Genomic DNA, 57,671 nt, shown 5'->3' on the forward strand with positions numbered 1-57,671 from the left:
GTACTCACTCCTTATAATTCTTTGGTCGGAACTATTTTGAGTGTAGCACAAATGACTTTTTTAGTTGTCTAGCTTAATTTTACAATCGGCGATAACTAAATAGTACCATGTTTCATTGATTTAATACGTTGCTTCGATCATATCTAGCATTTTTTTGAAACGTCTCCGTTTAAAATACATCAAGATTGTTCCTAAAAGCATATCATTCAACTTTTGAAGCATGCCATAAGACTCCATTTTTTCTGTGTAATGAACCTCACAGGTCGAATCGTCCAATGGTTTGATTTGATAATGAACGACGAATTCATTCTTCGTTGTCGATGTACGAAACTTATAAGACTGGTTTTCAATGACTTCTTCGATTTTTATGCGAGCCCGGTTATTTTGCGAGAATTGTTTGACGTACTCCAAATTTTTCAGCTGTTTTCTAGTTACTGATTTGCCGGTCGCTTTACGTACATCGAAAAGGACAGAGTCCATAACTTTATCGTAAAAAAACGATGCTGGAATATTTAATTTTTTCGTGATTTCCATTAGTTATTTTTCTCCTTTGCTTCTTCTCTTTTTTTCCCCTTCATGAAGAAATAGATTCCTAATCCTGTTAGAAAAAGACCTGTGACCATACTATACAAATCATACCTTTGCGAATGTGGATTCAAACTATACAACACGATCAAAGAACCAATACTACATAAAAATAAACCGTTTTTTATCATCTCAACCATCCTATCTTTTTAAACCATTTTCTAAACAGCTGTTGATTGAAAATAAAGGACTGTTCCCCAAGGCTGTGCTTTGATTAGTTCCTTTGCTTTTTTAGCCGCAACTTCCGGATCTTCTGCACTTGTTTCAAAGAACAGCTTGATTCCTTGTTTTTCTTTAAATGTAAAAGTCATTCCTTCTTCATTGTATCCTTCTAACAATTCTTTGATTTCATCTTGTTGCATTGCACTGGCAATTGTAATCATTTCAGTTCCTCCTCGAAAATTCATTATGAGGAACGAAACTTAAAGCGTCCCGCTCCTCACGTTCATCTTATTGTTGTTCGCCTGCGGCAGGGTCCATTTTGTTTGCAGAGATGACAAATGGTGCCCAAATCAAGAAAGTCACGACCATACATACTAATGTTACGATCGGTGCCCGCCAATCCGCTCCTGTTGCTAAGAATGACAATAAGAACGGCGGTACTACCCATGTGACTTGCTGCGATACCGGAGCGACTAGGCCAAGATAAGTAGCTGTCCATCCAATTGCTGTTGCTACTACTGGAGCAATCAAGAATGGGATAAACATGATTGCATTCAATACGATTGGCAGACCAAACATCACTGGTTCGTTGATATTGAAGATACCAGGCCCAATGGATAATTTAGCTACTGTTAGATAATCTGCACGTTTAGAGAAAATCAAGATAGCTATCAGTAAGACGATCGTTCCGCCTGATCCGCCAAACCATGCAAAAGCATCGAACGATCCGCGGACCCACATATAAGCTTTTCCATCTTCGATTGCATCTAACACGGCTGGTGTACCAGTTTTTCCGTTATAACCTTTTTGGAAAATATCAATATTGATTAGTTGTGCTTGTCCCCAGATTCCCTCTAGCACTGGTGCCAATACATTTGGTCCATGAATACCAAAGAACCAGAATACTTGAACAAATACTGTGACGATCAATACTGCTCCCAACCCTTGAGATAATCCTAGGAATGGTTCTGCAATATATTTTTGCACCAAATCAATGATCAGTTGCCCATCAGCTACACGACCTACGATATAATTGATAATAGCAATGACGTATAAAGCGATCGTCGCTGGTAAAATGGCTGCAAATGCTTTAGATACTGCTGGTGGTACTGAATCAGGCATTTTGATCGTAATGTTGGCAAGCATCAATTTACAAAAAATAATGACTGAAATAGCTCCCATGATCATAACTGTAAAATAAGCGTTTCCATTCAAATGATCTAGTTTTAGCCAACCCCATAATCCAACTGACAGTGTGCCATCTGCAATCGTTGCACCAATCTCAGAACTATTGATTGCATCTGCGACATTTGAAGGAACATTCACATCTAATGCTGCTGATAATGCTGGACCAAAGGAAATACCTTGAATCAAGGTAGCTAAACCAACGATCCCCCCAGCTAGATCATTTACTCCATAAGCTCGGGCAAGATTATACCCCCAAGAAAAGGCAAAGATCAATCCGGCGATTGCTAGTGTACCGTTCCAGACAAAACCATTGATTCCGATGATGACATTCAATACGGCAAAGATTCCTTTGTCTGCTGCTAAACTGTCAGCATAGGTACTGTTAAACTGTTGCGGTAAATCACGAATAATTGCATTGATCATTACAGCGACTGATCCCGCCATTGTTGCGGGCAGTGTGCCGATAAAAGCATCACGCAAAGCAACTAAATGTTTTTGCGCTCCGATTTTTGCGGCAACCGGCAGGATGTATTTCTCCATCCAACTTGATAGTCCGTTCATTTTTTACTTCCTCCTATAAGTTTTTTATATAAAGAGAGTTCTCCTTATAACAAAATAAAAAATCCGTTCAAAAATTTTTCTTCTTCCGTTCAAAAAAGAAGTTGTATTTATTCGCTGTATACGCGACGATAAAGTTCGATGATTTCTTTTGCTAAATCAGTAAACGCAATAGATGTCATTAAGTGATCTTGACTGTGAACAGTCAATAATGTCACTTGCATATGATTTCCTTGTGCTTCTTGTGTCAACATGTCTGTTTGTGCATGATGCGCTTGTATAAGTGATTCTTCTGCATCAGCGATTTTCCTATCCGCTAACTCAAAATCACCGATTTTAGCAGCCGCAATCGCTTCCATTGCATCGCTCTTTGCATTACCGCCAAACATGATTAACCCCATGATGGCTTCTAGATTTTGTTGATCTTCCACGTTGTTATACCCCCAACTGCATACTTGATTTATTTCATTAGATTTTCTGCTTGTGCAAGAACTTTTTCTCCGTTCATCATGCCATAGTCTTGCATATTGATGACATCTAATGGAATACCTTTAGGCGCAAGTTTTTGTTCAAATTGAGCTTTCATGAAACGTACTTGAGGACCTAATAATAATACATCGACATTCTTAGATTCTAAATTATTATCTGCATCTGAGGCAGAGACCGCAAAAATATCGGCTTCCATCCCTTTTTCTTCTGCTGCTTTTTGCATTTTTGTGACCAATAAACTCGTACTCATCCCTGCTGAACAAACTAACATGATTGTTTTTTTTGCCATTTTTAACACTCCTTTTATTTTTTTACACTTTTATATAACGCAAGAAGCATGCCAATAAAAAAAAGAGCTGAAATAGCGTTTTCATGCTTTTTAGCTCTTTTTTATAGTGCGCACACAGATGTTTAGTGTGTAAACAGTATGATTAGTGTGTTCATTTTTTTATTTTATTTTCAAGAAACATTTGTGTAAGAAATGCGATATCATCTTCTGAAATTTTTACCTGATATTTTCGTTCTAGTGCCATCAAGTTTGCCCGAACGATATCCATTTCCAAACGATAAATTTTTGAGAAAATAGACAGTTTCTCAAATTGCCGATGGCTTTCTTGTTTGATCAATCCGTCTAACATGAAGGCTAAATGGATAACGATTCCAGTATCTACTCCAGGTTCCACGATAATCGACAAATCGGTCTGGATCTGCTGAACTGTCTTTTGCAATGAACGGATCAGTTCATCAATAGAAAAGACATCGCTTAATGATCCAGCAAGTGAATCGACAATTTTAGCTGTCGGGATCTCATCATCAGCTATACGCTTTAAAATATTTAGTTTTTCATCATCAAAAACGTCATAGGCTGAAAAAAATGGGATATTTTGATAATCAACATCAACTGTTCCCGCAATTGCTTTGATCTCATATTCTTCCAATAAGGCATCGATGTGTTTTTTGAATGATTCACGTTCTAAAAACTGCATCTGGATCAGTTCTACCTTATTTTGATTAATCACTGGCATAATACGCTGATATAATTTGGCAGCTACTCCTTCACCAGTAAAGCATGTCACGATTACGGCTTTTTTACGCTGTAAAGTTTCAGACTTTTCCGCTTTGAACTGATCACGTACGATCGATTCAAAGGAAAGCTGGATATTTTGATAAATATCTTCTAAGCTTCTTCCAACACTTGCCATCCGTATCGCTTCTATCACAATCATGGTACTTGTCATCGTGATAGCTTTCGTCCGAATGCCAGTCTCTTCATAAATCAAATCACTGAAGGTGTTTAATGATCCCATATCTGTTAACAAGAGTAGGCCATTCGTCAAATGCTCTTGATAGTTTTTGACATATTGTAACACTTCTTCATACATTGTTTGAACTTCCATAACCAGTGGCATATTAAAAGCTTTCCCTACTTTTGTTCCTAATAGTTCTTGTGCCATCTCCAACATGCTTGAAGCAGTCTGTCTGCCGTGCATCAATACGAGAACATCTACTTTGTTTTCTTTAACAGGCTCACTTTCTCCTAGATTGATAGAAAGAAACATACTAATAAAGCCGATTTCATCAAAAGGAATCTCAACTTGTTCTTCTTCTTCAATGATCGTTGAAAGATCGATTGCTACCTGGAATTCCCTCTTAAAATTTTTTCGTACGTTATTCAAATCTGGATGGACGATCATATGACCTTCTCTCACACGATCCAATGTACTTTGCAAATGCAAAGCAAAAGCAAAACGAGCTTTTTCATTATAAATACGGTCTAACCGTTTTTCAGCCACATCATACAATTGATTGGTTAACCGCCAGATTTCATCTGGCAAAAGATCTTTGGGAATCGAACTTTTAGTCAATTCTTTGACATATGTCTGGAAATAAGCATCCACATCTTTTGAAATGAGGGTCTCTAGATCAATGTTCTCCACACCGGTTTCGGAAAGAGAAGTGACTTTTTCCTCAATATCGTTATAGACCTGCATGTTTCGTTCTGGATCTTGTGACCAGACAACATCAGCAAATCCTGGTTCAAATGTCAAATACTGACTTTTGCTGTCCATGAATCGGTCGAGACGTTCCGGTATTTCCTTGATTTTCAGTAATCCTTTTTGTACTTGAAGGGAAAGTTCTTCTTTTCGAATGATTAGCTTTTTCTCATGATGAGTACGGTAATGTAAAAAAGATTTTGCACAGACTAGTTTCAAGTCTCGTTTCACTTGACCGATATTTCCTTCCGCATCATAAAGCATGAAGGCAAGAATCGCTTCTTTTTCGATATCGATACGTTGATTCAAACGATTCGCTTCTTGTTTGATAAAAAGAGAGATGATTTCATAACGCTCATCCAGTGAACGTGAAGCAAGATTCGGCAAGGTGATTGCCATAGGAATCCGTCGATTGAACGTAGATAAGAAACTTTCTGAAGATTCAGTCGTCGCCCCAATGATCTGAACAGATGCTTCATGTACTTGTGCACTTTCTCCAAGCGGACGGTAAATACCTTTATCAATGAAAGTAAACAGCATTTCCTGCCCTTCCGGCGGTAAACGGTGGATCTCATCTAAAAACAATATACCGCCGTCTGCTTTGGCTATTAGACCGGGACTATCTTGAGCTGCTCCTGTGTAAGCCCCTTTTTTGATCCCAAAGATGTGTCCAAAGAGCAGTTGCGGATTTTGAGCATAATCCGCACAATTGAAAGAAACAAATGGCGCATCTGCAGAAAGCATCTCTGAATCGATTGCAAAATGATACATACATTCAGCAAACATCGACTTCCCTGTACCAGTTTCTCCAAAAATAATCGTATGCAACCCCCGCGGTGGATAAAGAATCGCAGCTTTTGCCTGCTGTATGCTGACTTTTAAAGAATCATTTTCTCCAACGAGTGTTTCAAAAGTCACTTGCGTAGAAGAGTCGACATGCACTTCATCAGATTTTGACTTTTCCGTTGGCAAAGAGTAAACGACTGGTCGGCCAGCGGTTTTTACAATATGATGGGCCTTGTATAGTTCACTTAAATATCGGCTTGCATTGCTTCGATCGATAGTTAAGCGCTCAGCTACATCACTTGCTGTCAATCCTTGTTGGTTTTCTGTCAATAGCTGCAAGATCTCTTCTTGACGTTCTTTCACATAACCCCTCCTCTGGCAACCAATTTTGTTCCCGTTTTCATAATCATAGCATAAAAAGGCGCTTATTTGCGCCTTGCTCCTTTATTTCTCTCTTTTTTTGATTTATTTTTAACTTTTTTTCTTATTTTTTCTTTGTTATATTCTGGGTTCTGCTCCTTTCCAGAAAAAGTTTTCGCATACTTTTTATTTACTGCAGGAGCTGCATCTTCTTTGGTTGGCTGCTCAGTTTGCAGCTTACCTCCGTATAAAAAAATCTCTTCAAGTGTTATATTTGATGGACGTAAAAGCCGTTTTAAATCTCTTAGATTATTATCTTGTACGAGTGTAATTACTATTCCTTCATTACCCATTCGACCAGTTCTTCCCGAACGATGCAAATAAGCTTCTTCACTTAACGGAACTTCTGCATTCACTACATAAGGAAGACCTGTAATATCTAAACCTCTAGCCGCCACATCTGTGGTCAAAAGTGCTCTGACCATTTTCTTTTTGAATTGTTCTAGCGCTGCTTTTCGGAGTAGCTTGTTCTGATCAGAGGCCAGACTTCCTACCGGTACACCTCTATACAGCAATTTTTCTTCCATCACGCCTAATTCAGTCAGTTGATTAAAGAAAATCAGACCATGAAAATCTTCTATATGCGTGAGACGTCTCAAATAGTCATCTTTCTTTCGTATCGGTACACGTAAAAAGTAATGTCTCAGTCCTTTTCGAGAATCGTCCTCTGCTGTCACGTCAATTGTCTCAAACGTTTTCCCAGTGATTTTTTCAATGCTTTCAAGGGAACGATCTGCTGTCGCTGAAAAAAAGGCTAGCTGATACTCTGTTGGAGCTTGATGAAGAATTTGATCAATGATTTGGCTGTTCCCAGCGTCAAATAGCTGGTCTGCTTCATCAAATACCATTGTTTTCACTTGATGTGCTTTTATTTTTTTTGCTTTCATCAATTCCAATATTCTTCCTGGTGTACCAATCAAGATTTCTGGTTTTTTCTTCAAACCCTCAATCTGACGTTTGACGTTGGCTCCGCCCACCAAAGATTGGACTTTCAACTCTTTGTCTTTTCCCCATTCACGTGCAACATCTGCTACTTGAATAGCTAGTTCTTGAGAAGAAGCAAAAATGACCAACGCACTTGCTTCACCTGGTTCCACGTTTAGTAGTAGAGGCCAAAGATAAGCCAGTGTTTTACCTGAACCTGTAGGAGAAACCGCTACTATACTTTGTTTATTACTTAGTGGCTGAAAAACTGCTCGTTGAATAAGAGAAGGTGAGATAAACCCTTTATCCTCATATTTTTTCTGCCAATTTTCGGGAAATACTTGTACAAATTCGTTCATTAAAAATCTTCCTCATTATCTGCATCGAATTTGATGCCGCCATTTTTTCTTAAATCATAAATCACTTGGTTCACATTTCTAGCTAGCTCGATCCACTCTTCATACAACAATCCCCAAGCTGGATCTTTCGGATGAGCCATGACATTGGCAAAATCCTCTGCTTCATCTGCCATTGGATTTTCTGCAGCTGTTACCGCCAAATCAATGATTTCTTTATGCGCGCGATCATGAAATTGTGCTTGTTCAATTGCATTGACTCCATTCATCACTAGCGTTCCTGAGTCAAAATAAATCTCTGACGGTAAATAAGAATCACCGATTTTACCTGGCTGGATCGATACATAAAAATTCTCATAACGTAAGATCCCCCATCCAAGACCATCTACACCAGTAGAAATCTTTCTTGGGAAATAATGGACTTCTTTTGGCATTCCAAACCAAGCAACAGCTGCATATACAAGGTAAACACCTAAATCCATCAATGCACCACCTGAGAAATGAGTCGAGAAGATATTCGGTTCTTCTCCATCTAATACCTGGTCATAGCGCGAAGAATATTTCATATAGCTGAAATTTGCACCGATTATCTCGTCTTTTAATGGTAAGTAATCGGCAATCTTTTTAAAACCTGATTCATGGATATTTCTTGCTGCTTCAAAAAAATACACATTGTGTTCATTTGCCAAATGGATGATTTCATCCATTTCTTTTGGCGTCGAAAAAGCTGGCTTTTCAACTATCACATTTTTTCCTGCCAAAATTGCTTGCTTAGCTTGACTAAAGTGAAGACTATTCGGAGAAGCAATATAAATGGTGTCCATATGAGTAATATTGAAAAAAGTCTTCAAATCTGTTGCGAATTCGATATTCCCTTCATAATGAGAACCAAATTCCTGTGCTTTTTCCAAATGTCTAGAATATACCGCTGTCAATTCATATTTTTTTGTGCTTAAAGCTGCTTGGACAAATTGATGAGTAATCCAATTTGTTCCGATAATACCTAAGTTGATCATTATTTTACCTTCTTTCTATTGTATAGGATCTTCAAAAGGGATATCTACATCAAATGGAATGGCCTGCTTGACAGTTACCTCATCTGCCGATACTTGACAATTATAGGCGAGGATTTGAACTCCGCTTTGCTGCGCATGTCGAACCATATCAGCTAGTGCTGGTTGCATTTCTTCATGGATCGTTGCCAGATGAAGATGTTCGAATTGAGCAATAAACAAGACATAAGCGGCATAACCATCTTGTGCGGCATACGTTAATTCTCCTATATGTTTCAATCCTCTGAGTGTGGGCGCATCAGGAAAAGCACCAATCGCTTTATTTTCAAGTGTCATACCTTTGACTTCAACAAATGCTTTTTGTCCGACCACCGTCTCTAAATAAATATCAAATTTGGAGTGAAGATAAGTTACTTCACGCTTGTATACCGTAAATGGACCAGTTAATCCTGGTAAAAGGATCGTGCCGTCTAAAATACCATCAATTGCCAGCCGATTAGGCAATTGACTATCGATATTAAACCAGTCACCCTTCTTTTTTACAGCAATCAGATCATAGGCGGTTTTCCGTTTAGGTCCAGGAGCAAATACAATAGCCACTTCAGCGCCTGGTATCAGGACCTCTTTTCCTCTACCTGTATTTTTGACATGCGCAATAATTATTTCTCCGTCTTTTTTCATACAATGTGCTATAAACCGATTCGGGCGGTCAATAAAAAAAGCTATTTCCACTTGCTGATACTTCAAATTATGTCACCTTTCTTCCTACTATGTATCCTATCATAATTTGTAGAAAAACAGTAAAAAAACCAGTCGAAAGTCTTAGAGAAATTTTAGCTTTTATTCGGTACAATGAAATAAAGAAGAAAGAATATGTCTATGCGATTATTTTCTCATAAAGGAGTGATTTGGTGATAAAAAAAATGATCTATTTTCTTGGTTCACTCATTACCGTTCTCTGAAGTTTTATTTACTTGAAAAAGAAAAAACAAGCGGAAAAGTCAGAAGGACTCTCAAAGTATCAAGGTACATGGTTCTTTAGTGATAGCCAGCAAAAACAACAATTACAGATTACATCTGATTACACGTTTTTGATCAACGGTCAGTCTCTTGGCACATCTGTGGTAGAAATAGATGAATATCGTTTAGTCGTACGTGATCAGTATGGTTTTTATCTTATCTTTTCTTATCCCGAACAAACTCTTTATGACGAATCTGCAGACACTTCATATAAGTTGTTATCTGAAAAATAGATCCCTCCCAATGTATATATATCCTTTATAAACGAAAGAATGAGTCCTCTCTATCATCTTTCGTTTTTTGTTGTAAAAACGTCTAAAAATCCTTTGTTTTTTATTTAGAAAAATAGTCAATTAACGTTTTTTTTGTTACACTTACTAATGATGGTTTTTTACCATGAAAGGATGATCGAATATGACACCAAATCGAGAAGATTATTTGAAAATCATTTTAGAACTAGGTGGAGATACAACGAAAGTCAACAATAAACAAATCGTATCTAGTCTAGATGTCTCAGCTGCATCTGTCAGTGAAATGATTTCTAAACTTGTGAAAGAAGAGCTTGTAGAACATTCCCCTTATCAAGGTGTACAATTGACTGCAAGCGGACTGCAAAAAGCTAGCAGTCTGATTCGCAAACATCGCTTATGGGAAGTTTTTTTAGTTGAACATTTAGACTATAGCTGGAATGAAGTCCATGATGATGCTGAAGTATTGGAACATGTGACTTCGGAACATCTTGCAGATCATTTAGAAAACTATTTGAATCATCCTGAACATTGTCCTCATGGAGGATCGATTCCTAAAAAAGAGGAAGTTGTCCATGAAGAACGCCGACAAACATTGGAGTCCTATCCTGTCGGTACAAAAGTGCGTATCGCACGAGTGCTTGATGAAAAAGAATTGTTGGATTACTTAGTCACTATTGACCTGAATATCAACGAAGAATATGAGATCGTTGACATCGCAGCTTATGAAGGACCGATCACTATCCAAAATGATAGAAAGAAAATCCCCGTCAGCTTCAAGGCGGCCAGCACGATTTTTGTCGATAAAATATAAAGGAGTGTATCCACATGTCTAATGAAAAAAATGTATTGTTTACGATATTCGGCGGTACAGGTGACCTAGCCCAGCGTAAATTGTACCCGTCTTTGTTCCGCCTTTACAGAAAAGGAAATTTAGGCGAGCATTTTGCTGTAATCGGAACCGCTCGCCGTCCCTGGAGCGATGAGCACTACCGTGAAGTTGTCAAAGAAACAATCCGTGCATTGAATCCTTCAGATGAAGAAGCAACTACCTTTGCAAGCCATTTTTACTATCAATCCCATGATGTAAATGATTCAACGCATTATCAGACATTAAAAGAATTGTCTGACCGATTAGATGGACACTATCAATTAAACGGTAATCGTGTCTATTATTTGGCTATGGCACCTCAATTTTTTGGAACGATCGTTTCTCATTTGAAATCACAAAATATTATGACAAAAAATGGCTTCAATCGTTTGATCATAGAAAAACCGTTCGGTTCTGATTACCAGTCTGCTTTTGAATTGAACCAGCAAATCAGAGAAGTATTCCCAGAACAAGATATTTTTAGGATTGATCATTATTTAGGAAAAGAAATGATCCAAAACATCTCAGCTATCCGTTTTGCCAATAATATTTTTGAGGCTCAATGGAACAATCGCTATATCGACAATATCCAAATTACTTTTGGCGAAAACCTCGGTGTAGAAGATCGCGGGGGCTACTACGATCATAGTGGCGCACTTAAAGACATGGTGCAAAATCATATTTTACAGGTTGTAGCATTACTTGCAATGGAACCGCCAGTAGCATTTTCCGAAAAAGAAATCCGTACAGAAAAGATCAAAGCATTGAAAGCTATCCGCATTTATAACGAAGAAGAAGTGTTAGAAAACTTCGTTCGCGGGCAATATGCTCAAGGTGAATTGGATGGTGTACAATTCAAGGGCTATCGCGAAGAAGACAAAGTGGATGCTCAATCAGAGACTGAAACATTCGTCGCAGGCAAATTCACTATCGATAACTTCCGTTGGTCAGGTGTTCCTTTCTATGTACGTACAGGCAAACGTTTGACTGAAAAAGGGACTCGGATCAACATCGTATTCAAACAAGTTCCTGTTAATGTATTCAAAACATCTGTCGATGAACCATGTGACGATACGACACTTCCACCTAATGTTCTAACGATCTATATTCAGCCAACTGAAGGATTTTCTTTATCCTTGAATGGGAAAGAAGTAGGGCAAGGATTTGAAACGGAACCAATTAAATTGGAATTTAGAAATAGTGCAGAAATGGTTGAAAATAGCCCAGAAGCTTACGAAAAATTACTATTAGATGCGTTGAATGGTGATGGAACGAACTTCTCTCACTGGGAAGAAGTCGCTCAATCTTGGCATATCGTGGATGTCATTCGAAAAGCTTGGGACCAAACACAACCGGATTTTCCCAACTACAAAGCTGGATCAATGGGACCTAAAGCAGCTTTCGAACTACTTGAAAAAGACGGATTCGAATGGATCTGGCAACCAGATAACTGGTATCGTGAACGTGGAAAATTAAACGATTGATAACAAAAGGGGGTGTGACAAAGAACATGTCACACCCCCTTTTCCCTTTTACTTTTCTTCGAATCCTTCAGCTACAGCTTCAGGATAGAAGTCTTCAACGATTTTTGCACAACGACCGCATAGATGAGGAAGTTTTTCATCTACTCCTACATCTTTACGAACTTGGCGACAGCGATCGCAAGTTTCCCCGTCTGCTTTTTCCACTGTAATAGCAACATCATCAAATACCATAGCGTTATCTGGCACTTGTTCATCTGCTGCCATAACTTCAAAGTAGTCTGGTGAAACGATCAATAATTGTGCAATATCTGCATCCAAAGCTTTTAACATTTCACGAACTTGTTGTTTTGGATAAACAGTTAGTTTTGCTTCCAAAGATTTACCAATCAATTTGCTGTTTCTTGCTTCTTCCAATGCTTTTAAGACATTATCACGGAAGTCCATGAAAGCAGTCCAGGTATCCATCAATTCTTCTTGGTTTGCAAACTCTTCATAACCAGGAAACTCGCTTAACTGAACGTACTCCTCTTCTTCTTTCAGGAATGACCAGATTTCTTCTGCTGTATGCGGAATGATAGGAGTCAATAATTTTGTCAAAGCTACAGCTGTTTGATAGAAAACAGTTTGCATGCAACGACGTTGATAATCATCTTCTGCTTCAATATAAACTACATCTTTAGCAAAATCCAGGTAGAATGACGATAGATCAACCGTCAAGAAGTTCATAACTGTACGGTAAATATGCATGAAGTTATATTTGTCGTACCCTTCTTCTCGGATTTCTTTGATTACTTGGTTCAATCGAACGGTCATATATTTGTCTACAGAACGTAAATCATTGTACGAAACAGTATCTTTTTTAGGATCGAAATCTTCTGTATTCGCTAATAAGAAACGCATCGTATTTCTGATTTTACGATATACTTCTGCCACTTGACTTAAGATATCCATAGAAACACGAACATCTGCTTCATAATCTACACTAGATACCCATAAGCGAAGGATATCTGCACCAAATTGTTTGATCACTTTTTCTGGTGCAATGATGTTTCCTAAAGATTTACTCATCTTACGGCCTTCACCATCTAAAGCAAATCCTTGAGAAATAACTGATTTGTATGGTGCTACACCATTGATAGCCACACTAGTCGTGATACTTGAGTTGAACCAGCCACGATATTGGTCTGATCCTTCTAAATACATATCTGCTGGGAATGATAATTCTGGTCGCTGACGTAAAACAGCTTCATGAGAAGAACCAGAATCAAACCAGACATCCATGATATCTTTTTCTTTTGTAAATTCGCCATTAGGAGAACCTGGGTGGGTAAATCCTTCAGGAAGAAGTTCTTTCGCTTCTTTTTCAAACCAGATAATTGATCCATGTTCAGCAAATAATTTTGCCACATGTTCGATTGTTTCTGGTGTGATGATTGCTTCTCCATTTTCAGCATAGAAAATCGGAAGTGGTACTCCCCATGCACGCTGACGGGAAATTACCCAATCGCCGCGGTCACGGATCATATTATACAAACGTGTTTTACCCCATGGAATAACCCACTCTACTTTTTCTACTTCATCCAAAATATTCTGACGGAATTTATCGATAGATGCAAACCATTGTGGAGTTGCCCGATAGATCACAGGCTTTTTCGTCCGCCAATCGTGAGGATAACTATGAGTAAAGAAATCTAGCTTCAGCAAAGCTCCTTTTTCTTTTAATAGATCAGTGATCATAGGATTTGCTTTGTCATAAAAGATTCCTTCAAATCCAGGTGCTTCTTCTGTAAACAATCCTTTTGAGTCTACAGGTGACACTACAGATAGTTTATATTTGCTACCAGCGATATAGTCATCTTCCCCATGTCCTGGAGCAGTATGGACTAATCCAGTACCAGCGTCTAAAGTAACATGATCGCCTAAAATCACAAGTGATTCACGTTCATAGAATGGATGACTTGCAGTCATATATTCCATTTCTTGTCCAGCAAATTCTTTTAGAACTGTTACATTTTCCCAACCGATTTCTGATTGGACTGTTTCTAGCAAATCTTTCGCTACGACAAACTTACGGCCATCGGCTTCCACCAATACATACGTAAATTTTGGATTTACAGCAATACCTTGGTTTGCTGGCAATGTCCATGGTGTTGTCGTCCAAATGACAAAAGCTGTATCTTCATCAAGAATATCTTTGCCGTCTTTGACATTGAAAGCTACAAAAATAGATGGAGATTTTACATCTTTATATTCAATTTCAGCTTCCGCTAAAGAAGACTCACTTGACGGAGACCAGTAAATTGGTTTCAATCCTTTGTAAATATAGCCTTTTTCAGCCATTTTACCAAATACGCGTACTTGTGCAGCTTCATAAGAAGGATCTAATGTAACATAAGGATGTTCCCAATCTCCTGCAACTCCTAGGCGTTTGAAATCTGCTCGTTGCTTATCTACTTGGGAAAGTGCATATTCACGACATTTTTCCAAGTATTCTGCCATGGACATTTCTTTACGTTTCACGCCTTTATTAGCCAATACTTGTTCAATCGGCAATCCATGTGTATCCCATCCTGGAACATATGGTGCACGATAGCCAGACATTGATTTTGAACGAATGATAATGTCTTTACTGATTTTATTCAATGAATGTCCTAAATGGATATTACCATTGGCATATGGAGGTCCATCATGAAGAACAAAGCTAGGTTTTCCTTCGTTCAACTCTTGTCTTTTTTGGTAGATTCGATTTTCTTCCCATTCTTTTTGCCACTCGCCTTCTCGGTTTGGCAAATTACCACGCATAGGGAATTTTGTTTTTCCTAATTGCAAGGTTTCTTTCATTTTCATTCAACCATACACTCCTTTATTTGTTTTCCGGACACAAAAAAGCATGTTCAGCCGCAAGGGACGAACATGCCGTGGTACCACCCAAATTTAGTTGCATCTATCTAGTGCAAACTCTCTGTGACCAATAACGAGGTCAGCCGCTGCTTCTTACTCTAATTTCGGAAAAGCAGGTCTCAAGTAGAGGATCTTTCACCATGCAGTGTCTTACCGAACTTCCACTCTCATCGGCTCGCTTTAAGAATAACAAAGTGCTTTTCTGTTCTACTCGTTTTCATTTTCACCAGGCACGATCGAGATATCAATAGCCTGTGTATCAAATGCCGTCATAGGTGCTTCTATGACTCCTGTGTCTGAGTTTACATCAGTATCATTTTCATTGTCAAGCTGTTTTGCTAAAACTTCTTTGATCACTTCATGGCTGTCAGTCACGTAGCTGGAGAATGGTTGTAAAATTTCATCCCATTCCGGACTTTTCACTTGTTCTAATTGAGACTCAAGCATCAAGCTGATACGTTGATGGAATACTCGTGTTTTTTTCTTAAGATCTTCAGTTTCTGTCGCAAGCTGTCTTGCTTTTTCTGTTGCATCTGTCAAGATTTTTCTTGCTTTTTCTTCTGCATCAGTTGTTAATTGATGTGCACGTTTTTCAGCGTTCGCAACTAACTCATCTGCTTTGTTTTGTGCAGAAGTAACGATCACTTCGGATTCCTTGCTTGCACTTGTTTTTACTTTATCAGCCGTATCTTGAGCTACGATGATTGATTGGTTCAAAGCATCTTTTAATTCATTGAAGTACTCAAGTTTTTCTTCAGAATGTTTGACTGCTTTTTCTAATTCTCGATTTCTTTGAGTCAATTCCTCATAGTCACGAACAACTAAATCTAAGAAATCATCTACTTCGTCTTGATTATATCCCCGCATTTTTGTCGGGAATGTCTTATTTTGGATATCTAATGGAGTTAAAGCCATGAGTAAACCACCTTTTTATTTTATTTACGTAATACACCGAACAGTACCCTGTACTTTTCTTTTTTCGTCTTCCCCTCAAGTTCTTGGATCTGGACTCTGCCATAACCTCTGACTGAAATAATATCTAATAGTTCAAGTACAAAATCAGGTCTTGTATTTTCTGTCCAGTTCACTTTTACTTTACCAGCTTCGATCAGCTGCTTGGACCGCTGTCTGGAAATATTATAAATCTCAGAGATCACACTGTCTAGTCGCATGGAACTAACTGTTCCTCTTTCTTGTGTCCAGCTATCTTTCGGCATAATCATTTCTGTGTATTTGATTGGTTCCAAGCGTACAGCAACCTTTCCAATCTTTGTTACTTGTGCAGCAACAAAATGATCCACCTCATTTGCAATAAATACTTGCCAGCGATCACCGTCCGAGATGATATCGCCAAAGTAAGAGCGTTTGATCCCCGTTCCCACTAAAGTTCCAAGGATTTTCCCATGACTTAGGCTGGCAAATTTGCTAGGATAATGGATTTCATACAATGCTGTTTCAAAATCTTCCTCTACAGGTTCGTAATAATCGGGGAAAATCAAACATCTTTTTCTTTCTGCCTGTTCATATCCGCCATAAAACATGAAACGCAAATCACTGCTTTGTCGAATCAGTGTTTCTAAAATATAGGATTGTCTTGGGTCAAGAAATTCGGTCAGATAGGGTGCATATTGTCCTTGAACTTGTTCAATCCAATCGCCTACCGAATCGATAAATGTACGTTCATCTGCCCGAAAGTGCTGGTATACATTTGCATCCAAAATTTTCCCCTCCTATCTATTCTGAGAATAAAGATTTTGTTGCTTCAATCAATAAACTAAATGGACAGTTATCCATATAACGATCTGTGCTAAACCTTGTACGGCTAAGTTCAAGATCAGGATTGCCCCTAAAATTGTGAAATCCAAGGGTCCAATCCTCAAAGGCAGACGATCGAACAAACTGATATACGGTTCGCAGATCTTAGCTAATAATCGTCCTAGCCCTGATTGATACCCGCCTGGAAACCAAGAGAGCAATGCATATACCATCAAGATAATGCTATAGAAATAGGCTGCCCGTTGAAGTAAATGAAGTAATAGTGCAATAGTATAAATCGTAGTTCCTCCTCTTACAGATCAAACAAATTCGCATCTGCAAAAGATTGAGCGGTTGAACTGTCAATCTCCATCCCAGTCGGTGTACAAAGAAAAATCTCATCTCCAACACGTTTGATATCTCCATCTAGTGCATAAACTGTTCCTGTTAGAAAATCAACGATTCTTCTCGCTTGTTTTTCTTCTACTAAATGAAAATTCACTAAGGTTGCTTCTCCAGCAATGATTCGTTTAGCAATCGCCATAGCTTCAGAATAAGCTCTTGGTTCCATTACAGTGATTTTTCCAGCAAGATTTGCTTTAGGTTGTGTAGAGGTTCTTGAAGCTGTTCTTTCTTTCGCTACAGTTTTTGTAGGTGATTGATGTAGTTCAATTACTTTTTTCTTTTCAGCCGGCTGAATACTTTCATGCGTTACAGGACGTGAAGTCGCCGTTTTTTGTTTTTCATGAGTATTAGCAGCAGATACAGAATGAGTTGATTGATTCTGTGTTGTATTTTTTTTAGTTGGCTGTACAGCCTTTTTTGTTGTTTCAGGATAATCTTGGTATTCGTACTCTTCCTCATCAGCTAATCCGAAAAAATTAGCAATTGCTCCTCTGTTTAAAAGCGGCATTTTTGTTCCTCCTTTATTCGTCTTTGAATAGCGCTGTTCCTACACGGATAAATGTTGCACCTTCTTCAATCGCAATTTGAAAGTCTTGACTCATCCCCATACTTAATTCACTACATGGTGCATGGGCATAACCTTTTGCTTGAACAAGATCACGCAATTCTTTCAGCGTACCAAACACTTTATGGATTTGCTCATCAGAAGCTTCTTTAGGCGCCATAGTCATTAACCCAACAACCTTGATTTTTGTGCAGGCAGCTAAAGATTCCACAAACGGTAAAAGCTCATCTGGTGAAATTCCATGTTTTGATTCCTCACCAGAAACATTTACTTCAATAAAACAGGATAATTCTTTCTCTAACCGCTTCTGGATTTCTTCTGCTAATCTTAAACTGTCCAACGCATGAAAGTAATCAATTTCATTTACAATCAATTTTACCTTTCTGCGCTGTAAATTACCAATTAAATGCCACTTTATTTCAGGAAAATCAAATAAATCTTGTTTCTTTTGTAATAGTTTATCTACTCGGTTTTCTGCACAATTCATAACGCCAGCTCTAACCAATTCTTCAGCTTGAGCGGATTCAACAGATTTTGTTACAGCTACTAATGTAACTTCTTTCGGATCACGATGAACAAGAGCACACGAATCCTGAATTTCTTGCTTGATTTTCTGCAAGTTGTCAGCAATCATGTGCTCTTCCTCTCCTTTATTTTTTACGACGGAAAAACGGTGGCGTATTTAATTCATCATCGCCATGAGATTTTGTTTCTTCGCGGTTGAATGTATCAAATTCTTTTTTTTCGATATTGTCAAAATTGGAATCATCAACTCTAGGACGAACATTTTGTTCACGTCTGATATCCCAATCGCCAAAACTGTTTTCTTCTTCTGAAGAAGTTGGTTTAGCTTGATCCATATCTAATACAGTCTTTTGAGCAGGTGATTGCATTTGTGCTTGTCTAGCTGGTCGGCTAGACTTGCGTTCCTTTTTTGATTCATCGATACCTGTTGCGATGACCGTCACACGGATTTCATCGCCCATTTCTTCATTGATAGATGTACCTAGAATGATATTTACATCGCCAGTTGCTGCATTTGCTACGATATCTGAAGCATCTTGTGCTTCGAACAATGTCATATCCAAACCGCCTGTGATGTTAAGAAGTACTTGTTCAGCTCCATCAATAGATGTTTCAAGCAATGGAGAGGAGATTGCTTTTTTCGTTGCTTCTACTACGCGATCTTCTCCACTAGCCACACCGATCCCCATCAATGCTGTACCTTGGTTTTCCATCACTGTTTTCACGTCAGCAAAGTCAAGGTTAACGTAACCTGGCGCTGTGATCAAATCAGAGATACCTTGTACACCTTGTCGTAAAACATTATCTGCTTCACGGAAAGCTTCAAGCATCGGTGTCTTTTTATCTACAACTTCTAATAAACGGTTATTTGAGATAATTAATAATGTATCCACATTTTCTTTCAAACGAGCGATACCTTCTGCAGCAAAACGGCCACGTTTCGGTCCTTCAAAAGTGAATGGACGTGTCACGACACCAACAGTCAATGCGCCCAATTCTTTCGCGATACCTGCAACGATTGGTGCAGCACCTGTACCGGTTCCTCCACCCATTCCTGCAGTGATGAAAATCATATCTGCACCGTCTAAAGCTTCGCGTAAGGATTGTTCACTTTCTTCTGCCGCTTTTTGTCCAACTTCTGGCTGAGAACCAGCACCTAAACCACGAGTATATTTGGGGCCTAATTGGATAACTGTTTCAGCTTTTGAATTTTTTAATGCTTGCACGTCTGTGTTGGCTGTAATGAATTCAACACCTTTAACGTTTTCTTCAATCATTCGGTTTACAGCATTTCCACCGCCACCACCGACTCCGATGACTTTGATTACTGCGCCGTCATTGATATTATTATCAATTGAGAATTCCATATCTTATTCCTCCCAGGATGAATTAATCAAAAATATTTGTAAAGAAACCCTTGATTTTATTTTTTACATTTTCTCCGGACTCTTTTGGTTCCGGCTCATCGTAGATTGTTTCTTCAGGTGCTTCATAGCTCTCATATGTGTTTGTTGTTTCTTGTTCAACTACCATTTGACGAGCTGCTGAGGTTTCACCCGTAACAGCAATTTTTGCCAATTGATACACTTCACTCAAGTTTGCTGAATAATCCACGATACTTATTACATTTGTAAATACCGGGTTTCTCAGCCCCATGTGATTTGGAACATACAATTTTACATTTACGCCGAAGATTTCTTGTGCCAAGTCCACAACACCAGGAAGACTAGCAGCTCCGCCTGTCAATACGACGCCACCTGGCAACTCTAATGCTTCGATTTGGTCCAATGCATCTTTTGCTTTGTTGAAAATCTGTTCCATTCGAGCTGAAATAATTTCTGACAAGTAGCGTTCATCGACTTTCACTGGTTCTGACTGACCAATCACATCTACTGGAAATTCTTCATCTGGTGATGTCCGTTCTGGGTATGCATCACCGTAGTTTATTTTCAACGCTTCTGCATTGTTAAATGACGTATTTAATACAATAGAGATATCTTTAGTGACAAATTCGCCACCTTCTTGGTCAAGATTGGTAAACTTCAATTGCTTATCATGCATAACAGCCGTTGTTGTTTGGCCGCCACCCATATCAATGACGATCGTACCAAAATCTTTTTCTCCGTCAGAAAGAATTGATTCAGTCAGCGCTAAAGGAGTAATCACCATTTCGTTGACGATTAATCCGGCATTTTCCACGCATTTACGTATGTTATGGATGATCGTTTTAGGTCCTGTAAACAACAGACCGTACATTTCTAATCTTACGCCGATCATTCCACGAGGATCTTTGATTCCCTTGAACCCATCGACAGTAAAATCTTGTGGCAATATTGACACGATTTGACGTTCAGGAGGTATTGAACGAACAAGGGCAGCTGAAGCCACATTTCTGACATCTTCATCGGTGATTTCCTTTGAATCTCCGTTAACTGCAATCATTCCCTGGCAATTTTCTACTTCAAGCATGTTTGCTGGCAAACCGACACTTACGCCTTTGATCTGGATACCTGCTTTTTCTTCTGCTTGTCGTACTGCTCGTTGTATCGCTTGGACCGTTTTATCGATATCAACGATAATGCCTCGGTTAATCCCTTCTGATTTTGCGTTTCCTACTCCAATAATATTCATTTGGCTGTCGATATATTCAGCCACGACAACTTTAACAGATGTCGTTCCAATATCAAGGCCTACATACATTCCTGTTTTTGCCATGAATGGGATTCCCTCCTACTTACTATTCCATATACAAGCGAACAACTAGCGTCCGTTTTAAAATATACTTATTAATAGATATATTCACTGCTTCCAATTCTACCATAAATTACTGGTTTTTAGAAAGTACATTCTTACTTTTTAAAGTTGTTTTATCAATTTTCATTTAAACTTGACGGAGTTGTACTTGGATTATCTTCTATTTGACTTGTTTCACTTGAATCATTTGAATCAGATGATCCGTTTGTGTTAGACGATCCAGGTGTTTGTGCTGCTTGCGTTTCTGCCTCTTCACTTGATTCGTTTGTTTGATCCGCATTTTCTTCACTTTCAGTTGTTTCTTCCGATTGGCCCGATTCTTCCGTTTCTTGAGTGCTACCGTAAGGATGCGAGAAGATACCAACTTCCATGTCGATCACACCTTTTTCATCCATATCTTTGGCTACTTGCGAATAATATTTCATTTGGTTCGCAAGATTATTGATATTTACAATAACTTGATTGCCGTCATTCATATTCAATTGGATCAGATTTTTATTGCTTGCTCTTGGCGTGTACTTGATTTCAGAAATTGCTTTTTGTAATTCTGATGATAACTGATTGTATTGCTTTGTTAATTCTTTGATTTTTGCAGAGTCTTTGAACTCTTCCAAGATAGGGAGATTTTTTGTAGGATTTGCTACTTTTTCATCTAATACTGTTCCATTTTCAATCACTGGGTAGTATTGATTGTTTTTTGCGATCAAAGCAATCTCTTTATATTCTGTTACATCCAAATCGAATTCATTCATCCCTTTGAAATGTATATTTGCTGTTTCGATTCTTGGCTGTGCTTTTTTAAGGCGATCGATATAAGTAGATCGATGAAAATACTGTCCCCAGACATTTTCTCCTAATGACAATTTTGTATCAGAGATGATTTCTTGGCCGTTGACTGTCTTATTGCCTGATACTGCAACTGCTTGTAATTTGCTATAAGGAGAAACATAATAGATCAAAAAAATCAGCGGTATACCCAATACAGTGATGATCAAAGCTAACCGACGAAATAGTACTTTGTGCCGTTGACTTTTTAAATTGGGCAGCCGGTTCAAAAAAGAACCGTTATATGGCCCACCGTTTTTCTTTTGCTTGATCTCTTCAAAAAATTCGATTTTTTTCTCGGACTGGCTTTCTTCTTGCTGTTCCTCTTGAACCGTTTTTTCTTCTTCAGAATCTGAAAGGGGTGTATCTAATGTTATGTCTTCTTTTTTTGGCTCTTGGTTTTTCATCTCTTGTTCTGCCAGATATTTTCGGTTAGCCTTTTGCCAAGGAGTCAAATTGTTTTCATCAGAAGACGGATGAGACAATTTTTTTGGTTCTTTTTTCTTACTCACTAAGACCACCGCCTTTATTTTTTGATTATTTGTTTTACTAAGTCATAAAGACGTTTTGAAGCATCAGGGATTCCTTGTTCTTTAGAAGCTCGGCACATTTGCTTTTGCAATTCTTCATCACCCATGATTTCGTTGATTGTCTGACTTAGTGATTCACCTGTTAGTTCATTATCTGCAATCATTTTTGCTGCTCCTGCGTGAACAAGACTCATTGCATTTTTAGTCTGATGATCATTCGTAACATATGGGCTGGGAACCAACACTGCCGGTATCCCCAGAGCTGTGAATTCTGCGATCGAAGTTGCACCAGCACGCCCCACCAGCAGATCACTGGAAGCCATGACCTCTGCCATATTTTTGATATAAGGCTGGACACTAATATTTTGTATTTCAGGATTTATTTTATTTAGGATCTCTTCATAATATCTATCTCCTGAAGCATACAAAACTTGGTAAGAAAAAGGAATATATTCACTTAAAAAAACTGATACTGCTTGATTGATTTTAAGTGCTCCTTGACTACCGCCAAAAATCAAGACTGTTTTCTTTTCTGGATCCAAACCAAATGTTTTCAAAATATCTGATTTTTTAGTATCTGCTACTTCTTGTGCTCGAGGATTACCTACAAGAACTGCTTTTTTTTCAGGAAAAAAGGAAGCCGCATCTTTAAATGAAAGAGCGATCCGATCCACATATCGGCTTAAAAATTTATTAGTAACACCTGGTACACTGTTTTGTTCATGGATAATTGTTGGAATACCCATTTTGGCTGCAGCGTACACTACCGCTCCGGAAACATATCCTCCAGTACCGATAACGATATCTGGTTGAAAATCACTGAGGATTTTTTTTGCTTGACGGATACTCTTAAGAAACAATCGGACCGTCTTGATGTTATGCATGGAAATTTTTCGTTTAAATCCTTGAATCTCCAAGGTATGGAAAGGCATTCCTGTATCAGGGACGATTTTGTTTTCTAGACCTCGTTTTGCTCCCACATACATGAATTCAGCATTCGGTTCTTGAGTCTTTACATAATTGACAAAGGCAAGAGCTGGATAAATATGTCCCCCTGTTCCTCCGCCTGTAACCAAAATTTTCATTTTTTATCGCTCGCTTCTACTTTTTCTATTTTAATCGGTTCACAGCTTCCATGAATCTGTTTCCTCTAGTTTCAAAATTTGGGTATTGATCCCAGCTGGCATTCGCTGGTGATAATAAAACTACATCACCATCTGTACTGTTTTCTAATGCTAAAGGAACTGCTTGTTCTACAGAATCGGCTGTTACTATTGTCTCGATGCCTGCTTTTTTTCCAGCATCCATCAACTTTTCTTTTGTTTGACCAAATACGACCATTGCTTTGATTCCTTTTAATGAAGGAATTAATTCATCAAATGTATTTCCTCTGTCTAATCCGCCAGCCAATAACACGACCTTAGACGTTTCAAATCCACTTAGAGCCATTTTAGTCGCTAAAATATTGGTTGCTTTTGAATCATTATAAAATTTTCTGCCTTGGATTTCTCCTACATATTGCGTACGATGTGGTACGCCATGGAATAAATTCAACGTTTCTCGTATAGCTTCATTTGATATACCATACAATTTTGCTACAGAAATAGCAGCTAGTGCATTTTCTACATTATGCTTACCTGGTACGCCAAGTTCAGATATTTCCATTATTTTTTCTTTTTTATAGTATATTGAGTAATCGTCAGCATACACACCGTCTTCCAACACTTCTTTTGTCGAGAAAGGCAGTACGCGTGCTTTTGTTCTTTGCGCTAATTCTTGTAGTTCTGACTGATTCCAGTTAAGGATCAGATAATCTTTTTCTGTCATGTTTTTTTGAAGGTTCCATTTAGCTTTGACATATTCTTTTCTTGTACCATGATAATCAATATGTGCTTCATAGATATTGGTAATCACCGCTATATGAGGGCGGAAATCTGTGATTCCCATGAGTTGAAAACTAGATAACTCCATCACGATTTTATCTTCTGGTTTCGCTTCTTGCGCGACACCACTTGCTGGATATCCAATATTTCCTGCTAAACGTGCAATTCCTTGATCTGCTCCTGCATTCAGTAGTAGTCCTGTCATCGTTGTTGTCGTTGTTTTTCCGTTCGTTCCTGTAATCCCAATAATTGGGCATTCCGCTACTTCGTAAGCTAGCTCAACTTCCGTAATTACCGGAATACCCATTTCTTGGGCTTTTGCTACTAAAGGATGACTGTAGGGAATCCCTGGATTTTTGACCATCAATGAAAATTCTTCATCCAACAATTCGATTGGATGACTACCTGTTATTACTTTTATCCCTAAAGAAAGCAGCTCTTGTGCTTCCGGATTTTCGTCAAAAGGTTTTCCATCATTAACGGTGACAAGTGCGCCCAATTCATGTAATAATTTGGCCGCACTTACTCCGCTTTTTGCGAGTCCTAAGACAAGCACTTTCTTATTTTCATATGTTGATATTTTTTTCATTTCCCGTCATCTCCTACCAAACGATCCATAATGTGATCAACGAAGTCACAATGCTGATCAACCAAAAAACTGTATCAATCTTCCACTCCGACCATCCGCACATTTCAAAGTGATGATGAATTGGAGACATTTTAAAAATTCGTTTTCCTGTAAGCTTAAAGGAAGTAACTTGAAGCATCACACTTGCTGTTTCCATAACATAGATCAAACCAATCAAAAGCAATGTCCATTCTTGGTTTAGCATTATAGAAATTGCCGCTAAAAGTCCGCCCAACGCTAATGAACCGACATCTCCCATAAAAATCTTGGCAGGTTTTCTGTTGTAGACGAAGAAACCCAGTAAACCTCCTAAAACACTTAAGCAAATGATTAATACATCATACTGATGCTGATGCCAAGCAATTAGACCGTAAGCTGCAAAAGAGATACTTCCTAAGCCAGCAACTAATCCATCGATGCCATCTGTCAGGTTTACCGCATTTGAAAATCCAACAAGCCAGAAGAGAGCGAAAATACCATAAATGATTCCTAAAGGTAGATCTAGTCCGAAGAAATTCAATACACCTGGATAACCTTCAGAACGGTAAACAAGATAAAAGATGATTCCCCCTAGAATCTGTCCAATCAATTTCTGCTTCGAGTTCAGTCCCATGTTTCTTTTCTTGAATATTTTTATAAAATCATCAAGAAAGCCGATTACTCCGTATAACGCTAATACAAAAAGCAAGATGAAAAGAGTAGGAGTTAGCTGTTTTTGCCAAGCTCCAACCCAAATTCCTGTCAAAATAGAGCCGATCAGAAACACTAAGCCGCCCATTGTAGGAGTTCCGGCTTTGCTATTGTGCCACTTTGGTCCCTCCTCACGAATCGCCTGACCTTGCTTTTTCATTTGAAAGTAACCAATAAATAGCGGCATTGCGGCAATTGTCATTGCACAACTGCTGACAATGGGAATCAATGCTTGTGTCCATTCCATGCTCTTTTCTCTCCTATTTCTCTTCTTATTCTTCTAAAGTAAAACTAAGTTTGTCTTCAGTGATTTTTTCATATGGAGCAAGTTCTTGTTTGACACAATAACCATCTCCATCAAAACTAACTTCAATACCGAGGATTTTCCCCAGCTTCATGATATCTGCTTTTGACCATCCTGTTACGTCAGGCATCAGCTTATCACCACCAGTGTATAGGATCAGTTTTTCTCCAGAAATCAACTGATCACCGTTGGCAGTAGATTGTTTTTGTACTTTTTTACCATTACCGATCACTACAGGTTGCAGTCCACTTTTTTGAGCATCAGCTGCTGCAACGTCCGCTTCAAGATTACGATAATCGGCTACGGATACTTTTTCTGTTTTTGTTTCTGTATCTGAATCTTCTTCAGTTTCTTTAAAATCCATTGCCCGTTTCATCAATGGATTTGCGATTTTAGCCAAGGCCATTCGATCATATGTCTTAGGGTGTTTCATTGTTAGATACAAGACATAGTCTGGATCTTCAGAAGGAACCATCTCCACAATCGAATACAGGTAGGCTGTATCTCCTGTTTGATATCCCCCTGTATCAGAAGCGATTTGGGCTGTTCCGGTTTTTGCCGATACATTGTATCCAGGTACACTATATACACCATAAGCACTACCGTAGTTTTCGCTTTCGACAACATCTCTCATATATTCACGGACTTTTTCTGTTGTTTCTTTTGAAAAAGGTTGCCCTAGAACTTCTGTTTGAGTTGTTCGCTCTTCTCCAGTTTGGGGATCCACCACTTTGCTGATATATCGAGGTTGAATCATTGTACCGTTATTCGCAATAGAAGTGAAAGCTTTCATCATTTGGAAATTCGTCACACCTACCGCTTGTCCATAAGCACTCATTGCTCGGTCGACAATATTTGATGTAGGTAAAGCACCGTTTACTTCATCATCTAATCCAGAATGAGTACTTTGTCCAAATCCTAGTTTTTGTAAATAGTTATACCATCGTCCGCCTAATCGCTGTTCCAGTATGACCATCCCGACGTTACTTGACCATGAAAGAGCTTGACGCATGGTCAGCACACCTTTTTCACCAAAGTCATGGTCATTGATCGTAGCATCTTCTACTTGGATTTTTCCAGATTGGAAGGTTTCATTCTCGTTGAATTCTCCTTCTTCGATAGCAGCTGCAGTAGTGAAAACTTTCATGGTTGATCCTGGTTCATAACTATCTTGTACCAAGAAATTACGCCAGATAGCATCTTTTCCAGTCAATCCTTCCATTGTTTCAGGATTGAAAGTAGGTCGTTGTCCCATTGCCAAGATTTCTCCGGTTTTTGCTTTCATCAAGACTGCTGTCAATTCTTCTGGCTGATATTCTTCATTTACTTGATCCATCAGTGTTTCTAAATAACTTTGTAGTCTGCTGTCTAAAGTCGTGTAGATATCTTGTCCGTCGACAGCTTTTTCTTCTTCTGCCACTGTACCTGGCAGAGGATTTTGAAAATTATCTTTTTGATAAATAATCTTACCATCTTTACCGCTCAAGATATCATTGTAAGCAGACTCCAAACCTAGTTTACCAACTAAGCCATTCTCATCTTTGTCTGGAACTGCGTATCCAATAAAATGAGAAGAAAAGACGCCATTTGGATACATCCGAGCCTGATGGTCGACAAAGTAAAGACCAGCGACACCTTCTTTTTTCATGTCCGCTTCGATGTTTTGCTTGGTTTCTTGGGAGATATTTTTCCCATAGCTACCAAATTCAACTTGATACAGCTCTTTTTTTGCGCCGTCTTCTAAAATATTCAGTGCATCTTTTTTGTCTATAGAAAGATTCTTATGCAGGATTTCTGCTATTTTATCAAAATTCTTTTCTTCAACATACAGTTTTTTATCCCCAGAGGTATATGTTTTTGAGAGTATCGCTTTAATTGAATAAGAGGAGGCATCTTCTGCGAGCGCCACACCGTTACGATCATAAATCGTTCCTCTTTTTGCTTTTACTACTTCACTTCCTTGGTACAACTGTTTTGTTTTTTCAGCTAATGAGGTACCAGCAACATGACCTCCAATAACGATATACGAGAAACGGACGGCAAATAAAAAGAACAATCCAATACTCGTAGCAAATAAAATGATACCTACTTTTTTGCGATTGTTCATCGGATTTAGATTTTTCTTTTCCATAAACCGCCGAATTTTATTTTTAAGACTCATTTACTTCACTTTCCTTAAATTGTCGTCATTAATAGACAATCCTTTTTCTTCTGCGATTTGTTTAATCCGTTCAGTACGAGAAAGTTCGTTTTTTTCTTGTTCTAAACTCGTTTTTTCTTGCTTTTTATCATTGATTTCTGTTTGTATTGACGTGATTTCTTTTTCAGCTCCGCTGATATTTGTGCGCAGCATAACTGTTAAAACACATAAAGTAACAATAGCAATCGCCACGCTTGCCACAGCAATTTTTTCCAAAGCAGAAATCTGCTTTAATCGTTTTGCCGGTGATTGTGGAAGAATGATTTCTTGATTCGAAGAAGAATCAGGCATTTGTTGTTCCGGCTGATCCACCAATTCAGGTAAATCATATTCGTAATCTTGCATTTTCTTTAATTCTGCCATCATTCTACTCCTCTTTCATTCTTATTTTTTCTGCAATACGTAACTTTGCACTGCGTGATCGATTGTTTTCTGCTAGCTCTTCCTCTGAAGGAAGGATTGGTTTACGAGTAATGACTTTCAGTTCTGGTTGGAATTCGTCAGGTATGACAGGAAGTCCCGGTGGTAGATCTTGTACCGTACTATATTCTTTAAACATACTTTTGACAATTCTGTCTTCCAATGAATGGAATGTGATTACGCTGATTCTTCCATTGACTTTCAATAACCGGATTGCCTGTTCTAAAGAGGCCTCTTCGGCACCGAGTTCGTCATTTACTGCAATCCGCACAGCTTGAAAAATTCTTTTTGCAGGATGCCCGCCTTTTCTTCTTGCGGGAGCTGGGATGACTTGTTTAATGATTTCGACAAGCTCACCAGTTGTTTGGATTGGTTTTGTTTTTCGTACACGTTCGATTTCACGAGCAATTTGTTTGGAAAATTTCTCCTCGCCATAGCGGAAGAAAATCTTTACTAATTCATGGTAGGAATATTCATTAATTACGTGATAAGCGGATAAAGGAGCTGACTGATCCATGCGCATATCCAACGGTGCATCTTGATGATAACTAAATCCACGTTCTGCTTCATCTAGCTGAGGAGAGGAAACCCCTAGATCATACAAAATGCCGTCTACCTTATCTACATGCTCACTCAAGCGTTCTTCTAATTCTCTGAAATTCGCTTTGATAAATGTGACCATACCTTGTTCGACATAAGAAGCTAAACGCAGCTTGGCGTGATCGATTGCTTTTTGATCTTGGTCAAACGCATACAGATGCCCTTTAGAACTTAGTTGGCTTAATAAATATTCACTATGTCCGGCACCGCCGAGTGTACAGTCTACATAAACGCCATCCGGTTTGATGTTCAATCCATCTACCGTTTCTTTCAACATGACTGTATAGTGTTGAAATGTTTCAGTCATTAGTCAGCCTCTTCCTATTCTTATAGTCCGAAATCAATCATACTTTCAGCAATTTCGTCAAAGTTATCTTCTGCTGCTGCAGAAAAATCTTGCCATCGTGTCTCATCCCAAATTTCAATTCGGTTAGATACACCGATGACTACGCAACCTTTTGCCAAAGCTGCATAATTTCTTAACGTGCTGGGTATATTGATTCGTCCTTGTTTATCAAGTTCGCATTCAGTGGCAGCCGAATAGAAGAATCGCACAAAAGTACGTGCGTCTTTTTTAGCCAACGGCATTTCGTTCAGTTTAGCTTCCAGATTTTCCCATTCGCTCATCGGATAGCCGAAAAGACAGCCATCCAATCCGCGTGTCAGAACAAACTTTTCACCAAGTTCTTCACGAAGTTTTGAGGGCACGATTAAACGTCCTTTTGCATCAATATTATGTTGGAATTCACCCATCAACATTGAAAGCCCCCCATTCCTCCACTAACTAAAATTAGTCTACCACAATCCCCCACTTTCTACCACCTTTTCTGGGAAATCCGGGAACAACTTTTTTTATTCATAAACATTTTTTTTAAAATCAAGCTGCAAAAAGCCTTTTAAAAGACTTTTTACAGCTTTTCTATTTTTTTCATAGGTAAGAAAGTATGTTCACAATGATCAAGACAGCGTACAAGACGATTGTCAACAGAAAAACCAAACGCCAAGTCATCTTGAAATAACGCGGATAAATAATTTCTTCATAATAATATGCTTGGAAAACAGCAATACAAATTCCCATTAGCAAAACAGAAATAAAGAAAAACGGTAAGATAGAAATTGTCCCTGTATTTCTAGACAATGCATGCATACCGCCCCACAAAAAAGGAATCGCCAAATCAGGGGCTTTTATTTTAAAACGACGATTTAACGAAAATAATTTTACAAGAAATTGGCAACCAAACAAAACGATTACCGGGTAAATATACCAAAACAAGATAAGTGGTGTGAATGTGCCCATGAACGTAAACTCCTTTTTTATCGTTGCTTCAAGTATACTGTATATACTTTACACAACTGTTTCATTTTATTTAAATTTATGCAGTTATATTCTATATCTTACAAACACATTCCATGTATTCCAATTCCCTATCCGTTATAATAAAAGAAACAGGCAACAGGAGGAAAATCATGATCAAATATTTTACATTAGATAATGAGAAACTGCGTAATACCGGAAAGGAAACTGACCAAACGATCTGGTATTGTGTAGAACGTCCTAATCAAGAAGAGATTCATCAGCTGACACATCAATTTGAAATTCCGTCAGATTACATCACTTCCATATTGGACGATGCAGAAAATTCCCGTACAGAAGAATTCAATCAATCAAAGTTGACAAAGCCAGCGTTATTATTGTTACAATATCCTTTTGCTAAAACAAGTCCTAGCGGTTATTTTCAAGTGGATACATACCCGCTCTCTATTATTTTGACGCCCAAAAAGAAGCTTATCACAATTACGAATCATGAACCACTGTTTTTAAAGAAAGTCTTTAGCCAGACCTTTCCAAAAAGTGATATTTCGCCTAATCTCAATATCTTCTTTCAATTCATTTGGCAGGTCACACTCTCTTACAACAGTTATTTAGCTACGCTTCAATCTCAATGCGATACTTTGGAAGCCAAACTTCAAGTATCCACTGAAAACAAACAACTTTATCAAATCATGGATATCCAAAAAAGCCTCGTTTATTTCAGAGAAGCGACTTCTGCTAATTTAGATGCATTGAAAGAACTAGCACAAAATAAACTTTTCCAAGAAAATCATGCTTTGAAAAATCATTTACGTGATGTATTGGTGGAAACAGAGCAGGCAATGACTACTTCTCGCATTCAATTAAAACTAGTAGAACAAATGAATCAGACTTTTTCAGCAATCGTATCGAATAATCTGAATAATATTATGAAAATTTTAACTTCTTTAACGATTATTTTAACTATACCGACAATCGTCGGCAGTATCTATGGAATGAACATTAAGTTACCTATTGCTGAAAGGGATGATGCCTTTATATGGCTAGTTCTATTAACATTATTTATTTGTATCGTAACTACCTATTATTTAAAAAAAGGGAAGTTTTTATAAAAAAGCCCTCTTGTGGAAATGGCAAAAAGATTGTACACTTGAATCAACTAATTAATGACGAGGTTGAAAACAATGCGTGAAAAAAAACAAACAAGTACTTTTGCTAAAGTAACAAAATTTGTCATTTGGACAATGCTGATTTTAACGATTGGATCTGTTGTATTGACTGCTGTAATGAGTGTCATGTAAAAATAAAATATAGCTATCAGCTGCTGAAAAGGACCTGAACCACTGCGAGGTGGCTCAGGTCCTTTTTGCGAGTTTCAATAGTTCTTTTGCATGTTCGAGTGTGAGTTTTGTAATCTCACTTCCAGCCAGCATACGTGCAATTTCTTCTTCTCTTTCTTTTGTTTTCAACTCTGAAACAGAAGTTTGCGTACGTCCATCAATCACTGCTTTCACAATATAATATTGATAGTCGGCGACTGCAGCAACTTGAGGCAGATGAGTGATGCACAAAACTTGAGAGTATTTCGATATTTGAGAAATTTTATCTGCGATGGCTTGTGCAACTCTTCCGCTCACACCTGTATCCACTTCATCAAAAATAATACTTGTCACACCTTGCTCAGAAGAAAAAATAGTTTTCAAAGCAAGCAACATCCGAGACAGTTCGCCACCAGAAGCGACTTTCACCAAAGGCTTCAGTGGCTCTCCTGGATTGGTCGTAATGTAAAATTCGATTTGGTCAAATCCATCATGATTCAATTGTCTATTTTCTTCTTTTAAGAAACGTACCTCAAACTCAGTGTTTTCCATATACAGACTTTTCAATTCATGCAGAATGGATTTTTCCAATTCTTTTGCGATTTTTTTACGCGCTTCATGAAGATCTGCGGCTTGTTGCTGAAGTAGAAGCTCTTTTTGCTCTAGTTCCTCTTTCATTTTGTCCAATTGACCTTCTGAAAAATCAGAAGAAGCTAGCTCTTCGGTGATTTCGTCATAGTAAGCCAATATTGACTCAATGGATTCGCCGTATTTACGTTTCAACTGTCGGATTAATTCTAAACGTTGCGTCACTTCTTCTAAACGACTCTCATCTAACTCCAATAAATCAATCTGACGACTCATATCGCCGATTGCATCTTGCAGCAAATAGTAAGCACTTTGGATATTTTCATAAATTGCTTCATACTCCACATCTAGATGGGCGATCCCTTGCAGTTCTGAAACGGCCAAGCCAACACCATCTACACTGTTTTGTTCATTATTCGTCAGTGCTCCGTAACCTGCAGCTAATCCATCAGCAATTTTTTGATAATTGCTAAGTTTTTCTCTTTCTTCTTTTAATTTCTCTTCTTCTCCGACTTGCAAATCAGCAGCAGCTATTTCTTCTTGCTGGAAATGGAGCATATCTATTCTCTGAACATAGGATTTTTCATTTTGCTGCACTTTTCGTACCCTTTTTTCCAGCTCACGATAAGAGATATATTCTTGCTGATAACTCTTTTTCTTCTGTTGGAAAGCTACATCTCCAAAACGATCCAATAAAGCAAGATGTGATTCAGGCTGGAGCAGTTCCTGATGTTCGTTTTGTCCTTGGATATCTACTAAATAACTGCCGATTCTTCTCAGATTAGCTAATGTGATGATATGACCATTCACTCGACAAACATTTTTTCCAGTTAAGGACATATCCCGTCGAACAATCAGATTGTCCTCATCTGTTTCGATCCCTAATTCAACCATCAGTTCAGAGAATCCTTCTTGTTTTGGTAGTTCAAACAACCCTTCAAGCACACATTTTTCTGCTCCTTGACGTATATAATCGCTTGAACCTCTTCCTCCTGCTAACAGACCTAAAGCATCGATAATAATGGATTTACCCGCACCAGTCTCTCCGGTCAGCGCGGTCATTCCTTCGTGAAAAGAAAGCCGCAATTCCGGAATAATCGCAAAGTTAGTAATACTGATTTCTTGTAGCATCACATTCGCTCCTCAACTTAAAGGTAATGCAGGAAGTCTTTCTTCAATAAAACTGCCTGGTCTTCAGTTCGTGTAATCATCAAAACATTATCGTCATCATTGATAATCGAAAATAATTCTTTCTTGTAACGTTTATCAATCAAATTTGCTGCTGCCGAAGCATTTCCCGGCAATGTTTTCAAAATAACAAATTTTTCCATTTGGTCAACTGCCACGAAAGCGTCTTTTAATAGTTTTTCCAATTTAGTATTTACATCTTCGTTTGTTTCAGCTGGTATGCTATAACGGTAGCCGCCATCTGAAGCCGGTACCTTGATCAGTTTCAGTTCCTTTATATCTCTGGAAATCGTAGCTTGAGTAACAGATATTCCTTTGCTTTTCAGGATTTCAACAAATTCTTCCTGCTTTCGGATATCTTGCTCACTCAACAATCGAGTAATCAAACGATGCCGATCTTTTTTTCTCATTACGTCTTCGCTCCTTAGCATATTCTTCTTAATCAATGATAGCTTATTTCCTTGGTATAATAAAGAAGAATCCGCATACTTCTCACTTGATTTTCACAGTTACAATTTATTTATGGTCAAACTGTTCGTGTGCATTTGAAACCACTTCTGCCATATTAATAGCTGAATTGATTGTTCCGCTTTCGGGTACTTTCCTCAAGTGAGCCAAGAACTCGATATTTCCTTCTCCCCCCGTGATCGGAGAATAACTTAATTCCAGCACATCATATCCACCTTGTGCCGCAAATGACAAAATGTCTTCTAAAACTTTTTGATGGGTCTGAGGGTCACGAACAATTCCGTTTTTCCCTACAGCTTCTCTGCCTGCTTCGAATTGGGGTTTGATTAAGGCAATCACTTCTCCCTCTTCTTTTAAAATAGCATGTAATGGAGGCAGCATCAGTTTTAGTGAAATAAAAGAAACATCGATAACAGCAACTTCTGGAATTCCTAAGGTAAAGTCTTCGGGTTTTGCATAACGAAAATTCACTCTTTCCATTACGACGACTCTAGGATCTTGTCTTATTTTCCAAGCTAGCTGATTGTAGCCAACGTCTAAAGCATAACTCATTTTTGCGCCATTTTGCAAAGCTGCATCAGTAAATCCGCCAGTGGATGCACCAATATCTAACAATGTTTTTCCTTCAACAGATAGATCAAATGCTTTGAGTGCTTTTTCTAATTTTAATCCCCCCCGAGAAACATAAGGAAGTTTTTTACCTTTGACTCTTAATTCACTACTCACTGGAATTTTTTCTCCCGGTTTATCAAGCCGCTCGTTTTTTTCGTTGTAAATCAAACCAGCCATCACTGAACGTTTGGCTTGTTCTCTTGTTTCAAATAATCCTTGTTTGACCGCTAATACATCTACGCGTTCTTTTTCCATTCTTTCCCTCATTTCTCCACATCAAATTGCTTGATCATCTGGCGCATCAGCCCGCCATTAAAAGAAAAAACGTCCTCTTCTAATTTGTCTATGATCTTGTTGGCGGATAACAGTTCAATCTCCAACGCCTCACGTGTCTTTTCTAGGCCTAATAAACGCGGGTAAGTATTTTTTTCCATACGTTCATCTTTACCAGCTGTTTTCCCTAATGTTTTCGTTGTACCAATCACATCGAGTAGATCATCTCTTATCTGAAAAGCTAAACCTAAATGTTCGGCTAATCGTTGAAGTAGCAATATGATTTCTTCAGGTTGCTTCGCTAATATGCCACCAGCCAGCAAGGCATAACGAATCAAATGCCCTGTCTTTCTTTCATGAATAAATGCTAATTCTTCTAAAGAAAGCTTTTTCGATTCGCCCTCGATATCTGCAGCTTGCCCAGCAACCATACCTTGTGATCCCGCACAAACAGCTAATTGCTGAAGCAGCAGAAGCTTAGGAGAATTACCTAAGTGTGCCATACTGATTAGCTGGAATGCTCCTGTAAGCAAACCATCTCCGGCCAATATAGCTAATGCTTCGCCGAATACTTTATGATTGGTAGGTCTTCCTCTACGAAGATCATCATTGTCCATCGCAGGCAAATCATCGTGGATCAAGGAATACGTATGCACCATTTCTAAAGCAGCTGCTACTTGATAGACGGGAACATCAATAGGCTCATCAAAGGAAGCAACGGCCGTTAAAAGTAATAAGGGACGTATTCTTTTCCCGCCTGCTTTCACTGAATAACTCATCGCATCATAGAGTCCTCTATCCGTTGTATGCTCATCTAAAAAAGACAAGATTTCTTTTTCTACAGCAGGTAGATGAATAGCTGAAAAGTCAGTTAATCTCATCTCAGCTTTCCTCGTTTCCGTCAAAATCAACTTCTTCATTTGATTCTGTCATCATTTTCGTCAAGGTCTCTTCTGCTTTAGCTAATGTATCTTGGCAATGTTTGCTTAATTCCATTCCTCGTTTAAACGAATCTAGAGCTGATTCTAATGGAACGTCTCCTTGTTCTAACTGCATGACAATTTTTTCTAATTCTTGCAGTGACTCTTCAAAAGTTGGATTTTCCATATTTTTATTCTCCTTTGTCTATCTCTTGTACTTGTCCTTTAACGATTCCATCTTGATAATGGATCGTCAGCAAATCCCCTTGATGAATCTCGGAGACACTTTTTACTACTTGATCATTTAACGTCGTATAGCTGTAGCCTCTTCCCATGATTTTCAATGGACTCAACAAATCAAGAGATTGAACAGCTTGAGCAAAACGCTGCTGCTGTTGTTTCATATATTGTTGGATTTTCTCTTCTAAGCGTTTTTCTAGATAAGCAGTTTCTTGGCGAGCTGCTTTAACTCGATAAAGCGGAGCCACTTGTTCCAATTGGTGGCTTAATGCGATCGTTTGTTTTTCTTTCGCATGATAAATTTGCTGTGTAGCTTGATATAATCGCTGTTTCAACTGGTCTAATTTGATGGTCTGACCTTCATACAATCTTTCAGGCTGCCGAAATACATAGGAACGTCGAGCACGCTCGAACCGCTCTTGTTTGCGCTGGATCTGGCGTACAAACGCCTGCTGCAATCTAGCTTGCCGTTCTTGAATGCGCATCAACTCTTCTGACAAAACAGGAACAGCTAATTCTGCAGCTGCTGTTGGAGTGGCAGCCCGAACATCTGCTACTAAATCAGCGATCGTGGTATCTGTTTCATGTCCTACAGATGAAATCACCGACGTATTAGCTTGATAAATCGCCCGAGCAACCCGCTCTTCATTAAACGGCCATAAATCCTCAATCGAACCACCCCCACGACCGATGATCATTGTATCGAAATTGCCCATCTCTTCTACTCTCTGGATATTCCTGACAACATTGTCCGCTGCTTGGTTTCCTTGTACAACTGTTGGGAACAAAACCAATTGGACAATTGGATATCTTCTTTTCACCGTCGTGATGATATCGCGGATAACCGCTCCGCTTGGACTGGTAAGGACCGCGATTCGCTTTGGGAAACGTGGCAGCATTTTTTTAGGCCCTTGAAAAAGGCCTTCCTTCATCAGCTTTTCTTTTCGTTCTTCCAATTCTTGATATAAAGCACCTATTCCATCAGGCTCCATGTGCTCTACATAGATTTGATAAGAACCTCCCGCTTCATATAATGAAATACGCCCAACGACAAGGACTTTCATTCCCTCTTTTGGCTGGAAGCGTAATTTTTGGAATGCTCCTTTGAACATAATAGCAGATATTTTTGCATGGTCATCTTTTAAGCTGAAATATTGATGGGTATTGGCGCGTAAACGGAAATTCGAGATTTCGCCTGTTAAATATACGCGTTCTAAATAAGGATCGGCATCAAATTTTCTTTTCAAATACTTCGTTAATGTAGTGACAGTTAAATATTCTTGTGCCATCTATTCACCTGCTCCAAAAGCTTCGGCAGATTTTACGGTTTGATACATCAGCATCGTGATAGTCATTGGCCCTACACCCTTTGGCACAGGAGTGATCCAGCCTGCAATAGGCTCCACTTCATCAAATTTCACATCACCGATCAGCTTACCGTTAGCATCACGGTTCATCCCTACATCTATCACTACAGCACCTGGTTTTACGAATTCTTTTGTGACAAAATGTCCACATCCTATTGCTACGACTAAAATATCTGCTTCTTGTGCCAGTTCAGCCAGATTTTCGGTTTTAGAATGAGCAACAGTAACAGTTGCATCTGCCATCAAGAGTAGCTGAGCCATCGGTTTACCGACGATATTGCTTCGTCCGATAACTACTGCTCGTTTACCCGCCGGATCGATAGAATAAGCTTCAAACATTTTCATGATGCCGTATGGAGTACAAGGAATCTTGTCCGGTTTACCCGCAAGGAGTCTGCCTAAATTCATCGGATGAAAACCGTCTACGTCTTTTTCAGGGCGGATAGCTAACAGGATCTTTTCTTCATCTATATGCTTTGGCAATGGTAATTGGACCAATATACCATGAAAACTAGGATCTTGATTGTATTTTTCAATTTCTGCAAGTAGTTCGTCTTCAGAAATCGTCTCAGGATAACGCTCTACCAATGAATGGATTCCGATTTCTTTTGCTACACGTTCTTTATTTCTTACATAGATTTGGCTGGCTGGATTTTCCCCTACCAATAAAACGACTAATCCGGGATGGATACCATTATCTTTCAATTTTTGGATTTTTTCAGCAATCTCTGCCTGCATTTTTTCAGCTAATTCTTTTCCGTTAATCAATTCTGCCATCTAACCACTCCCAGATATTTTTTGTGTTTTCATTCTACCATAGAATTTTCCCGATTTATAACAGGTTTATGATGATTCATAGAAAAAAGCTAGGACTTACGCCCCAGCTTCTAATTCTTTCAATACATTGGATAAAACACCGTTGACGAATTTACGTGAACGGTCATCACTAAATGTTTTTGCCAACTCGATTGCTTCATTTAAAGCAACAGCCGCTGGTACATCTGTCACATAAGTCATTTCAAAAATCGCGATACGCAAGATCACCAAATCCATTTTTGAGATCCGATTGATGTGCCAATTGTTTTTCAAATGTTTTTCAATCACTTTATCCAATTCATCTTTTTTTGCACAGACACCGCCAACTAGCGTATCAAGATAAACAGGAACAAACTCTGATTCATCTTCGTTGATCATGTCGCGGTGGTCTAATTCGATTGCGTTGAAAATCGCATCTTCTTTTGTTAGGTCTGCATTGAAGTCTAATGGAAATAAAGCCTGCAATGCCATTTCCCGAATCTCGTGTCTTGATAATTCTTTATTCATTCTCTTCCTCTTCGTCTTCAAAAAGTTCTTCGATTGTTGGTTGTTCTAATTTTTCAGGAACAACAGCTACTACATGGATATTGACTTCAGATAAATCGATATCCGTCATGAAAAGGACTTGTTGGCTGACCCGTTCCTGCATTTCCATTGCTACTTTAGGAACTGAAACACCATATTCTAGATAACAGTAAAGATCTACTTTCAAGCCATCTTCCTCGTTTGCTAAGTAAACACCTTTTCCGTGAGCTGCACGTCCTAATAATTCAGTGACATTGCTGGCAAAAGTTCCGCGCATTCCGTATACGCCTTCTACTTTAGAAGCTGCAATCCCGATAATTACTTCGATGACTTCAGGAGCGATCACGATCTCTCCTAAATCTTGGTTTGCGTTTAAAATCAAATTTTTTTCATCTGCCATTTATTTATTCCTCCCTTTGCCTAAGCACGAGATACATCCGAATTCTCTATGATGCGGCATAGTGATCACGTGGTAAGAAAACTGCCGCCGATCAGCTGCAAACTGCTATGAATTGGAGAAAACACCCAACTTTATTATCTCTTACAGCTTAAAAGTTCTTCTATAGTGTATCATTAAATCGAGTGATTTTCTATAACAAAGTCTGTGAACACTGATTTTTACGCTTACTTCTTCTATTGATGAAACTATAAGATGATCAATTCTTTTGGTGAACGAGTCAACACACGATTTCCATCTTCTGTGATCAACAAGTCATCCTCAATACGTACTCCACCGATTCCTGGTAAGTAGATCCCTGGTTCATCAGTGATCACATTTCCTGGTACAAATTGCTTTTCTGCATGAGAAGAAACGTTTGGTCCTTCGTGGATCTCTAGACCGATCCCATGTCCTGTAGAATGTCCAAATGCTTCCCCGTAACCATGTTTTGAAATATAATCTCTAGCAACTGCGTCTAATTGGACACCAGTCATTCCTGGTTTTGCAGTATCAATAACTGCTAATTGAGCATCTAAGACTATTTGATAAATTTCTTTTAATTTTTCCCCAGGATCACCAATAGCGAATGTACGTGTCATATCGGAAATGTACCCTTCGTAATAGCAGCCAAAGTCCAATGTGATCAAGTCGCCTTGTTCGATGATTTTTTTGCTTGCTACACCATGCGGCATAGCCGAACGCAATCCGCTAGCAACGATCGTATCAAAAGAAACACCTGAAGCGCCAAGAGAACGCATATAAAAGTCTAGTTGATTTGCGACTTCAATCTCAGTCATGCCCGGTTGGATCATTTTCAGGATGTGATCATATGCCATATCCGCAATATGACATGCTTTTTCGATAATAGCGATTTCTTCTTCATCTTTCACTTCTCTGAGTTCTTCGATCATCTGTGAAACAGGTACTAATTCCGCATCGATGATTTCTTCTAAAACCGAATATTCTAAAAATGAGACTGTTGTTTCCTCAAAAGCTAATGAGTGCAGTTCTTCTTTGCGTACTAAGTTTGCTACCTCATCAAAAATAGGTCCGACATTTTTAATAATTTCAAACCCTTGAGCCTGCGCTGCCGCCTGCTCGGTATAACGAAAATCAGTAATAAAAAATGCTTTTTCCAAAGTAATAACAGCTAATCCTGTCGTACCTGTAAAGTTCGTTAAGTAACGAAGATTGTACGGACTGGTAACCAAAAATGAATCCAACTTTTCTTCTTGCATTTTTTTGCGCAATTTTTCTACACGTAGCATCATAATGAAACTCCCTCTTTCTTTGCACGCTTTTTTCTATTATAGCAAACTTTTCTTCGTACACGACAGTTAAATAAAAATTTCCGGAAAACTTCTTTTTCTTTTAAATAAATAAAGCCAAAAAGGAGTCACAGTCTCGCTGCAACTCCTTTTAGTTTACTATTTTGTAAAAACTTATGATCGTTTTCCAAAGAAAAATGAGACAACTGCTACCAAAATCACTGCGCCTAAAATAGATGGAATAAGTGCCATACCTGCAGCTTTTGGTCCCCATTCGCCGAAAATCGCTTGTCCAATACTTGAACCGACTAGTCCAGCAATGATATTCGTTACACAGCCCATCGAATTTCCTTTACTGGTGATCGCACCTGCAATTGCTCCGATCACGGCTCCAACAATCAATGTCCATAACCAACTCATAATATAACCTCCTTCTTTGCTAATCAATTTTAGCATATGGGATTTAAAGGGGACAAATAATTGGTTTTGCTATTTCATATTTTCTTCTGCAAAGTAAAAAAATAAAGAAAACCTCCTCTTAGAAGTTTTCTTTATTTTTTACTTGCGTTTAAACATACTACGAATACCACGTTTCACTACATCAAAGAAACTCAATGATTGTACCATTCTATCTTCATCTACATATTCTCTGATCGCACGAAGCACTTTTTTAGGTTCTTTGGAAGAAAATGTGTATGTACCATTTTTTTTCGTTTGAATGGCATATCGAGGAATCCATTTTCCCTTTAGCATGACTGATGCTAGTACATAATCCACTTCTTCCCATGGAATTTGGATATATTTGCGTCTATCTCGCGCATGGTAAAACTCAAAACCATTATCACCTATCATGATTTGCCCGTAATCTGTCAGACCCGTAAACGAAGTAGCATCAATTACCAAGTCTACTTTTGTATTGATTGATTGAACCATTTTCTCCCTCCAGATATTTGTTTATGAACAGTATACTATATAAAAAAAGCTCGGGACAACGCCCGAGCTATATTTTTATGGATTATAAAAGTCCGATGACGTGTCCAACAACACCGACTACGAATAAACCAAGGATGATAACGATTGGAGAAACCTTTTTCTTAAGCAACCACATACATAACAATGTTAACCCTAATGCAGCTAAACCAGGAATCAATTGGTCTAAGTTGTCTTGTAATGTTGTTACCTTTTCAGGAGAAAGGGCTAAGCCATTATTAACTTGTTCAAATGCACTCTTGATTCCTTCACCACCTGAAGGCAATTTATCCCATTCGATGTAAGCACCTTTATCTAATTTTACAGTTGATACAACTGGTAAGAATTTGATTGATACCCATCTTTGTACAAGGGCAGCTAATACGAACATCCCTAAAATTGAAGCACCTTTTGTTACGTCTTGTAACAATCCGCCAGAAAGGTCATCAGTAATTTTAGAACCAGCTTTGTAGCCAAATTCTTGTGTATACCACATGAATGCCCAACGAATAATGTTCCAACCTAAGAAGAAGATGATTGGTCCAAGGATATTTCCTCCCATAGCTAATGAAGCACCTAGTGCACCTAGCATTGGACGTACTGTAAACCAGAACACTGGGTCACCAACACCAGCTAAAGGACCCATCATACCTACTTTAACCCCTTGAATCGCTACATCATCAACAGGCGCGCCATTCGCACGTTCTTCTTCCAGAGCCAATGTAACCCCTAAAATTGGAGAAGCAATGTATGGGTGTGTATTAAAGAATTCCAAGTGACGTTTTAATGCTGCAGAACGTTCTTCTTTTGTTTTGTATAATTTTTTGATTGCTGGAATCATAGAAAATGCCCAGCCACCGTTTTGCATACGTTCGTAGTTCCATGAACCTTGAATGAAGGTAGAGCGCCACGCAACAGCTAAACGATCTTTTTTTGATAATTTGATTTTTTCTTCTGCCATTTTATTTTCCTCCTTCAAGATTAATAGTCATTCAAAATGTCGCCTAAAGGGTCACCAGAGTTGCTTCCGCCTCCATTATTTGATGAACCACCCATTTTAGAAAGGTTCAAGTAAATAAGAGCTAATGCAACACCTAAAGCACCTAGAGCAATCAATGTTAATTGAGAAATTGCAGCTACAACGAAACCAATAACGAAGAATGGCCATACTTCTTTTGTAGCCATCATGTTGATTACCAAAGCGTAACCTACAGCTACGACCATTCCCCCACCGATAGCCATACCATCTGTTAACCATGCTGGCATTGATTCAAGGAATGATTGCACAGTTTGTGCTGGGATAAATAGCAACGCTGCTGCTGGGACCGCGATACGAACCCCTTGTAAACATACAGCAATGATGTGCCACATTTCAACCTTACGGATGTTTCCTTCTTCAGCAGCCGCATCCATCAAATGAACGATTGGAACAGCGATTGTACGTACGATCATTGTTAAGAACAACCCTGCAACAGCCAAAGGAACGGCAATCGCGATCGCAGAAGGAACACCTTTAACACCTTGTCCACCTAAAACTAAAATAATTGCTGATGCTACTGATGCTAATGCAGCATCTGGTGCTACAGCGGCACCGATATTTGCCCAACCTAAAGCGATCATCTGAAGCGTACCGCCAAGTACGATACCAGCTTCGAGGTTACCGGTAACTAAACCGATCAATGTACATGCCACTAGTGGTTGATGAAATTGAAATTCATCAAGAATACCTTCCATACCAGCTAGAAAGGCAACTAATACGACTAAAATTATTGAAATAATAGACATGATAAGCCTCCTATAAATTTTAATATTATTTATTACGCTTTTGCTAATTCAGCTTTTGCTTTCTTCAAAATATCATCCATGTTATCGCGTGAATCATTAGGTACTTTACGTACATCGAATTTCACACCTTTTTGTTCAAGCTTCTCAAACGCTTCAACGTCTTCTTGTCCCATAGACAATACTTTACTTACAACGACTTTACCAACCGAATGCGCCATTGACCCAACATTTAATTCTTTGATGTCTACGCCACCTTCAACAGCTGTCAATACGTCTTCAGGATTTTCAAATAAAAGCAATGCTTTGGTATTTCCAAAACGAGGGTCTTTTGCTACTTCGATCATTTTGCTAATAGGAATAACATTTGCTTTTACACCTGGAGGAGCAGCTTGTTCGATTAGTCTCTTACGCAGATCATCCTTTGATACTGCATCTGAAACAACGATAATACGGTTTGGTTGCACTGCTTTTGTCCAAGCTGTCGCAACTTGTCCATGTAACAGACGTGAGTCAACACGTGCTAATACATATTTGATTTTTCCGTCTCCGACCACAGTTCCTTCTGGAAGTGCTCCTTTAGGTTGTGCGTCTTCAACTGCTGCTTTCGGTGCTTCTGCCGGTTCTAATTCTTCCGGTTTTACTTTTACACCGTCTTTTGCTGTTTCAATGATGTGTGCTGCAATTTCATGAGCAGATTCCATTGAAAAGCGTGATGCGTAGGCTTCAATCAACATTGGTAAATTCAAACCGCTGACGATTGCCCATTTATCTTTGTGCTCTTCGAATAATGTGTTTGATTGATTGAACGGTGTTCCGCCCCATAAATCAACTAAGAATAACACTTCGTCTTGATTATCAAAAGAAGCAACCGCTTCTTCCAATTTGGCTCTCAAGTCATCTGGACCTTCACTTGGTTTCAAAATCACGGCTTTGACGTTTTCTTGTTCGCCAAAGATCATTGAACCGGATTGTAAGATTCCTTCAGCAAATTGTCCATGACTTGCTAGGATAATCCCTACCATATTTATACCTCCTATTTACTTTTGTTGTAACAAATTCAAAAATATTAATAATTGCTAACCATTACAACAGAATTATTTGACCTTTTCCAACAACCATTCTTGCTACACCTTTTTGATTTTCGCTAGTAGTTCCATCAAAAGGATTTTCCTGTCAGCAGGTACTTTTCGAATCTCTAACTCCACTTCTTGACTGTTCAAGTAACGAAAGGAATCAATATCTTGTTGATTTACTGAAACAAAATTGGTAATCATTGATTTGCCTTCAGTAAAACTCATACCGCCGATATTCAACGACTTCAACTGTACACCGCAGCGGACAACCGCTTCAACATCTTGGGGATTGGTGAATAAAAGCATCACTTTTGCTCGTGATAATAATCCACTATGATAGATTTGAATCATTTTCTGCACGGTTATTACATTTGCTGTGATCCCCGGCGGTGCAGCTTCTTTTAGTAGAAACTTTCTCAATTTATCTTGAGCGACTACATCGCTGATCACAATGATACGTTCAACACCTGTTTGCTTCGACCAAACTGTTGCGACTTGCCCGTGGATTAAACGATCATCTATACGTGCCAATCGAATATCCATCTGCAAAACTCCTTCTTCCTCACTACTTCACAGAAACCCCTATCATTTCTGTGTGAACAACCACCTCCTAGCACACACTACTATAAGCAAAAAGCGTGCCAACTTTTTTACGATACACTAATTGAATTTAAAGGATTCTTAACCAATACACAAAAACGATACACTATAAAAGTGTATCGTTTTTGTGTATTCATGGCACAGTGTATTCTTTTTTATCTAACTGATTATGGACTAGACGTAGCAGATAATACATTTCTTCTATCGGCACTTTTACTTTTATCTGATCTTCCAACAGAACAACTGAGGCTGCCAATTGGCTATAAAGAGGATCATTCGTTGTATTTGTCAATTCGTTTTCTTCCACAGTCAATGGTTCATTCCGAATAATACGTTCGATCATTCCTGCTGTGTGCATCACTAGGTTGATTTTGAATCCATATTCTTCATCGCCGATTCCCGTCGTCTGAGAGATTTGTGTAGAAAATTGCCACATTGGATCGATTAACTTACTACCATTAATAAAGATGTAGTTATCAGAGATAAACTCAACACACGTATTTTTAGCTGACTCTTCATCTAGGGAGATGAATTCAGTTTCCTCCAATTCTGATTCCATCAGCAACTGATCCAAAATGACTTCGATATTTTGATCAATAAAACGTTCTAAAGGAATAAATGGGGCTTGGATATTCAAATCAGTAATCCCAGTAGTAGCTATGATCTGATATTCTTTTTGGATAACTGGCAGTTCTTCTTTCACTTCCACAATCGACAAAGCTAGAACTTCTAATTCTGTTTCTTGACGCTTGTTTACCGCTCGTTCGATCAATTCTTTGATTCTTTGTGCTGTACCTTCGCCAGATGCGCAGATAGCCAAAACAGCTTTTTTCTTATGAATAGGTTTTGCTTCCTGAACAGATTCTACAGAAGATATTTCTGCGTAACCTCGAAAATTTTTCAATGATTCATGCAACATATCTAGATCTGTCCCTAATACTGAGACCTTTCGTACAGTTTCCAAAACTAGAGAAGTTGTTACCATATCAACAGTACGTACTGGAATTCCAGTGTCTCTTTGAATTTGCGAATTAAACGACACAAGGGACCCCATATCTACTAAGAGTATGACCCCGCTTCCTTCATCTACTTCTTGTACATTGCGTTCAATTCGGTCCAATGCTGTTTTCGGATCCATATCCAAAGGCATGTCTACTGCTCGTACGTTCTCTGCATCTAACAACTGTTGGACAACTTGGACCATACTGCTTGCTGTGCTGTTTCCGTGAGCTGCAACGACTACACCGATTCTGCCGCTTGCTTGATTTGCCCGTAACGAGACGAGTAGAACGGTCAAGTAATAGTCTTCACTTTCTGGAATCTCCACTTGAAAATACGTTTCGATATAACTACGCACTTCTTTCGCAACAGCATATTCATCTGGAAAATCAAAAGCCATCTCACGGATGTTATCATTCGTATGCCGTTCTTCTCCTAAGTTGATTTTTTTCAAAAAAGAACTGATATGCAAGCTCATAGCATAAATAAAGTTTTGCTGAAACTCATATGGTAAAGATCTTTTGACCATTACATAAATCTGATTGGTCACTTCTATGATTTTCGGATCTACAAATTCTGCTAATTTGCTGTCTGCATTAAAAGAAAAACCATGGTCTTTATAGAAAGACTTCAGATGGATGTTGATATCTGTAGAAATGAAATGATTGATTGCTTCTTGATCCAAACCATCCGACTTCAGTAAAGCTGCTTTATCTCCGATGATATCATATAGATTATAAGGTAACTCATAGGAGTCCGATTGGATTTTCATGATCGTATCATTTGGTGCTACAGTTATCTTTGGCTCCAATATTTTAGAAAGCTCTGCCATTGCACTGCGGTTGCTTGCTAATTGAATCAATCCGCTACGAATCCCTTCTGTCAAATCATCGATTGTGATCGAGATTTCGGGTGATTGCATATGATTTAGAAATCCTCGTGCACATACTAACTGGATATTTGACTTCAATTGTCCTATATTTCCATAGGTCACACTGCCGATCAATGCTTTTGCTACATCTTCTGTCAAAGAAATCTTTCGCTGCGTGCGGTTTGCTTCGTGGGCAATCATGATTTTTACTAAATCGACTTTCTCATTTGCAGGACGTTTTTCAAAAGCCGGAAGTTTGATATTGATTGGGATACGCCGAACAAAAGTTTCTAATAGAGAAGAACCTGGGTCTTCTGTGGTCGCACCTACGATCCGTACATTTGCTTCATGGGATTTCGTTGTTTCCCCAAGACGACTGTAAGTTCCATGATCCATAAAGTAAAAGATCATTTCTTGACCTTCAGGCGGCAACCGGTGAATCTCATCCAAAAACAGCATACCGCCATCCGCTTGATCGATAATCCCCATTTTTTCTTCATCTGCGCCTGTAAAAGCACCTTTTGCGTACCCAAATAAATGACTCATCAAAAGCTCAGGGTTATTGGCATAATCAGCACAATTGAAAACAATCAGTTCCGTTTCCTCATCTATTACATGATGCGCTTTTGCAAAATGATACATCGCGTGTGCAAAATAAGTCTTTCCTGATCCGGTAGGTCCTGTAATCAAACAATTTAATCCTCTTGGCGGATACAAAATCGCAGCTTTTGCCTGTTCCACTGAATTTTTCATGCTGCCGTTAGCTCCAATGATTTTTGCAAAGATATCCTTAGTATCTATTTGGAGTGTATTTTTTTCTTCAGAGACCGGCGTTTCTTTGTAACTGACTACATGTTTTGTAACTGGCTTTACGTGCGTAACGAGTGTTTGATATATGTAACGTACTGGTCGTCCGTCTGTCTTTATCAGTTTTCCTTCGCGCACTAGCTGATTCAGATCTTTACTGCTATTTGTTCGCTGAATCCCTAACACTTCAGCAATTTCCTGTGTTGTTACTCCTTGATCATATTCTGCCTTTGTTAAATGAGCGGTTTTTTCTTTGACATACATATAAATTCGGTCAATGCGTTTTGCCAATGGTATCGCTCCTTTTCTATAGACTGTTGTACTTAGGCTTCAAAACATAATACTATGTATTTATTTCTGTTTCGTCAACTATTTACCTGATTTTGTTTTGTTGATAACACGCGGATAGATAGAAATGTTCAATTTAAAAGAACGAAAAATCCCGATACGATTTTTATAATGGAAACAAGAAAAAGAACACTGTTTACCATATAATTATTTCACTGATAGCAAACAATATAGCTTCCATCAATTGAAAACGATAGTTATCAAAACATCCTGATTACAAGATGGCAAAAAAATATTAAGTGTAAAAAGACAAAGTAAACTTCGTAGCCTCCACTACAACTTTTATTTTTATAAACAAAAAAGGCTGTGACAAAAGTCTTGTCACAACCTCTTTAATCATAAGATTCAATTAAGCTTCTTGAGCTACTGGATAAACAGACACTTGTTTTTTGTTACGGCCTTTACGTTCGAAACGTACTACGCCATCAACTTTTGCAAATAAAGTGTCGTCTCCACCGATACCCACGTTTACACCTGGATAGATTTTTGTACCGCGTTGACGGTAAAGAATTGATCCACCTGTAACTGTTTGTCCATCAGCACGTTTAGCACCTAGACGTTTTGATTCTGAGTCACGGCCGTTAGATGTAGAACCGCCACCTTTTTTGTGGGCAAATAATTGTAGATTCATAGATAACAACATGGTCTGCACCTCCTATTTATCATTAATTGTTTTAATTTGGATATATTCTGAGTTTTCAGCTTCTATCGATTGTAATCCTAATAAAAGATTTTCTAATAGAATCTCAGCAATATTGTTTTGTTCTTGTGTCATTCCTGCAGTGACTTCGGTATAAAGATAACCGCCTTCTTCTTCATTCATTTCAACAATCGGCTCAAAACCGGCTAATGAGGCAATCCCGTTGACAGTGCTGATCGCTAACGCAGAAACACCCGCACAAACGATATCACTTCCATAAGGACCAGCATCAGCATGCCCGGTCAAAGTGAATGAAACGATCTGACCTGCGTCATTTCGCTTAAATGTTCCTTTGATCATATATAGGCCTTCTTTCTCAAACGCTATTAAGCGTTGATCGCGTCGATAACCACTTTTGTATATGGTTGACGATGACCTTGTTTACGGTGTGAATGTTTTTTAGGTTTGTATTTGAAAGTAACGACTTTCTTTTGTTTGCCGTGTTTTTCAACAGTACCTTCAACAGTTGCACCTGCAACAGTTGGAGCGCCTACTTTTGTAGATTCGCCGCCTACTAAGATAACTTCGTCAAAAACAACTTTTTCTCCTGCTTCAACGTCAAGTTTTTCAACATAGATTGCTTGTCCCACTTCAACTTTTACTTGTTTACCACCAGTTTTAATAATTGCGTACATGCTATAAAGCACCTCCTTCTGATATACTTAGACTCGCCATCCGAAGTGACAGCATATGCTGTGCTTATTACTTGTTCTGAGCGGTTGTAGCTGTGGAGTCCACAATTACAACAGTACTAGCTTACCAGAACAGCAACCGTTAGTCAACTAAATTTAAAATCAAAAAGTAAAACAAAAATTCAAGCAATACTTCTGCTTTTCTATCCTCACAGTTCTACCAAATAAAATAGTCGCATTGTGTTTCTTTTATTCTTATAATAAAAGAAAAAGGAGGAGCATAAATGGAATACCCAAAAGAACTGATACAAGAAGCTTCTTTAAGAATGAACGGCCGTCCTGTAGAAGGATTTATCGCTGGGCAAGGACCTCTTCATCCTAAACTGATGCTCGTGGGAGAAGCCCCAGGGAAAACAGAGATTGATACGCATGTTCCTTTTAGCGGTCAAGCTGGAAAAGAATTGATGCAGGCACTTTCTTCAACTGGCTTAACACGAGAAGAGGTGTATATCACCAGTGCTGTAAGGAGCCGCCCGTATCGCGTGACTCATCGGATCAATAAACGGACACAACAGTCAGAAACTGTTTATCCAAATCGGACACCTACTCGTTCCGAAGTATTTGCGCATGCACCAATATTGGATTACGAACTGATGAAGGTCCAGCCAAAATTAATTGCGACACTTGGAAACATTGGTCTTCAACGTTTACTTGGCAAAGAATATACGGTTACCAAAAATCATGGTCAACTCTATACAGGGCCTGTCTTACAATTAACAGAACAAAAGGATGCCTACGAATGGTCAGAAAAAAACTATCGAATTCTTCCACTTTTTCATCCAGCAGCTATTTTCTACAATCGCTCCCTTGTACCTGTTATCCATCAAGACTGGCAAGTACTAGCTTCACTTTTACAGCAATATTAAAAAGAACAGACAAGACCATAAAATCTTCAGTTTACAGTCTTGTCTGTTCTTTTTCATTGTTTTAATGGCTAATTGCAGTATATTTCGCATGTAAAGCTGTCAACGCATGAGCAACTGTTTGATGTTGATGCGTGAATGTATGTTCCCACAAGTGAGAAAGTTGTTTTTCTACTTCTGGCTGCAAGGAAGTATAGATAATCGTTTGTCCTCTTTGCTCTGCTTTTTCTTGAAATTCATCAAAAACTGCACGTGCCGTCAAATCAATACTTGGTACGCCTCGCATGGAGAAAATGACACCATCGTGATGATTTAGTTCTTCCAATTTATTTTTGAGTTTTTCTGAAGACATAAAAAACAGTGGACCACTAATATACACTACTGTCCAGTTATTCAGCTTTTCCGTTTCTGGCAGCCCCATTCTTTGCCAATCGATCGTTTCTAATGAAATCGTGATAGCAGCGCTTTTGACAACAAAAAATACACAGCCGCCGATCACCCCGATCACGATAGCAATACTTAAATCAAAGATAACTGTACAAATCATCGTAAGGATAAACAATAGAACTGCTGACCAATATTTATTAGTAAATAGCTCCTTGATCGTTTCCCATTCATTCATACGCCAAGCCGTCACGATCAAAACACCTGCAAGTGCTGGCATTGGAATCTGTGACATCACTGGCGCAAAAACAAGCATGGAGAGCAGTAAGACAACTGCATGTATCATACCAGCTAATCTAGTTTGTGCACCAGATTTGATGGCCACGCTTGTACGGGCGATGGCCGCAGTAGCAGGAATCCCGCCAAAGAAAGGAAGCAACAGATTTCCAATTCCTTGCGCCATTAATTCTTGATTGCTATCTAAGGGCTTATTTGCCATTCGGCCAGCCGAAGCACCACATAGCAAGCTTTCAATCATTCCTAATAAAGCAATGCTAATAGCTGGAACTGCCACTTGTTGCAAGGCAGAAAAGCTAAAATCTCCCATATTCAAACGATTACTACTGATCAATGTTTGTGGAATCTTACCCACAGTTGCTACTGGTAAATGGAACAATAGCATAACTGCTGTTGCCAAAATGATAGACAGCAGCGAACTAGGCATTCGTTTCGCCCATTTTTTTGGATAGATAAACATCCCTAAAATGACTAGCCCTCCCATGATCAAAGAGGCTGTGTTTATCGGAAATCCTATCGTTTGATAACTACTTAGTTTTTCAATAACGTTTGTACCTTCCGAGTGAACACCAAATAAATTATCGATCTGACCTAATGCAATAATGATAGCAATACCTGAAGTAAACCCCGTAATTACGGGTGCTGGGATAAAAGAAGTCAGTGTTCCTAATCGGAAAAGTCCTGCTGCAAGTAAAAATAGACCCGCTAAAAAAGTAGCAAGCAATACACCTTGCATTCCCTTTGTTGCCGCAATAGACATCAAGATAGCTGCCATCGCACCTGTCGGACCTGATATTTGATAAAAACCGCCTGATAAACCGCCAATGACGATACCGGCAATGATAGCCGTAATCAAACCTGCGGCCGCATCAGCTCCGCTTGACACCCCAAAAGCCAAGGCTAAAGGCAATGCTACAGCAGCTACTGTGATCCCAGCCAAAAGATCTTTCTGAAATCTTGAAAGATCATAACCTGAAAATTCTTTTTTTAGTGAGGAAACATAATTTTTGAACACCTATCTAACTCCTTTTTCATGAAATTTTCTAAAATACCATTCATTAGAATATCATATTTCATGAGATAAAGTAATATTTTTCACAAAGTTTCCTGTTAGATAAATTCTTATTTTTTCTATATTTATAAGAAAATAGAAAGCAATGCCAACAGAGCTAGCCCACCTTGTTTGAGTAAAATCCAACGATCGCTAGTCAAACTGCCATATAATGCAACAAAAAAAATAGATGTTAATAGCATACTTGTGATTTCTTTAGATGCGGAAGAAAGATAAGCTCCATAAAGTAGTCCCACTCCTAATAGTCCATTGTACACTCCTTGGTTCTTAAACAATGTTTGAACAGATTTTCTGCTTAACTCTTCTTTACTCATTTTAAAAACCCTACTTGTCGTGTCAGAATCAGTTCTCACCGTTTCGATATACATGATATAAAAAAATTCAATTGCAACTAGAGTCACTAAAATTTTCGATAGTATCGTCATATCTTCTTCCTCTTTTCTGATGAGTTTTATTTTTTTGCTCCTTATAATTGTACTCGATAAGGATGTTTTTTTATTTTATTTGCCTTTGAAAACAAACAATATTGGCACAAAAAACAAAGAAAAACCGTTAGAAACCTCAGTTTCTAACGGTTTTTTAGCGTCACAGGAGGGATTCGAACCCCCGACCGTCCGCTTAGAAGGCGGATGCTCTATCCAGCTGAGCTACTATGACAAGAATCAGCGGAACATCAATAATTATAGATAATTAAATTGCTTCTGTCAATACGAAATAGTTATTTAATTAGCAAATAATGAATTATTTTGGCCCAACTACTAAATCAATCTTTTAAAACGAGACATTCTCCTTCAGCTGTTCTAAGGTTATCAATGGAAAACAGGAGCTACATTGACTTCATGCTACTCCTGTTTATTTAGATTTCCTGTATCCTTTAATTGACTTACAAATATAGAAACTTTTACATCAAGTTCGAATTGAGCCCTCGATTCAATCGATTATCTACAGGCTGCCATAATCATGTATCACAACTCGATTGTTTCTGATTCCTTTGTCATTAAGATCACACCATCACCTAATGGCAAGATTGTCGATGTCAAATCGGGATGATCCATCACAACACGAAGAAATTCATTTAATTTACGATGGATAGCTCGTTTGCCACGGGGAATCTCTTCATCTGGGAGCAAGATCGTTCCTCCTTGGAAGATGTCATCTACCATCAAAACGCCACCTTTTCTTAACAAACGTAAGCATTCAGGTAAAAATTCAATATATTTTGATTTTGCACTATCCATAAAAATAAAGTCATACGGACCAGACAACTCCGGCAAGATATCTGCTGCTTGACCTTCAAGCAAAGTCACTTTATCTGTCAGTCCTAGACGTTCATAGTTTTTTTTAGCTTTCTCGATCATGACATCGAAACGATCAATTGTCGTAACATGAGCGTTTTCTCCGATTGTCGTGGCCATGACACTTGATGAAAAACCGATAGCTGCTCCGATCTCCAAGATTCGTTCAGGCTGAAGCTGTCCAAGTAAAAATTTCAAAAATACAACTGTTTCATGGGGAATAACTGGTACTTCTGCTACATGAGCTTCTTCTTCCAGTTTGCCTAGCTCACCCGGTAATTTTTTTTGCTGGGTACGCATAAAATCCAATAGTTCTTCTTTGACTACAGGACGATGCATCATTTCATTGCGCATACTACTCCTCCTCTTCACACATTATACGAACAACTGACTAAATCTACAAGCTGCATGAGTGTTTTCTCGTGTTTCATGTTCAGAAGAGTCGTTGGATCTCTGGAATACATTTATGTTTTTAACATTCTTACAAAAATTTCTGTGTTCGTCTCCGCTTCTTTTTCAACTCTACAAAGGTATTCCATGCTGTGATTCCTGTTAGGCAAAAAGCAATCGTAAATAATAACCCCTGAATCCATGCAAATGCCGTTTTTGAAAGGACTAGTCCAATATATGGAATCTGAAAGATGGGACTACCGATAATATTTCTCTTTTTTACTACTCCAGGCTCAATATAAGTCTTTGTATCAGCTTTTGTATAAAAATCTTCGTGGTTGTTTTCAACGGCTATTACGCGACGCGTCGAGATTTTTTTCCTGAATTTTCATAATATGTAATAATATCTCCGACTAAAATCTCATTTGTATTTTTCGGTCGTACATATATCAGATTTCCTTGTGCATAATATGGACTCATTTCTTTGTCCTCAATAATATAAGGAGTCAAACCAAAAATTCGGGGAACCAAGACGACGAGAAGAATAAGAATTAAAAATATAATCAACGTTATAGAACTTATAAAAGTTATTTTTTTGTAATCAGGCATCGTTTTCAACTTCTTTCTTTATTCAATCCTTCTTAACCATATAATAACGATAAATTTTTTTCAAATTATAGCTGTAAAAATGTTTCCCTTTAATAATTACATGTTTCTAATTCTATTTCCTCATCTTTATCTCATTTTTCATTATAAATAATTGACGTTAGTTTAAAAAACGTTTACCCTAACATTACAAGTTTTAGAAAGGAATACCTTTATGGCTTTTTTTAATAACATATATAATAAAAAAGAATCTTTTTATTTACGTATAAAGTGGAGCATAATCATTATATTATCATTGTTATTTTTAACAGGAATTGCTTATTTCTTTTATTTTATTTTTTCTCCTGCAGACAGCAATCAAATGAAAGAAATAAAAGATTCGTGGGTTTTCTATACAAAAGATGATCCTGATTTTAAGTTTGACAGCAAGTACACTCGTACGATTCCTACCGTGGATAAAGACGAAACATTCATTATGGAAACGACACTTGAAAAACCGTTGGACGAAGCAAATTTACTAATCAAAGGAAACCATCAATGGATTACTGTATATCTAGACGAAAAGATTTTATACCAACGGAAAGATTATCAGGAAGAAAGCAATCCCGGACTCTCATTGGCTGTGATAGATTTACCAGCAAATTACATCGGAAAAAAATTGACCCTTACAGTCTCATCTCCTTATCAGAACTATGCTGGGCTGCCACCGAAAGTTTATCTAGGAACAACTGGACCATTGATTAGTTTTATTTATTCACAATCAGTGCCGCAAGTATTGACGATGATAATCGCTGTTTTTATCGCTATAGGGACCTTTTTCTATACGATCTACTTGATGTATAAACAAAAACGTCTTGAATACTCACTTATTCTCTTAAGTTGCTTTGCTTTGGCATTAGGATTTGAAGCTGTATCAGAAGATATTTTAAGTGGTATTCTTTTTGAACCATTCGTTCATTCTTTTTTATCTCATTTATTTATTATCTTAACGTCAGCTTTCATCATCTGCTACTATTGGAGCCGAATGTTTTACTATAAAAAATGGTACGGAATTTTTTGTACGTTCCAACTTTTGATTTTTATCGGCGTTCTGCTTTATGCAACTTTTACTCCTGCAGAACTTCCTGAATTAATGCCGATTGCTAATATTGCTAGTGTTATAAGCACTTTAGTCACTTCACTTGCATGCATTGGCGAAGCATATAAGAATAACCGTTTTTATGTAGCTTGTACACCTTGGATCGTCTTGGTAGCCATTATCCATTGCTTGATTTACATCCAAACGGCATTAGGTATCTATCAAACAACGATCAATTGGTCTACGATTTTATATATTATTATTCTAATCGTTATTATCAGCTACAATCTAATCGATCACATCTTAAATACCGACAAAGATCGGAGACAAGTAGATTTCTTAAAAATCAAAAATGATTTGTTGGAGCAACATTATGAGCAGCTTCGACAGCATATCCAAGAAGTAAATACACTTCGCCTGGAATTTGTCCAAGAGATGGAGAATCTGCAAGATTTAATGCATACGGACCAAACAAAAGCTAAAAACTATGTGGAAAAGATATTAGAAGAAGCAAAAAATTTCGAAATGCTGTGTTCTTTTTGCAACCACCAGGTGACAAATCTTATCTTAGCGCGTTACCAGAAGTTAGCTGCCAAACGGAATATTCAGATAACCTTCCAAGCAGATCTTCCCGAAGAACTTCCTATCAACGATGACGATCTGGCTCAACTTTTGATCCACGCTTTAGAGCATTCCTTTAGAGAAACTCATGCCATCGAAAATCCACTGTATCGAAAAATTTATTTGTCGATACACGAACAAGAGGAACATTTCGTCATTTGTTGCGAACATAGTGCACATTACGATACAAACCTATTTAGTCGAGGCATCACAGAAGAATTAGATGATCAGGAACGTTTTGACTTAATGATGATGAAAGACGTAGCGGATCGTTACACAGGAACACTAACGCAGGAAAAAGATACTTTCATTGATCGGATCACTGTTCAACTCTCTCGAAATTACCCGAATCCTGTATAAAAAATAGCGGAATCCATATATGTGGATTCCGCTATTTTTTATTTTCAATAAAGTAAGGTAAGCAATTCTTCTGGTTCTATCGCACCAAAATATTTCTTCACATCAATTTGGCTGACTATTTTTGATAGAGATGCTTTATCATATTTCTGTCCAACCAATTTTTTTTCCACGTCAGAGATATCTCCTAGTCCGAAGAAATCGCCAAAGATTTTTGCTTCTTTGATCATTCCTTCTGAGACATTCAAATGGACTTCAATCGAACCGATAGAAAAACGTTTTTGGCGAGAGAAATTGAAATCTGGAGACTTCCCGTAATTCCAATCCCAATTTCGATAATATTCCTCAGAGATTCGATTGATTTTTTTCCAATCTTCATCAGTCAATTCGTACGTTTTTACTTCTTCTACTGACTCTACGCCGAAAATTTTCAACAAGATTTCTTGACGAAATTCTTCTGTTGTCATTTTTTGCTTTTCTTCTGGAAGAAATGGTTTGATATTCGTTACACGAGAACGGATCGATTTGATTCCTTTTGATTCGATTTTGTCTTTTTTTACTTTTAATGCATTGACTACTTCATTGATATCAGAGTCGAACATAATTGTTCCATGAGCAAACATCCGACCGTTGGTAGCATACATCGCGTTGCCAGAAAATTTCATGCCATCAATGACTAGATCATTTCGGCCTTTCAATTCCGCCCCAGCAACACCCAATTCATGAAGTGCTCGGATGATTGGCTGTGTTACTTTCGCAAAGTCACGGAATGAATCCCCATCATCAGGCATGATAAAACTAAAGTTCAGGTTTCCAAAATCATGGTAGACAGCTCCGCCTCCACTTAAGCGACGGACAACATGAATGCCATTTTCTTCCACATAATCTCGATTGATTTCTTCAAGCGTATTTTGGTTTCTGCCGATGATGATTGAAGGTTCATTGATATAAAAGAGCAAAATAGGTTCATCTAAAGGCATATCTTGCAGCAAATATTGTTCAATTGCTAAATTGATTCTTGGGTCGTGGTTTTCATTTGGTACAAAAATCATGTTCTTCCTCCTAAATGTTAAACACTTTGTCAACTGCAGCAAGTTCTACATCAATCCCTTTGCCTGCTGCCTTTTGCGCTTCATTTTTCAATTGTTCTAAATCACCAAACTGAGGTAGGTGTGTAAGTACAAGTTTCTTTACGTTAGCTGATTTCGCAAGTTCTCCAGCTTCTTTTGAAGTGAAATGGGCATGATGATGTTCATTTCCTTCAAAAAGATAGGTATCTGCTAGAAACAAATCAGCATCTTTCGCAAAATCAGCGAAACTTTCCAAATAACCTGAATCACCTGTAAATACGAATACTTTCCCCGTTGTTTCTTCTACGATACGCATGGCGTAACATACTACTGGATGGATTGTTTCCATAAAAGTAATCAGAAAAGGACCAATTTT

59 protein-coding genes, 1 tRNA gene, 1 pseudogene and 1 other annotated feature (1 of these 62 running past the window's edge) are annotated in these 57,671 nt (G+C 38.3%); of the genes and pseudogenes, 7 read left to right on the forward strand and 54 right to left on the reverse strand.

Annotated features, from left to right (window positions below):
• Positions 1–120: 120 nt before the first annotated feature.
• From DIZ30_RS00005 to sfsA, 10 genes are all read right to left on the reverse strand, one after another.
• Positions 121–534, reverse strand: coding sequence for a DUF3284 domain-containing protein (locus tag DIZ30_RS00005; RefSeq protein WP_002286592.1), 414 nt, complete (start codon positions 532–534; stop codon positions 121–123).
• The gene (locus DIZ30_RS00010) at positions 534–716 is read right to left on the reverse strand and encodes a DUF3188 domain-containing protein (protein ID WP_002286596.1); all 183 of its coding nucleotides are present in this window, start codon (positions 714–716) and stop codon (positions 534–536) included. The genes DIZ30_RS00005 and DIZ30_RS00010 overlap by 1 nt, the downstream gene beginning before the upstream one ends.
• A 30-nt stretch (positions 717–746) precedes the next feature.
• On the reverse strand, positions 747–968 hold the full coding sequence (locus DIZ30_RS00015) for a hypothetical protein (RefSeq protein ID WP_002286598.1): 222 nt from the start codon (positions 966–968) through the stop codon (positions 747–749).
• Between the two features lie 67 nt (positions 969–1,035).
• On the reverse strand, positions 1,036–2,496 hold the full coding sequence (locus tag DIZ30_RS00020; RefSeq protein ID WP_002286601.1) for a PTS sugar transporter subunit IIC: 1,461 nt from the start codon (positions 2,494–2,496) through the stop codon (positions 1,036–1,038).
• 107 nt (positions 2,497–2,603) lie between these two features.
• Complete coding sequence (locus tag DIZ30_RS00025) at positions 2,604–2,924, reverse strand: PTS lactose/cellobiose transporter subunit IIA (RefSeq protein ID WP_002286604.1); 321 nt, start codon at positions 2,922–2,924, stop codon at positions 2,604–2,606.
• A gap of 29 nt (positions 2,925–2,953) precedes the next feature.
• Positions 2,954–3,271: a PTS sugar transporter subunit IIB gene (locus tag DIZ30_RS00030; RefSeq protein ID WP_002286606.1), complete on the reverse strand. Its 318-nt coding sequence runs from the start codon at positions 3,269–3,271 to the stop codon at positions 2,954–2,956.
• A gap of 151 nt (positions 3,272–3,422) precedes the next feature.
• Positions 3,423–6,125 (reverse strand): sigma 54-interacting transcriptional regulator, encoded by a 2,703-nt coding sequence (locus tag DIZ30_RS00035; protein ID WP_109023028.1) that lies wholly within the window; start codon positions 6,123–6,125, stop codon positions 3,423–3,425.
• 62 nt (positions 6,126–6,187) lie between these two features.
• Positions 6,188–7,465, reverse strand: a complete 1,278-nt coding sequence (locus DIZ30_RS00040; protein WP_002294535.1) for a DEAD/DEAH box helicase — start codon at positions 7,463–7,465, stop codon at positions 6,188–6,190.
• Entirely contained in the window at positions 7,465–8,478 is a 1,014-nt protein-coding gene (locus DIZ30_RS00045) for a Gfo/Idh/MocA family protein (RefSeq protein ID WP_109023029.1), read from the reverse strand. Before DIZ30_RS00045 ends, DIZ30_RS00040 begins: the two co-directional genes overlap by 1 nt.
• 15 nt (positions 8,479–8,493) lie before the next feature.
• The gene (gene sfsA, locus DIZ30_RS00050; protein ID WP_002286614.1) at positions 8,494–9,222 is read right to left on the reverse strand and encodes a DNA/RNA nuclease SfsA; all 729 of its coding nucleotides are present in this window, start codon (positions 9,220–9,222) and stop codon (positions 8,494–8,496) included.
• Between the two features lie 221 nt (positions 9,223–9,443).
• Here sfsA and DIZ30_RS00055 point away from each other — a divergent pair, with 221 nt between their 5' ends.
• From DIZ30_RS00055 to zwf, 3 genes are all read left to right on the forward strand, one after another.
• Positions 9,444–9,728 carry a DUF4828 domain-containing protein gene (locus DIZ30_RS00055; protein WP_234414787.1) on the forward strand — a complete coding sequence of 95 codons (285 nt, stop codon included), beginning with the start codon at positions 9,444–9,446 and terminating at the stop codon, positions 9,726–9,728.
• 181 nt (positions 9,729–9,909) lie between these two features.
• Positions 9,910–10,557, forward strand: a complete 648-nt coding sequence (locus DIZ30_RS00060; protein WP_002286616.1) for a metal-dependent transcriptional regulator — start codon at positions 9,910–9,912, stop codon at positions 10,555–10,557.
• A 14-nt stretch (positions 10,558–10,571) separates the two neighbouring features.
• Complete coding sequence (gene zwf, locus DIZ30_RS00065) at positions 10,572–12,098, forward strand: glucose-6-phosphate dehydrogenase (RefSeq protein ID WP_002286618.1); 1,527 nt, start codon at positions 10,572–10,574, stop codon at positions 12,096–12,098.
• A gap of 48 nt (positions 12,099–12,146) precedes the next feature.
• Here zwf and ileS read toward each other — a convergent pair whose 3' ends face one another.
• The 17 genes from ileS to DIZ30_RS00150 all read right to left on the reverse strand — a co-directional run bounded on the left by ileS (position 12,147) and on the right by DIZ30_RS00150 (position 30,380).
• Positions 12,147–14,945, reverse strand: coding sequence for an isoleucine--tRNA ligase (gene ileS / locus DIZ30_RS00070; RefSeq protein WP_002286621.1), 2,799 nt, complete (start codon positions 14,943–14,945; stop codon positions 12,147–12,149).
• A 261-nt stretch (positions 14,946–15,206) separates the two neighbouring features.
• A complete protein-coding gene (locus tag DIZ30_RS00075; protein WP_002286622.1) occupies positions 15,207–15,914 on the reverse strand; it encodes a DivIVA domain-containing protein in 708 nt (235 codons plus the stop codon).
• A 20-nt stretch (positions 15,915–15,934) separates the two neighbouring features.
• Positions 15,935–16,717 carry an RNA-binding protein gene (locus DIZ30_RS00080; RefSeq protein WP_002286624.1) on the reverse strand — a complete coding sequence of 261 codons (783 nt, stop codon included), beginning with the start codon at positions 16,715–16,717 and terminating at the stop codon, positions 15,935–15,937.
• Positions 16,718–16,765: 48 nt separating this feature from the next.
• On the reverse strand, positions 16,766–17,044 hold the full coding sequence (locus tag DIZ30_RS00085; RefSeq protein WP_033582058.1) for a YggT family protein: 279 nt from the start codon (positions 17,042–17,044) through the stop codon (positions 16,766–16,768).
• Positions 17,045–17,067: 23 nt separating this feature from the next.
• On the reverse strand, positions 17,068–17,667 hold the full coding sequence (locus DIZ30_RS00090; RefSeq protein ID WP_002286627.1) for a cell division protein SepF: 600 nt from the start codon (positions 17,665–17,667) through the stop codon (positions 17,068–17,070).
• A gap of 13 nt (positions 17,668–17,680) precedes the next feature.
• Entirely contained in the window at positions 17,681–18,358 is a 678-nt protein-coding gene (locus tag DIZ30_RS00095; protein WP_002324421.1) for a YggS family pyridoxal phosphate-dependent enzyme, read from the reverse strand.
• Between the two features lie 16 nt (positions 18,359–18,374).
• Positions 18,375–19,616 carry a cell division protein FtsZ gene (ftsZ, locus tag DIZ30_RS00100; protein ID WP_002286629.1) on the reverse strand — a complete coding sequence of 414 codons (1,242 nt, stop codon included), beginning with the start codon at positions 19,614–19,616 and terminating at the stop codon, positions 18,375–18,377.
• Between the two features lie 22 nt (positions 19,617–19,638).
• Positions 19,639–20,964 carry a cell division protein FtsA gene (ftsA, locus tag DIZ30_RS00105; RefSeq protein ID WP_098188777.1) on the reverse strand — a complete coding sequence of 442 codons (1,326 nt, stop codon included), beginning with the start codon at positions 20,962–20,964 and terminating at the stop codon, positions 19,639–19,641.
• A 155-nt stretch (positions 20,965–21,119) separates the two neighbouring features.
• A complete protein-coding gene (locus DIZ30_RS00110; RefSeq protein ID WP_109023030.1) occupies positions 21,120–22,340 on the reverse strand; it encodes a cell division protein FtsQ/DivIB in 1,221 nt (406 codons plus the stop codon).
• 14 nt (positions 22,341–22,354) lie between these two features.
• Positions 22,355–23,443: an undecaprenyldiphospho-muramoylpentapeptide beta-N-acetylglucosaminyltransferase gene (murG, locus tag DIZ30_RS00115; protein WP_098188778.1), complete on the reverse strand. Its 1,089-nt coding sequence runs from the start codon at positions 23,441–23,443 to the stop codon at positions 22,355–22,357.
• Between the two features lie 25 nt (positions 23,444–23,468).
• Positions 23,469–24,830 carry a UDP-N-acetylmuramoyl-L-alanine--D-glutamate ligase gene (murD, locus tag DIZ30_RS00120; protein ID WP_002325464.1) on the reverse strand — a complete coding sequence of 454 codons (1,362 nt, stop codon included), beginning with the start codon at positions 24,828–24,830 and terminating at the stop codon, positions 23,469–23,471.
• Positions 24,831–24,843: 13 nt separating this feature from the next.
• Positions 24,844–25,806 (reverse strand): phospho-N-acetylmuramoyl-pentapeptide-transferase, encoded by a 963-nt coding sequence (gene mraY, locus DIZ30_RS00125; RefSeq protein ID WP_002286639.1) that lies wholly within the window; start codon positions 25,804–25,806, stop codon positions 24,844–24,846.
• A 25-nt stretch (positions 25,807–25,831) separates the two neighbouring features.
• The gene (locus DIZ30_RS00130; RefSeq protein WP_002286640.1) at positions 25,832–28,024 is read right to left on the reverse strand and encodes a penicillin-binding transpeptidase domain-containing protein; all 2,193 of its coding nucleotides are present in this window, start codon (positions 28,022–28,024) and stop codon (positions 25,832–25,834) included.
• Positions 28,025–28,426, reverse strand: coding sequence for a cell division protein FtsL (gene ftsL / locus DIZ30_RS00135; RefSeq protein WP_098189021.1), 402 nt, complete (start codon positions 28,424–28,426; stop codon positions 28,025–28,027). It lies immediately after the preceding gene.
• A gap of 4 nt (positions 28,427–28,430) precedes the next feature.
• On the reverse strand, positions 28,431–29,390 hold the full coding sequence (gene rsmH / locus DIZ30_RS00140) for a 16S rRNA (cytosine(1402)-N(4))-methyltransferase RsmH (RefSeq protein WP_002297994.1): 960 nt from the start codon (positions 29,388–29,390) through the stop codon (positions 28,431–28,433).
• 20 nt (positions 29,391–29,410) lie between these two features.
• Complete coding sequence (gene mraZ / locus DIZ30_RS00145) at positions 29,411–29,842, reverse strand: division/cell wall cluster transcriptional repressor MraZ (protein ID WP_002332074.1); 432 nt, start codon at positions 29,840–29,842, stop codon at positions 29,411–29,413.
• A gap of 169 nt (positions 29,843–30,011) precedes the next feature.
• A complete protein-coding gene (locus DIZ30_RS00150; protein ID WP_002286647.1) occupies positions 30,012–30,380 on the reverse strand; it encodes a DUF3397 domain-containing protein in 369 nt (122 codons plus the stop codon).
• A 170-nt stretch (positions 30,381–30,550) separates the two neighbouring features.
• Between DIZ30_RS00150 and DIZ30_RS00155 the strand changes: the two genes are divergently transcribed.
• On the forward strand, positions 30,551–31,507 hold the full coding sequence (locus DIZ30_RS00155) for a magnesium transporter CorA family protein (RefSeq protein WP_002286649.1): 957 nt from the start codon (positions 30,551–30,553) through the stop codon (positions 31,505–31,507).
• Positions 31,508–31,579: 72 nt separating this feature from the next.
• Positions 31,580–31,696 (forward strand): DUF4044 domain-containing protein, encoded by a 117-nt coding sequence (locus tag DIZ30_RS00160; protein ID WP_002291876.1) that lies wholly within the window; start codon positions 31,580–31,582, stop codon positions 31,694–31,696.
• Positions 31,697–31,750: 54 nt separating this feature from the next.
• On the opposite strand, the gene recN is transcribed toward DIZ30_RS00160, so the two are convergent.
• The 20 genes from recN to rplU form a co-directional block, all read right to left on the reverse strand.
• Positions 31,751–33,433 carry a DNA repair protein RecN gene (recN, locus tag DIZ30_RS00165; RefSeq protein ID WP_002286651.1) on the reverse strand — a complete coding sequence of 561 codons (1,683 nt, stop codon included), beginning with the start codon at positions 33,431–33,433 and terminating at the stop codon, positions 31,751–31,753.
• A gap of 17 nt (positions 33,434–33,450) precedes the next feature.
• Positions 33,451–33,900 (reverse strand): arginine repressor, encoded by a 450-nt coding sequence (locus DIZ30_RS00170; RefSeq protein ID WP_002286653.1) that lies wholly within the window; start codon positions 33,898–33,900, stop codon positions 33,451–33,453.
• A gap of 106 nt (positions 33,901–34,006) precedes the next feature.
• Complete coding sequence (locus DIZ30_RS00175; protein ID WP_104890504.1) at positions 34,007–34,825, reverse strand: TlyA family RNA methyltransferase; 819 nt, start codon at positions 34,823–34,825, stop codon at positions 34,007–34,009.
• A gap of 8 nt (positions 34,826–34,833) precedes the next feature.
• Positions 34,834–35,724, reverse strand: a complete 891-nt coding sequence (locus DIZ30_RS00180; RefSeq protein WP_104890503.1) for a polyprenyl synthetase family protein — start codon at positions 35,722–35,724, stop codon at positions 34,834–34,836.
• 1 nt (position 35,725) lies between these two features.
• On the reverse strand, positions 35,726–35,950 hold the full coding sequence (locus DIZ30_RS00185; protein ID WP_002286657.1) for an exodeoxyribonuclease VII small subunit: 225 nt from the start codon (positions 35,948–35,950) through the stop codon (positions 35,726–35,728).
• Positions 35,951–35,954: 4 nt separating this feature from the next.
• Positions 35,955–37,292, reverse strand: a complete 1,338-nt coding sequence (gene xseA, locus DIZ30_RS00190; protein WP_104890502.1) for an exodeoxyribonuclease VII large subunit — start codon at positions 37,290–37,292, stop codon at positions 35,955–35,957.
• The gene (locus DIZ30_RS00195) at positions 37,293–38,147 is read right to left on the reverse strand and encodes a bifunctional methylenetetrahydrofolate dehydrogenase/methenyltetrahydrofolate cyclohydrolase (protein WP_109023031.1); all 855 of its coding nucleotides are present in this window, start codon (positions 38,145–38,147) and stop codon (positions 37,293–37,295) included. It abuts the gene before it with no gap.
• A 96-nt stretch (positions 38,148–38,243) separates the two neighbouring features.
• A complete protein-coding gene (gene nusB, locus DIZ30_RS00200) occupies positions 38,244–38,693 on the reverse strand; it encodes a transcription antitermination factor NusB (RefSeq protein ID WP_002286662.1) in 450 nt (149 codons plus the stop codon).
• Complete coding sequence (locus DIZ30_RS00205) at positions 38,686–39,111, reverse strand: Asp23/Gls24 family envelope stress response protein (protein ID WP_002286664.1); 426 nt, start codon at positions 39,109–39,111, stop codon at positions 38,686–38,688. The genes nusB and DIZ30_RS00205 overlap by 8 nt, the downstream gene beginning before the upstream one ends.
• A 245-nt stretch (positions 39,112–39,356) precedes the next feature.
• Positions 39,357–40,421 (reverse strand): Xaa-Pro peptidase family protein, encoded by a 1,065-nt coding sequence (locus tag DIZ30_RS00210; protein WP_104890501.1) that lies wholly within the window; start codon positions 40,419–40,421, stop codon positions 39,357–39,359.
• Positions 40,422–40,592: 171 nt separating this feature from the next.
• Positions 40,593–40,838 (reverse strand): GlsB/YeaQ/YmgE family stress response membrane protein, encoded by a 246-nt coding sequence (locus tag DIZ30_RS00215; RefSeq protein WP_002286666.1) that lies wholly within the window; start codon positions 40,836–40,838, stop codon positions 40,593–40,595.
• 138 nt (positions 40,839–40,976) lie between these two features.
• Positions 40,977–41,351 carry a DUF956 family protein gene (locus tag DIZ30_RS00220; protein WP_002286668.1) on the reverse strand — a complete coding sequence of 125 codons (375 nt, stop codon included), beginning with the start codon at positions 41,349–41,351 and terminating at the stop codon, positions 40,977–40,979.
• Positions 41,352–41,433: 82 nt separating this feature from the next.
• Entirely contained in the window at positions 41,434–42,348 is a 915-nt protein-coding gene (locus DIZ30_RS00225) for a PTS system mannose/fructose/sorbose family transporter subunit IID (RefSeq protein ID WP_002286670.1), read from the reverse strand.
• A 20-nt stretch (positions 42,349–42,368) separates the two neighbouring features.
• Positions 42,369–43,172, reverse strand: a complete 804-nt coding sequence (locus tag DIZ30_RS00230; protein WP_002294546.1) for a PTS mannose/fructose/sorbose transporter subunit IIC — start codon at positions 43,170–43,172, stop codon at positions 42,369–42,371.
• A gap of 32 nt (positions 43,173–43,204) precedes the next feature.
• Positions 43,205–44,194, reverse strand: a complete 990-nt coding sequence (locus DIZ30_RS00235) for a mannose/fructose/sorbose PTS transporter subunit IIB (RefSeq protein WP_002289456.1) — start codon at positions 44,192–44,194, stop codon at positions 43,205–43,207.
• Positions 44,195–44,296: 102 nt separating this feature from the next.
• A complete protein-coding gene (locus DIZ30_RS00240) occupies positions 44,297–44,788 on the reverse strand; it encodes a mannose/fructose/sorbose PTS transporter subunit IIB (RefSeq protein ID WP_002289455.1) in 492 nt (163 codons plus the stop codon).
• A gap of 190 nt (positions 44,789–44,978) precedes the next feature.
• On the reverse strand, positions 44,979–47,786 hold the full coding sequence (locus DIZ30_RS00245) for a sigma 54-interacting transcriptional regulator (RefSeq protein ID WP_199914192.1): 2,808 nt from the start codon (positions 47,784–47,786) through the stop codon (positions 44,979–44,981).
• A gap of 433 nt (positions 47,787–48,219) precedes the next feature.
• On the reverse strand, positions 48,220–48,513 hold the full coding sequence (rpmA, locus tag DIZ30_RS00250; RefSeq protein ID WP_002289452.1) for a 50S ribosomal protein L27: 294 nt from the start codon (positions 48,511–48,513) through the stop codon (positions 48,220–48,222).
• A 12-nt stretch (positions 48,514–48,525) separates the two neighbouring features.
• On the reverse strand, positions 48,526–48,870 hold the full coding sequence (locus DIZ30_RS00255; RefSeq protein ID WP_104890449.1) for a ribosomal-processing cysteine protease Prp: 345 nt from the start codon (positions 48,868–48,870) through the stop codon (positions 48,526–48,528).
• Between the two features lie 26 nt (positions 48,871–48,896).
• Entirely contained in the window at positions 48,897–49,205 is a 309-nt protein-coding gene (gene rplU / locus DIZ30_RS00260; protein ID WP_002289450.1) for a 50S ribosomal protein L21, read from the reverse strand.
• Between the two features lie 19 nt (positions 49,206–49,224).
• Positions 49,225–49,301 (reverse strand) — a sequence feature (ribosomal protein L21 leader region).
• Between the two features lie 185 nt (positions 49,302–49,486).
• On the opposite strand from rplU, the gene DIZ30_RS00265 reads away from it, so the two are divergent.
• Positions 49,487–50,128 (forward strand): uracil-DNA glycosylase, encoded by a 642-nt coding sequence (locus DIZ30_RS00265; protein WP_002289449.1) that lies wholly within the window; start codon positions 49,487–49,489, stop codon positions 50,126–50,128.
• A 61-nt stretch (positions 50,129–50,189) separates the two neighbouring features.
• Here the strand turns inward: DIZ30_RS00265 and DIZ30_RS00270 are convergent, their stop codons facing one another.
• The 5 genes and pseudogenes from DIZ30_RS00270 to DIZ30_RS00290 all read right to left on the reverse strand — a co-directional run bounded on the left by DIZ30_RS00270 (position 50,190) and on the right by DIZ30_RS00290 (position 54,172).
• On the reverse strand, positions 50,190–51,821 hold the full coding sequence (locus DIZ30_RS00270) for a SulP family inorganic anion transporter (RefSeq protein ID WP_002325458.1): 1,632 nt from the start codon (positions 51,819–51,821) through the stop codon (positions 50,190–50,192).
• 122 nt (positions 51,822–51,943) lie between these two features.
• On the reverse strand, positions 51,944–52,303 hold the full coding sequence (locus tag DIZ30_RS00275; protein ID WP_109023033.1) for a DUF1304 domain-containing protein: 360 nt from the start codon (positions 52,301–52,303) through the stop codon (positions 51,944–51,946).
• Positions 52,304–52,461: 158 nt separating this feature from the next.
• Positions 52,462–52,535: transfer RNA gene (locus DIZ30_RS00280), tRNA-Arg, on the reverse strand.
• Between the two features lie 308 nt (positions 52,536–52,843).
• Positions 52,844–53,527, reverse strand: coding sequence for an O-methyltransferase (locus tag DIZ30_RS00285; RefSeq protein WP_002288107.1), 684 nt, complete (start codon positions 53,525–53,527; stop codon positions 52,844–52,846).
• Positions 53,528–53,654: 127 nt separating this feature from the next.
• Positions 53,655–54,172: pseudogene (locus tag DIZ30_RS00290) on the reverse strand (signal peptidase I).
• A 211-nt stretch (positions 54,173–54,383) separates the two neighbouring features.
• On the opposite strand from DIZ30_RS00290, the gene DIZ30_RS00295 reads away from it, so the two are divergent.
• Positions 54,384–56,228, forward strand: a complete 1,845-nt coding sequence (locus tag DIZ30_RS00295) for a hypothetical protein (protein ID WP_104890450.1) — start codon at positions 54,384–54,386, stop codon at positions 56,226–56,228.
• Positions 56,229–56,272: 44 nt separating this feature from the next.
• Here DIZ30_RS00295 and DIZ30_RS00300 read toward each other — a convergent pair whose 3' ends face one another.
• Both DIZ30_RS00300 and DIZ30_RS00305 read right to left on the reverse strand, forming a co-directional pair.
• Positions 56,273–57,277 carry a lipoate--protein ligase gene (locus tag DIZ30_RS00300; RefSeq protein ID WP_109023034.1) on the reverse strand — a complete coding sequence of 335 codons (1,005 nt, stop codon included), beginning with the start codon at positions 57,275–57,277 and terminating at the stop codon, positions 56,273–56,275.
• A gap of 10 nt (positions 57,278–57,287) precedes the next feature.
• On the reverse strand, positions 57,288–57,671 hold the 3' portion of the coding sequence (locus DIZ30_RS00305) for an MBL fold metallo-hydrolase (RefSeq protein ID WP_098188784.1). Its footprint extends 357 nt past the window's final position; the window shows 384 of its 741 coding nt (coding positions 358–741); the start codon falls outside the window, past its right edge; it ends in the stop codon at positions 57,288–57,290.

The sequence above is a fragment of the Enterococcus sp. H57 genome, from assembly GCF_003112495.1.
Classification (GTDB): domain Bacteria; phylum Bacillota; class Bacilli; order Lactobacillales; family Enterococcaceae; genus Enterococcus_B; species Enterococcus_B faecium.

Excerpts from the sequence above, each read along its gene's own strand:
- recN (WP_002286651.1), bottom strand. The coding sequence starts at position 33,433 with ATGCTACAAGAAATCAGTATTACTAACTTTGCGATTATTCCGGAATTG.
- murG (WP_098188778.1), bottom strand. The coding sequence starts at position 23,443 with ATGAAAATTTTGGTTACAGGCGGAGGAACAGGGGGACATATTTATCCA.
- DIZ30_RS00040 (WP_002294535.1), bottom strand. The coding sequence starts at position 7,465 with ATGAACGAATTTGTACAAGTATTTCCCGAAAATTGGCAGAAAAAATAT.
- DIZ30_RS00170 (WP_002286653.1), bottom strand. The coding sequence starts at position 33,900 with ATGAGAAAAAAAGATCGGCATCGTTTGATTACTCGATTGTTGAGTGAG.
- DIZ30_RS00210 (WP_104890501.1), bottom strand. The coding sequence starts at position 40,421 with ATGATGCTACGTGTAGAAAAATTGCGCAAAAAAATGCAAGAAGAAAAG.
- DIZ30_RS00160 (WP_002291876.1), top strand. The coding sequence starts at position 31,580 with ATGCGTGAAAAAAAACAAACAAGTACTTTTGCTAAAGTAACAAAATTT.
- DIZ30_RS00195 (WP_109023031.1), bottom strand. The coding sequence starts at position 38,147 with ATGGCAGAATTGATTAACGGAAAAGAATTAGCTGAAAAAATGCAGGCA.
- DIZ30_RS00095 (WP_002324421.1), bottom strand. The coding sequence starts at position 18,358 with ATGATTGCTGACAACTTGCAGAAAATCAAGCAAGAAATTCAGGATTCG.
- DIZ30_RS00075 (WP_002286622.1), bottom strand. The coding sequence starts at position 15,914 with ATGGCTTTAACTCCATTAGATATCCAAAATAAGACATTCCCGACAAAA.
- DIZ30_RS00150 (WP_002286647.1), bottom strand. The coding sequence starts at position 30,380 with ATGGGCACATTCACACCACTTATCTTGTTTTGGTATATTTACCCGGTA.
- DIZ30_RS00220 (WP_002286668.1), bottom strand. The coding sequence starts at position 41,351 with ATGGTTCAATCAATCAATACAAAAGTAGACTTGGTAATTGATGCTACT.
- DIZ30_RS00240 (WP_002289455.1), bottom strand. The coding sequence starts at position 44,788 with ATGGATATTCGATTGGCACGTATAGATGATCGTTTAATCCACGGGCAA.
- DIZ30_RS00130 (WP_002286640.1), bottom strand. The coding sequence starts at position 28,024 with ATGAGTCTTAAAAATAAAATTCGGCGGTTTATGGAAAAGAAAAATCTA.
- DIZ30_RS00245 (WP_199914192.1), bottom strand. The coding sequence starts at position 47,786 with ATGTATGTCAAAGAAAAAACCGCTCATTTAACAAAGGCAGAATATGAT.
- DIZ30_RS00225 (WP_002286670.1), bottom strand. The coding sequence starts at position 42,348 with ATGGCAGAAGAAAAAATCAAATTATCAAAAAAAGATCGTTTAGCTGTT.
- DIZ30_RS00175 (WP_104890504.1), bottom strand. The coding sequence starts at position 34,825 with ATGGAAAAAGAACGCGTAGATGTATTAGCGGTCAAACAAGGATTATTT.
- DIZ30_RS00205 (WP_002286664.1), bottom strand. The coding sequence starts at position 39,111 with ATGGCAGATGAAAAAAATTTGATTTTAAACGCAAACCAAGATTTAGGA.
- DIZ30_RS00045 (WP_109023029.1), bottom strand. The coding sequence starts at position 8,478 with ATGATCAACTTAGGTATTATCGGAACAAATTGGATTACTCATCAATTT.
- nusB (WP_002286662.1), bottom strand. The coding sequence starts at position 38,693 with ATGAATAAAGAATTATCAAGACACGAGATTCGGGAAATGGCATTGCAG.
- DIZ30_RS00005 (WP_002286592.1), bottom strand. The coding sequence starts at position 534 with ATGGAAATCACGAAAAAATTAAATATTCCAGCATCGTTTTTTTACGAT.
- DIZ30_RS00090 (WP_002286627.1), bottom strand. The coding sequence starts at position 17,667 with ATGCCGCTTTTAAACAGAGGAGCAATTGCTAATTTTTTCGGATTAGCT.
- DIZ30_RS00185 (WP_002286657.1), bottom strand. The coding sequence starts at position 35,950 with ATGGAAAATCCAACTTTTGAAGAGTCACTGCAAGAATTAGAAAAAATT.
- rplU (WP_002289450.1), bottom strand. The coding sequence starts at position 49,205 with ATGTACGCAATTATTAAAACTGGTGGTAAACAAGTAAAAGTTGAAGTG.
- ftsZ (WP_002286629.1), bottom strand. The coding sequence starts at position 19,616 with ATGGAATTCTCAATTGATAATAATATCAATGACGGCGCAGTAATCAAA.
- DIZ30_RS00010 (WP_002286596.1), bottom strand. The coding sequence starts at position 716 with ATGATAAAAAACGGTTTATTTTTATGTAGTATTGGTTCTTTGATCGTG.
- DIZ30_RS00060 (WP_002286616.1), top strand. The coding sequence starts at position 9,910 with ATGACACCAAATCGAGAAGATTATTTGAAAATCATTTTAGAACTAGGT.
- ftsA (WP_098188777.1), bottom strand. The coding sequence starts at position 20,964 with ATGGCAAAAACAGGAATGTATGTAGGCCTTGATATTGGAACGACATCT.
- mraY (WP_002286639.1), bottom strand. The coding sequence starts at position 25,806 with ATGGAATGGACACAAGCATTGATTCCCATTGTCAGCAGTTGTGCAATG.
- rpmA (WP_002289452.1), bottom strand. The coding sequence starts at position 48,513 with ATGTTGTTATCTATGAATCTACAATTATTTGCCCACAAAAAAGGTGGC.
- DIZ30_RS00030 (WP_002286606.1), bottom strand. The coding sequence starts at position 3,271 with ATGGCAAAAAAAACAATCATGTTAGTTTGTTCAGCAGGGATGAGTACG.
- DIZ30_RS00230 (WP_002294546.1), bottom strand. The coding sequence starts at position 43,172 with ATGTCTATTATTTCAATAATTTTAGTCGTATTAGTTGCCTTTCTAGCT.
- DIZ30_RS00285 (WP_002288107.1), bottom strand. The coding sequence starts at position 53,527 with ATGCGCAATGAAATGATGCATCGTCCTGTAGTCAAAGAAGAACTATTG.
- DIZ30_RS00275 (WP_109023033.1), bottom strand. The coding sequence starts at position 52,303 with ATGACGATACTATCGAAAATTTTAGTGACTCTAGTTGCAATTGAATTT.
- DIZ30_RS00295 (WP_104890450.1), top strand. The coding sequence starts at position 54,384 with ATGGCTTTTTTTAATAACATATATAATAAAAAAGAATCTTTTTATTTA.
- DIZ30_RS00300 (WP_109023034.1), bottom strand. The coding sequence starts at position 57,277 with ATGATTTTTGTACCAAATGAAAACCACGACCCAAGAATCAATTTAGCA.
- DIZ30_RS00155 (WP_002286649.1), top strand. The coding sequence starts at position 30,551 with ATGATCAAATATTTTACATTAGATAATGAGAAACTGCGTAATACCGGA.
- DIZ30_RS00180 (WP_104890503.1), bottom strand. The coding sequence starts at position 35,724 with ATGAGATTAACTGACTTTTCAGCTATTCATCTACCTGCTGTAGAAAAA.
- murD (WP_002325464.1), bottom strand. The coding sequence starts at position 24,830 with ATGAAAAAAATATCAACATATGAAAATAAGAAAGTGCTTGTCTTAGGA.
- xseA (WP_104890502.1), bottom strand. The coding sequence starts at position 37,292 with ATGGCACAAGAATATTTAACTGTCACTACATTAACGAAGTATTTGAAA.
- DIZ30_RS00015 (WP_002286598.1), bottom strand. The coding sequence starts at position 968 with ATGATTACAATTGCCAGTGCAATGCAACAAGATGAAATCAAAGAATTG.
- mraZ (WP_002332074.1), bottom strand. The coding sequence starts at position 29,842 with ATGTTGATGGGTGAATTCCAACATAATATTGATGCAAAAGGACGTTTA.
- ileS (WP_002286621.1), bottom strand. The coding sequence starts at position 14,945 with ATGAAAATGAAAGAAACCTTGCAATTAGGAAAAACAAAATTCCCTATG.
- zwf (WP_002286618.1), top strand. The coding sequence starts at position 10,572 with ATGTCTAATGAAAAAAATGTATTGTTTACGATATTCGGCGGTACAGGT.
- DIZ30_RS00255 (WP_104890449.1), bottom strand. The coding sequence starts at position 48,870 with ATGATCAAAGGAACATTTAAGCGAAATGACGCAGGTCAGATCGTTTCA.
- DIZ30_RS00215 (WP_002286666.1), bottom strand. The coding sequence starts at position 40,838 with ATGAGTTGGTTATGGACATTGATTGTTGGAGCCGTGATCGGAGCAATT.
- DIZ30_RS00020 (WP_002286601.1), bottom strand. The coding sequence starts at position 2,496 with ATGAACGGACTATCAAGTTGGATGGAGAAATACATCCTGCCGGTTGCC.
- DIZ30_RS00235 (WP_002289456.1), bottom strand. The coding sequence starts at position 44,194 with ATGGTAGGGATTATCCTAGCAAGTCATGGACAATTTGCTGAAGGAATC.
- DIZ30_RS00265 (WP_002289449.1), top strand. The coding sequence starts at position 49,487 with ATGGAATACCCAAAAGAACTGATACAAGAAGCTTCTTTAAGAATGAAC.
- ftsL (WP_098189021.1), bottom strand. The coding sequence starts at position 28,426 with ATGGCAGAATTAAAGAAAATGCAAGATTACGAATATGATTTACCTGAA.
- rsmH (WP_002297994.1), bottom strand. The coding sequence starts at position 29,390 with ATGACTGAAACATTTCAACACTATACAGTCATGTTGAAAGAAACGGTA.